Here is a 57671-nt window from a genome sequence, read left to right as displayed (position 1 = left end):
GACCAGGCGGAAAACCTCTACTCGCGGATCGTGTCGCGGTTGACTTCGGAGCAGGCGGTCGCGTTGATGTCGGACCCGGACTTGAACATTAGGATCGCGGGCAAGGGCCGGACGCTGTCTCTGTCGAACGGGTCGTTGGTGCGTCGGCAGACCGCACATCCTCGGGCGATCATCGAAGGCCGGACCTATCACCTGATCCTGATGGATGAGGCTCAGGGCGTTGACGCTCGGATGCTGTTCAAGTCGATCTCGCCGATGGGTGCCTCGACCAACGCGACCTTGGTCCTGACGGGCACGCCCTCGTATGAGAAGGGCGCCTTTTACAAGCTGATTCAGGACAACAAGCGGGAGCAGCTCGGCCGAGGCAAGAAGCCGCTGCACTTCCAGGCTGATTGGAGGGAGGCGGCGAAGGCCAACCCCTCCTATAAGAAGTACGTCAGCAAGGAGATGATCCGGATCGGCGAGGACTCGGATGAGTTCAAGCTGTCGTACCGGTTGATCTGGTTGCTTGAGCAGGGCATGTTCACGACCGAGGAGCGCCTGGAGTCCCTCGGCGACAAGAGCATGAAGGTCGAGCACACCTGGCATCGCACGCCGGTCGTGATCGGGATCGATCCGGCTCGCAAGCAGGACTCGACGATCGTCACGGTGGTCCACGTCGACTGGGATCGTCCGGATGAGAACGGCATCTATCCGCACCGGATCCTTAACTGGCTCGACTTGACCGGCCAGGACTGGGAGCGGCAGTACGAGCGGATCACGGATTTCTGCGCGAACTACAAGATCATGAAGGTCGGGATCGACGCGGGCGGCCTGGGTGATGTGGTGGCCTCACGGTTGCGGGTGCTGATGCCGCATACGGAGATCGAGGAGCTCGGTTCTGACCGTGCCAGCCAGTCCAAGAGGTGGAAGCATCTGGCCAACCTCATGGACCGGGGTCTGATCACGTGGCCTGCGCACGCCAAGACGCGGGAGACCAAGTTGTGGCGCCGGTTTCACCAGCAGATGACGTCGCTGGAGAAGGTGTTTGCGGGTCCGTACCTGATGGCTGAGGCTCCGAAGGAGCCCAACGCGCATGACGACTTCGCCGACAGTTTGGCGATGGCGTGCGTTTTGACTTTGGATTATGCGGTTCCGACTGTTCAGTTCTCGGATAACCCGTTCTATCGCCGCCGGTATTGATACGACATTTATATATTTCGGCCCTTGAACTCTAGCCTGGAAAGAGCTAGCTGATTTGAAAGGGCTGCGAATGTATAACGACCCTGAGCGCAATTCGCCGCTTGCGCCGACTCCGCGTTACCCGGAGCGTCTGACCTCGGTGTATGAGCGTAAGGCCGCGTCGAACACTGCCCGGCGTGGTGAGCTGCGGTTCCAGGAGGGTGTGGGCACTGACCAGGACGTTCCTCGCGACTTTGGCGTGGGCGTCATGAGCGGTTACGAAACTCCGCCCGGTCATCCGACGCACAACAAGGCCGTGTGGATTAAGCCCGCTTCGGAGACTCTGAAGGAGCGCGCCCACCTCGGTAGTGCTGCCTGGGTTGAAGCGCCGACATTCCTTGGCGAGTTTTCCGAGGGCGCGTTCTCTCGCGACGCCGAGGTGCATTACCAGATGGTGCAACGTAGCGGTGACCACTACATGCGTCACAACGCGTCTGTCGTCAACGACTAAAGGCTGAGGTAGCGCTCCGTTGAGCGGCATTAATTTCTACACTCCTGGCCACCAGGCCCTGGGTTCGACCCTCACGGTGTCGATTAGCCCCCTAGGCCTGGTGGAGCTTTCTGATGAGGAGTTTGAGGTAAATGGTCCTCGCTTGTCCCGCTATGCCCGAAATTGGGCGTGGTGGATGGGCATGCATTGGACTCACCGCCGCGCACCGGGTGAGCCTCAGCTCACGTTCAACTACACGCAGGCTCTCAGCGACTACAAGAACAACTTCTCGTTCAGTCGCGGCGTGACCTTCTCGGCCGCCAAGCAGTACCAGCACATCATCCCGGCCTTGGTCAACCGGATCTGGGAGCGTGACAACGACAAGGCCACCGTGCTGGCCGAGGTCGCGCAGAACGGGGGTGTGACCGGCGACGCGTTCGCCAAGATCGCCTACGACCCGGCCTGGGTCGACTCGGCCCGGAATGTCCATCCCGGGCGTGTCCGAATTTTGCCACTTAATCCAAGTACATGCTTTCCTGAGTGGCATCCTCACGATCGTGAGCGTTTGGTCCGATTCAAGCTAAAGTATCGCTTTTGGGGTACTAACTTGGAGGGGACTCGACAGGTATTCACCTACACGGAAGTCTTGACAGACGACACCGTGGAAGAGTACGTCAACGACGAGTTGATCGACCGTAGGCCCAACCGGTTGGGCCAGATCCCCGTCGTTCACATCCCCAACATCTCCGTCTCCGGATCGCCCTGGGGCATCAGCGACATTGAGAACCTCATCGCGCTGAACAGGGAATATAACGAAAAGGCCACGGAGATCAGCGATATCGTCAACTACCATTCGCAGCCGATCACGGTCATGCAGGGGGCCAAGAATCCCTCGACCGAGGTCGGTGCCCACAAGGTGTGGCACGTCCCCCAAGAGGCCAAGGTCTACACGCTCGAAAACGGCGTCGACCTCGTAGGCCCGCTCCAGTACATGGAGCTGATCAAGCGCGCCATGCACGAAATGTCGGGCGTCCCCGAAACGGCCTTGGGCCAGCAGCAGGCGATCTCCAACACCTCGGGTGTTGCGCTGGCCATTCAGTACCTCCCACTGATGTCCCAGCATGAGGCCAAGGTCCGCAACTACAGCGTCGGCCTGCGGAAGATCAACGAACTGGCGCTCCGCACCTTGTTTTTGTTCGAGCCGGAGACGCTGCTCTACGACCCTGACACAGACGGGATCATCGAGCCCGGCCAGCCCAGTGTCATCGATCCCACTGACCCGCTGGTCTACCGCACCGAGTGTCACTGGCCGCCGCCGCTGCCGGTCGACACCCTCATCAAGCTGAACGAGATCCAGCTCAAGATGGGCCTGGGCCTCGAAAGCAAGCGCGGCGCGCTCAAGGATCTGGGGACTGAGTTCCCGGATGAAAAGGCCGCCGAGATTTTCGAAGAGCTTCGCAATGACGCCATTGAGCAGGGCGCACTTGAATTTATAAGGGCGCAAATCAATTCTGCTATCTTGGCAATGACGGGAATGACACCGCAAGGTGAAAATGCCCCCGCACCGCCCACAGGCGCTAATTCGGATTCGGCGAGTGCTCCCCCGACCAACCCTGTTGCCAATCAGGCAACGGTAATGGCCGGTACTGAACACAAAATCATGACCGAACTCGTGACACTGGCGCATGGAAGCAGAACTCCTCAGCGCCGAGACCCGGACACCGATAGCGCCTAGGACTCGCGACAAGTGCAAGACAACATCACCACCCCTGGCTCCCTTATTGGTCATCGGAAGAACGGCGACCCGATCTACCTGATCGGCGGCGGTTCCAGCGATGACGCCCCTCAGTGGACTGACTCCAGCTCGACCACTCCCCCTGCTGCCCCACCGGCCAACGGACCGTTCTACACGGCCGAGGACCTGGAGAAGGCACGGCGCGAGGAGAAGGACAAGCTGTACAACCGCATGAACCAGCTGGCTACCAAGGTCAACTCGCAGGACGAGATCCTGAAGACCTGGCAGGCCGAGCGGGAAGCGGCTGCTCAGGCCGAAGAGGAAGCCCGTAAGGCTGCCGAGGAACAGGTCAATCAGCAACGGCGCGAAGAGATGTCCGCCAAGGAGTTGCTAGAGGAGACCACCCGGCAGTGGCAGGCCCGGCTCGACGCCATTGAGGCCGAGCGCGCTCAAGAGCGTGCCGCCCGTGAGAACGAGCGCCTGCTTGAAGCCAAGGAGAGGGAATTCCTTGAACTTCAGAACTTCACCCGTCAGCGGGTCACTGAGGAGTCGGAGAACATTCTCCCTGAGCTTCTCGACCTGATCACGGGAAACACACGGGACGAAATCGAAGCCTCCATCGTCGCCATGAAGGCGCGGAGCGCGAAGATTCTCGACCAGGTAAGCGCGGCTTCGGCCGAGCTTGGCGCAATGTCGCGTGGCGCCTCCCTCACGGGATATGGCGCGACTGGACCGCTGGAACAGCAATCGGGCACTAAGACGTACACGGCCGACGAAATCAGGTCCATGCCGATGAACGAGTACGCGGCGAACCGTCACCGCCTGCACGGAGCATCGGCGTCCGGTAACGGATATGGAATGTTCGGCTGATAAGAAAGCGATTCAGAAGTGCCTAGCGCAATCACGGGTACCCCCAATCTTTCCGCTTCTCCGACCGCTTATGCGGCTCCCGGAGTTGGTGGTTCCACACAATTGGGTGCGGTTATCCAACAACTGTGGTCGAAGGAAATTCTCTTTCAGGCCATGCCAATTCTCCGATTCGAACAATTTGCTGTCAAGAAGACTGAACTCGGAGTTCAACCTGGCTTGACAGTGCATTTCGTTCGATACAACAACCTCGGCCGCGCCTCGCAGCTGGTTGAAGGTATCCGGATGCAGACAGCGGCCCTTACCGCTAATACCTTCAGCATTACCGTCGCTGAGCATGGCTATGCCATCGCCGTTTCGGAATTGCTTCTGAACGCTTCGTTCGACGACGTCATGGCCACGGCCTCGCGTTTGCTCGGCCGAAACATGGCGACTTATCTCGACGAAGGCGCGCGGAATACTCTGCTTACTGCCACGTCGCGACTGTTCGGCTACAACAAGTACGCGCTGGAGCCACCGGCCACCCCGATGTCGCCGTACGACCAGGGCACTGCTGCGGCCAACCGCGCTGGCCTGGACGGCACTTTCAACTTCACGACGGCCCTTGTCAAGGACGCTGTCGAGACCCTCGCGACCAAGAATGTCCCCCGTTTGGGAGACAGTTATGTGGCGTTTGTTCACCCGCACCAATCGCGGCGTCTGCGTGACGACCCGCAGTGGATCGAAATGAGCAAGTACGCGCAGCCGGGAATGTTCTCCCTGGGCGAGATTGGCAAGATCGACGACGTTGTCTTTATCGAGACGACTCAGGTCCGGAAGCTTACTACCGGTACCCCGACTGCCGATAACCCGGACCTCGCGACGGACGTTCCCGCAGGTAAGAGCGTGTATCAGTCGATCTTCGTTGGGGACAACGCGTTTGGTCACGCCATTTCTTTGCCCGTCGAATTGCGCGATGGCGGTATCCTCGATTTTGGCCGTGAACACGCATTGGCCTGGTATAGCATTTTTGGCTGGGGACTAATTACAGACCAGTCTGTTATCGTGGCTGAAACGAATTAGCCCTTAGCCTCACAAGGCGTACCGCGCCATTCTTGAAGCCCCTGAGACGTGCCTCCTCAGGGGCTTCTCGCATTTCCATTCGAGTTGATCGACGAGATTAATAAGTCAAGGCGTCTTTACGGAACACTGAAATGGAGTACTCAGTTTCAAGACACGGAGATTCTTTTGAGTTCCAAGCGCATTTCCAGCCGGGACACGACCGCCAAGAAGGCCGCCGAGCTGTATGAGCAGCACGCCGAGGAGTTGGAGGGCCGATCGGGCTCTCTGACCACTATCAGCGGTGGTCCGGGCGTTACTGTCGACCCGGTCGGCGCGGTTGAGGTAAGCGGCATCACGGTCGAGGGCGCCAAGAAGCGCCTGCGCGTCAATGACGACATCATCGACATGACGTTCGGCAAGGACAAGCACTACACCTTTAAGCGCGGCGTCATTTATTCCGTGCCCACGGATCTGTACAACCACCTCGAAGAGTGCGGGCTGGTGTACCACTAATGGGCGGCAAGCTTGTTCCACCCGCTGAGGGTGATGTCTATGAGCTCCAGGCCGATTTCGGCATTGGCGCCGGGTCTTTGACGGCCGGTCAGCAGGTCACTGTCACGGGTGTTCATCCCCCGGGCACTCCCGGCCTTGGCGTCAGTAATGACGACCAGGTCACCGCTGACTTCCCTGAGGCCGCAGGAAACATCCGCACGATCGCGCTGGACGTCCCCTCGTTCTACGCGCAGTTCTCGAAGGTTGGCTGAACATGGCCGGTAATCCAAGCGTCTACGGCTGCCAAATCGCCCTGGACTATCTCACCGGCCGGGCCCTGGACTACGCCTCGGCGCGGACCACCTACCTGGCCTTGCTGACCGGCAACATCGCCGACGACGCTCTGATGTCGGCCATGCCGGAGGTGACGACCGCTGGGTACGCCCGGCAGGCGGTCACCTGGGGCGCCCCCAGCAACGCGCGGCCGAGCTCGGCCGCGAACTCCGCCGTGATCACCTTCGGGCCTGTGACGGCCGACATGCCGGTGCCGGTGACGTACGCGGCGCTGGTGACCGTGTCGACAGGCACGGCCGGAAAGATCATCCACAAGTGGCTGCTGGACGCTCCACAGCAGCCGGTCAACGGTCAGGCTTTGCAGATCGCGATCGGCAAGCTCGTCCTGACGGCGAACTAGAACAGGAAACCCCCGGCCTGGCTCTGTGGCATCAGGCCGGGGGAGACGGATCGGCCATCTGGACCGATTCCTGACAGACCTCAAGTACACAGGGGCGCTTGAGGTTGCACAACTTATCACGATGTTCAATCGGCCAGGAACGAAGAACCCCCGCCCGCAGATCGTCGGGCAGGGGCTCTTCACCGGCGCGGGGGTTCGACAGTCCAGCGCCAGTTCCACATGTGCTTCGTCCGTGTCACCCGACTAAGCAACCAACCAAGACTCTACCAAGTTGCTACGGCGTTTTGGCCGGAAAAGGCGAAAACCCCCAACCCGGTGTAACGAGTTGAGGGTCTCAGAGCCGGTCATGGCTGTGACAAGCCCTCCCGTGCCTATTGAGATCAGCACAGGGCGTGGTGACGCCGAATGAGCGTCCGGCGCCACCGATTTCTTCGAACAGATCCACCTCTTGCGGAGGTGGGATCACCCTAGCAGGAGACCATTTTCGTGGCGACTTCCGCCGACATCATCGCCCGGGTACGCACTGAGCTCGGTGACCTTGCCGAGGATTTCGTGGTCCCGATTTTCGGCTCCCGTCCGGTTCTTGAGCTGGGTGTTCGTAATGTCTCCACGGTTGGGCTGACGGTCGTCAAGCAGATCCCCGGCCAGCCGAGTGTGGTCATCGACCCGTCGCGGTACACGCTGCTGGCACGCACGGGGATCATCACGCTGCTCGACCCGCTGCCCGACAACGCGACCGTCATCACGACCGGCTCGCATTACCCGCTGTTCAGCGACGGCGAGCTCGCACAGTTCGTCGCCGACGCCGAGCGGCAGCACTGCCATGAGCGTGAGCTGAAGGTCCGTGGCCGCAATGAGAACGGCTTCATCACCTACACGCGGACGCCGATGACGCTGGCGAACCTGCCGGACATCGAGATCGTCCCGCTCACGATCTTGGCGACGATCAACGCGCTGTATTCGGCCGCCACCGACGCGGCGACCGATATGGACATCATCACGGCCGAGGGCACCCACCTTCGCCGTGGCCAGCGCTACGAGCAGATGATGATGCACGTCGTCCAGCTCCAGGCCCGGTACAAGGAAATCTGCACCCAATACAACATCGGCGCCTACCGCATGGAGACGTCCCAGTTGCGGCGCATCTCCAAGACGACCGGCCGTTATGTGCCTCTCTTTATCGGGCGCGAATACGACGAGGGCGGGCCGAACTCTTTGCCGACGCGGCTGCTGCCGCCGGTCGACTCCCCGCACGAGGACACCTCGGGTGTGCCGTCGCCGTGGATCTACCCCTATGGCGGCATCTGATGGCGCGTCTGGACCACAAGGCGACCGGCCGGTTCTCACCTCGCTACGAGACGACCGAGGCCGACCGGGCGATGCTCGGCTACGAGCAGGTCTGGGGCGATTGGCTGGAGTACTACCGGTACGACGCCGCCGCCTCTTCGCAGGATGCGGTGTACGAGGAGTCGCAGGGTCCTGGCCGGGTTTTCCGTGGCCCGCACCGTCTGCCGATCATGACGCTGGTCCGCGAAGAGGGGATGTACCGGCAGCAGCCGGGCGGTCTGTGGTGGGTCGACTCGGGTTATTTCGTCATCCCCTTCGCCGGTCTGGTCCGTGCCGGGTTTCACCGGATCGACCTTGACCACGGCGACTATCAGCGCGACCGCATCGTCTACGACAACCGGGTTTTTCGGGTCACGCGCATTCAGATTCACGGGCAGGTTGGCCGCCGCGACCTTATGGCCTCCATCTCCGTGCAGCAGCTCAAGCCCTCTGACTTGGTCGGTGATCCACAGTTCGCGGCCTGGTGGAACGTCGAGGACGCAGACAATGAGGAAGACGCAGTGATTTCCACTCCGGGACCGGCCGGACACACACCGGTCATGTACAGCGGTCTGGGGTTGCCGACGATTCCGCGCGAGAACGGCGACCTGTACCTGCGCGGCAACGGCGAGCTCTACCAGCAGCAGGACGGCACCTGGGAGTTGATGGGCGTCCTGATGGGCCCGCAGGGTCCTTCTGGTCCGGCCGGTCACACGCCGCAGCTTCATTCGGGCGCGGGTGCGCCCACGGTTTTGCATGTCAGCGGTGACCTGTATCTGAACACGGTCAACGGTGACCTGTACCAGCAGCAGTCCAGCGCGTGGATCTTCGCCGGGACGCTCGGCGGTGAGGGCGGCGGCCAGGGTCCGCAGGGCGAGCCGGGACCTCAAGGTGAGCCAGGACCTCAGGGCGAGCAAGGCGAGCCGGGTGAACAAGGCCCGCCGGGTGCCGATGGGCAGGACGGCGCCGATGGCGCTGACGGCCACACGCCGCGCTTGTACTCCGGGACGGCCGCGCCGGTCGCTCTCCAGGCCAACGGCGACCTGTACCTGCGGACCAGTACAGGTGATCTGTACTCGCAGATCGCGGGTGTGTGGACGCTGGCGGGCAACATCCGAGGCCCCCAGGGAGTCCAGGGTGATCAAGGTATCCAGGGCATTCAGGGTATCCAGGGTGTTCAAGGTGAGCCCGGCGAGCAGGGTCCTGCCGGACAGGACGGCGCCGATGGCGCTCCCGGCGCTGATGGTCCCGCCGGTCCTCCGGGTGTCGTGGCGGCCACGGCTCCGGCCACCTATGACGACGAGACACAGACCATCGGTGTCCTTGTCGGCACCACGGCGGGGACCGTCGCGGCCGGGAACGATTCGCGGCTGAGCAACGCCCGGACGCCGACCGCGCACGCGGCCTCGCACGGCACCGGCCAGTCGGACGCGATCTCTCCGGCGTCGATCGGCGCGGCGACCTCGGGCCACAACCACACGGGGACCTACGACCCTGCCGGGACGGCGGCGGCTCAGGCGGCAACGCGGCTGGCGCTGACGGGTGGCACGGTGTCCGGCGCGGTCACGGTGCAGGACAAGCTGACGGTCGACGAGCTGGAGATGGTCTCTCCGAACGACCAGACGCGCCTGGTGCGCTTGGTCGCTCCCCCGGCCAGTTCCACCGACCCGGTCACCTCCGAGGACATGCTGCATGTGGAGCAGGACGGGGCGCCGACGTGGTGGTTGAACGAGAACGGTAATCCCCGCGCGCAGTCGGCGAAGACGACGGAAGCGGCTGAGCGGCTTTATGGTCGTTCGGGTCAGGCTGCCGATATTTGGCAGGTGCTGGATAACCGGACGTCTGCCACGGTGCTGGCGTGCGTGAAGCCGAATGGCAACATCGTGGCGACGGGTGCGATTTCGGCGTCGAACTACTCCGATGGCGCGTGGACAGCTTTGACGGCGACGAACGGTGCTTATACGGCAGTCGGTGCGGGTGACTCTGATTATGAGCCCGCGTACCGGCTTGAGGGTGCGGCGAACGAGATCGTGCGGTTGCGCGGACGTTTTACCGTGACCAACGTGACATCGGCTGACGTGATCACGACGCTGCCTGTTGGTGCGCGTCCGGCTAAGGCGATCCGGGCTCAGGTTCCTAACGGCCAGTCGACGTACATCGGTGTGACCATCGGGACGAACGGTCAGGTCGTGTCGGGTCGTACGGTTTCGTCGGCGAACTGGGTGTCGCTCGACGGAATTATCTTCTCGAAGAACTGATTCCGGGCCGAGAATTTAATATCTAAGCATTTGTGACCTCTACAGTTGGAATAGAGAAATGTCTCTTTCCGATTAGCAGGGGAATTCGAAGCGGATGCCGTGGATCCTTAACGAGGATGAAGCCTTTCAGGCGCATCTTTCTGGTCTCACGGTTTCGCATGCGAACGGCGTGATCCCGGTTCCGGTGCGATTCATGTATCCGGAGGTGGAGGCGCCGTCGATGGACTATCCGATGATCGTGATCGAGCACGTCGGCGCGGAGCTGGCGACCGATCGCATGCATCGTGGGACGGTCCGGGTGGACGCGGGGCCGGAAGGTGGCGTGCTCCCCGAGGAGGGGGCTCGCTGGGGCTGGTACGCGCCTTTCCCCGATCCTTATGACCTGGATTATTCGGTGCGGGTCCTCACCCGTTTGCGTAGTCATCAGATCGAGCTCGCAGGTGCGCTGGCGAAATTCGACCGGCTGCCGCAGACGAGCGGGTTTCTGGAGATCACCAGCCGGGACATGGTGGCGTCGCTGGACGTGATCGGCGGGCCGCAGTTCGGCCGGTCGGTGGACGATGACGGTAAGCGGCTTTTTGAGATTCTCTACACGGTCCGGATCGCTTCGGAGTTCTACCCGTGGGACATCGAGCAGTTGTCCTTTCCGGATCACGTTGGCGGCACGATCTACAACCGGGAAAAGACCCGCCTTCTCTCAGATTTCGAGATCGATTACACGTGAGGCGTGCCGCCTTGCTAGGAGAGTAGTCTGTGGCGACGTATTTGACGCCCGGCGTTTACATCGAGGAAGACCTCACACCACGGACCGGTAACGGTTACGGGGACGCTCGGGCCATCGCCTGCTTTGTTGGTATCGCGGCCAAGGGTCCGGCCGTTCCTACTTTGATCACCAGTTGGACGCAGTTCAACAATATCTATGGCGGTTTCACCGCGTCGCAGAGTTTGCTGCCTTACGCGGTCGATCAGTTTTTCAAGAATGGCGGCGGCCGGTGCACGATTATCCGTGCGGTGCGGTCGGACGCGGTTGCGGCGTTCGTCAACCTGGTTGATTCGACACCTGCCGGGGCCCCGAACAACGGGCCTTTGCCCGCGTTGAAGGTCACGGCGCTGGCTCCCGGGTTGGGTGGTAACTCGCTGAAGGCGCAGGTCGTCCCCACGGGCGTCCCGGGCCGGTTCAATCTGCGGGTCCTTGAGGGAACGCAGCAGCTGGAGATCTTCGAGGACCTCAGTGTCAACCCGACCGACGCGCGGTATGTGACGGCGATCGTCAACAGCCCGTTCGCTGGTTCCCGGTTGATCAAGTTGTCCAACCTCAAGGTGACCGAGTCCTACGTCTATAACGCCACCAACGACGTCCTGCCCGCCCAGACGGCCAACCTCGGTTCTGGTGTGGACGGCGTGCAGCCGTATGACTACATCAACTCGACCAAGCAGCTGGCCGACTCTGATGACAACTACGACATCAACCTGCCGGGCATCACCGCTGCCTCGACGCTGAACCCGCTGATCGAGTGGGCCGACGAGCGTGGCAAGGCCATGTTGGTGATCGACGGCCCGCGTGCGCTGGAAGGTTCGACCTCCGCGCAGGTGCTGGCCGGTTACACCGGCATGATCACCGGCGGCTCGGCGATCGTCGCCTCCAGCCATGGTGCGATCTACGCGCCGTGGATCATGGTGCCGGACACCTCCTCGTCGCTGTACGGCGCGGTCCGGCTGATCCCTCCGGGTGGCGCGGTACTCGGTAAGTACTCGCGTAACGACGTCGTGCGCCACGTCGGCAAGGCCCCGGCCGGTGTGGAAACCCGGCTCGACACGGCGCTGGCCACCGAGACCAAGTTCACCGCCACGCAGCTCGACGAGGCCAACGACTCCCACATCAACATCATCCGCAACGTGCCTGGCCACGGCATCTGCATCATGGGCTCCCGCACCCTCAAGCGGACGCACCCGGACCACTACGTGCCGATCCGGCGCACGCTGATGATGCTCACCAAGCAGCTCACCGACATTTCCCGGTTCGCGATTTTCGAGCCGAACGGCCCGGACTTGTGGACCCAGTTGGAATTGGTCATCGGGAAGTTCTTGGGCACGATCGCCCGCGCCGGTGTGCTCGCTGGAGCCACTGAGTCCGAGGCATTCCAGGTTCGGTGTGACGCCGACCTGAACCCTCCCGCCTCTATTCGTGCGGGTTACGTCAACATCGAAGTCGCGGTCGCCTTGAGGTATCCAGCCGAATTCATCGTGATCAAGCTCGGCCAGTACGACGGCGGAACTGACATTTCTTTTAGCTAGGAAAGGCGCCGTTTAAATGGCTGAGCTCAAGAGGCTCGAATCCGACCCGTTGCGGAACTTCAAGTTCCGCGTCTCGGTCGGTCGTGGTTCCGGCTGGGCGAACATGGGCTTCATGTCGATCACCGGCCTGTCCATCTCGACAGACGTTATTCCCTACCGTGAAGGTGGGTATAACACAACCCCGCATAAGTTGCCTGGTCAGAGCGACTTCCCGCCAGTCACCTTCAGTCGTGGACTGGCGGTCGGCGGGGGTACGCAGATCATGGACTGGATGACGGAGATCTTCGACTTCACCCAAGGCACGACGGATACTCCGTCTGCGGGTAATTCGATGAACGACTTCCGGACCACGATTCAGATCGACATCTACTCCCACCCGGCCAAGGGTGGTCTGGGCGTGCCGATGGCGATTTTCAAGTTGCACCACGCGTGGCCTACGAGCATCGCGTTCTCCGACTTGGACGCTGGCGCGAACGCGGTTGTCGTGCAGCAGATGACCGTGGTCCACGAAGGGTTCCAGTTCGCTCTCGCGGACAACCTGAACAACAGCGGCGTGAAGCTGGCCGCCTAATTCGGCTTCATAAATCCGGGTCGATAGTCGGTACCTTTCTTATAGGTATCGATTATCGACCCGGAGACTTTTAGAGACAATGCACGGCACTTTTTACGAGGCTGAGGATTTCGGCGCTCAGCGGACCATGGCGGCCATCAGCTCGGTTCTCGACGAGCAGATCGAGCAGCCCGTCATGCAGGCACCTCCCGCTGACGTCGTCACCCTGCCTTGCGGGCTGATGGTTCCCGGCGAGGCGGTCATCACCACGGCGCAGGTACGTGAGCTCACCGGCTTGGCCGAGGAAGCCATCGCGCGGGCGGCCACCAGTTCCGGCCGGGGTGAGCGAGCGCTGGCGGCGCTGCTGGAGCACGGCGTGGTCAAGCTCGGCCGTTTGGAGGCCACCGACAAGCTGCTCAACCAGCTGACGATCGGCGACCGCGACTGCTTGGTCCTGGAGATCCGCCGGATGACCTACGGCGACACGATCGAGTACGAGCGCTGGGTGTGTCCGGAGTGCCAGGGCGAGTTCGAACTGTCGGTGTCCCTGGACGACATCCCCGTGGTCACCTCCGACGAGCCTGGCAAGAACACCCTCACTGTGCCGCTGCGCAAGGGCCGGACGGCGACCGTGCGGATGGCGACCGGCGCCGACCAGGACGCCATCTCCCAGACCAAGGCCAAGACCGGCGCCGAGATCGACACCGAGCTGCTGATGCGGACGGTGATGTCGGTCACCGACGTGAACGGCAACGAGCACAGCACGGTCGGGAACCGCCAGGCCGTCCGCGAGCAGATGAGCATGGCCGACCGTGCCTCCATCCTCAAGGCGATCCGCAAGCAGCGTCCTGGCCCCCGCCTGGACGAGGTGAAGGTGACCTGCCCCGACTGCGGTGAGTCCAAGGAGATCACCGTCACGTTGGACGCCCTGTTTCAGTCCTGATTACCCCTCCTTGCACGCCACCTACGAGACGTTGATCCATTTCTACGACGGGTGGCGGCTGGCTGACGTGAGGGAGATGACCCCGCGTGAACGCCAGTTCTACTTGGACGCCGCCGCCTGGCGGCTGCGTTTGGAAAGGCCGGTGACCTCTTGAGCGTCGCCCTCAGCGGCAGCCTCGGCGGCGGCTCTATGTCCGGCTCGGCCGGTGGCGCGGTCGGCTGGAAGGTGCTGCACTCCGGTGTCTCCAGCCTCGGCCGGGTGATCTCCGGATCGCTCACCAAGGACCTGCAAGGGCTGACCAAGGCGCTGACCACGCTCACCAGTCAGCTCGGCAAGAGCACCGCTCAGGGCGGCAAGGCCACCTTCGCGGCTGGTCGCTCGGGTGGTGTTGGGTCCATAACCCATTCCGCCTGGCAGTACGGGGGGCGTGGTAACGGCGGCCATCGGGACTTTCCGGGCCTTTGGCCTGAGGAGGACGACCCGTGGACGGACCACGCGTTCCCAGGCACGACAGCTGGCGGTTCGGGCAAAAGCAAGAGCGGTAGCTGGTGGAGCCGCGTAAATCCCCGCTCACAGTACGGAGGTCGCAGCAACGGTGGCCACAACACGTCCGGCGGTAGCACCCCCAGCGGCGGGTCCACACCACCACCACCGTCCGGAGGATCCGGCACCACTCCCCCGCCATCTCCAAGTGCTCAATACGGGGGCCGTGGTAACGGCGGCATGCCTCCGGCCTCGTCGGGGTCAGCGCCGTCGTCTCCGGGATTTTCCAGCAGCGCCATGTCGACACGGGCCCTGACCGGCACGAGCTGGATGCTGGCCGGTGGCAAGGTCTTGGCGCAATACGGCAACGAGCAGCGCGTCAATCAGCATCTGATGGAGATCGCCGCCAATAGCGCCGGACTGGGGACCAGTGATCCGGCGGTGGGCAACAAGGCCTTCCTCGACCAGACGTTCGGCAACCCCGGCGCCCCTCGCTCGGCGAGCGCCTTTTCAACGCAAGATGCCCTGGCTGCCGAGATGGCACGTATTCAGGTCTCCGGCGGCATCGTCCTGGACAACCCTCGCGACAAGAGCTTCGACCGGTCCTGGCGTGCGCTGGCCACGGCCAACCCATGGATGACCGCAGAAGACTCGGCCGAGACGATCAGCTACCTCACCGCGCCGGTCAACCAGCAGACGGCCATCGGCCTGGGCATGGGCGACCTGTTCAATGAGGACGGGTCGTTCATCGGCACGGGTGAATTCACCAAGAGGTTCCTGAAGCACACCTATGGCGACAAGGCGAGCAGCATCACGCCGGAGGATTTCCAGGCGTCGATGGCGCGCGGCCAATCCGGCTTCGTCAACCTGAGCCAGTTCAATCTGTCTGCCAAGGGACAGGCAGCGCTCACCGAGACGATGCGCGCCTACGTCCAGATGCAGCAGCAGGGCTTCGAGGGCCTGACGGCCGAATACTGGCTGCAAGCCGCCGGTGACCCGTCCAAGCCGATGCACGAAGAGGCGAAAAAGCGCCTCGACGGAATGGGCATCAAGTACAGCAACCTTTCTTTCGAGAAGGAACTCTCGGCCCAGGAACGTGGCTGGGACAAGGAATTGCAGGCCGAATACGTTCGCCTGCTCAAGGAGCAGAACGAACTCCTGACGGACGGCAACAAGCACTGGAAGGAGTTGATCGACCGGTGGCCCGTCCGCGATCTGGGAGAGGTGTCCGGCGCCTGGGACAAGTTCTGGTCCAATCCCGGTAAATCGATTCTCGGCTGGTGGCTCGGTGATCCCGTGGACATCGCCAAGCGTCCGAAGACGTTCGGCACCGAGGCGTTGAATTCGTTCAACAGGTTCCAGGCGGGACCGGGCAGCGACCCTGTCGGTGGGATGTCGCAGCAGCATTCTACAACTCAGGGAGGTACCCCGGCCTCCCCGTCGTCGGTTTCCCCTCTGAACGTGCCCAAGGTGACCGGGCCGATCGTCCCGCCGAAGAAGGACGGCCAGAAGCCCGGCGGTAAGAAAGACACCAAGGGTAAGGACGCCAAGGGTAAGCAGAACACCGAGACAGCACGCGGAAGCGCTAGTGCTGTCATCGCGGCTGCGCTTTCCCAGAAGGGTCTCCCTTATTCGTGGGGTGGCGGAGGCAAGAAGGGCCCCAGCTACGGAATCGAGCAGGGCAAGGACATTTTCGGCTTTGACTGCTCGTCACTTATGCAATATGCGTACTGGCAGGGTGCTGGAATTGACATCAGCCGCACCACGTGGACGCAGATGCGGAATAAGAACGGGCGCGACGTTCCGCTGAAGAATGTTCAGCCGGGCGACCTCATCTTCAGCTCCGGTGGATCTCACGTGGTGATGTGGCTGGGCGACGGATACGTTCACGCCCCGCGCACCGGCTCGCGTATCCAGACCGTCAAGGGCATGCCGTCCAAGGCGTTCCGCGCCCGCCGGTTCCTCGGTGGCGGCGGCGGTGAGACGTCTCTCGGTGATGACGTGTGGGACAACTCCTCTGCCGGGCCCCGGGGCGTGTCGACCGGCTCGACCGGTTCGGCCGATTCCTCTGCGGCTGGTACGGCCGATGGCAGCGGAAGCTCCGGCGGTCCCGGCACAGCGGGAGGTCTGCAAGGTCTGGCCGGAAGCATGGGCGGCTGGTCCAGTGAGCTGGACGTCCTCATCGGGCTGCTCGGCGATGACATCGCCTCATCCGGCTCGGGTGAAGGATCCTCCCGGGACGACGGGCCTGCCGTGCGCGGTGTCGCGATCGAGGGCGACAAGTCCGTCAGCGCACCGGACACCGGCGGCGCCGGATGGGTCGCATCGGCCAACAAGAACAACAAGAGCAAGAAGACCAAGGGCAGGAACCCCCAGCCGAAGAACACCAGCAGGTCGGCGAACCGGGCCCTGGGCAAGCGGATGGCCGCCGCCCGGGGCTGGGACGACGGCGAATGGACCGCTCTGGACAAGCTGTGGGAGCGCGAGTCCAACTGGAACCACCTGGCCAAGAACAAGTCGTCGGGCGCTTACGGCATCCCGCAGTCGCTGCCCGCCGACAAGATGGCCAGCGCCGGATCCGACTGGCGGACCAACCCGGCCACCCAGATCAAATGGGGCCTGGGTTACATCGGCGACCGCTACGGCAACCCGGTCAAGGCCTGGGGCCACAGCCAGCAGGTTGGCTGGTACGACAAGGGCGCCTGGGACGTCCCCGCTGATCAACCGGCGGTCGTCCATAAGGGCGAGATGGTCGTGCCCGCCAAGCAGGCCGAAACCATCCGCGACGCGCTGCTGCGGGAGAACGTCCCGACCTCGGCCGCCACCGGCGGTGGCGGCATCGTTTTCGGCCCCGGCAGCGTGCAGATCCAGCTAGGCCCCGGCGTTGACGAACAGGCCGGGAAGGCGCTGGCCGCGCGTTTCTTCGAAGAGCTCGACAGGATTACCGTGCACCGCAAGATTCAGGCTGGCGTGTAATGGCGCCACCGTCAACCAATCCCCCCATTCACCCCAAGTTGGCCGCCACGATCGGTCCCGATGGGCGCAGCATCACCGTTCGGCGCGGATATATCCGCAACGAGGACGGCAAGTACAAGCTCAACTTTCTGTTCAACCCGGGTGGTCTGTCGACTTCCTATGGGCTGGAAACCAATCTGTCGTTCAACATCATGAACGCGTGGGACCAGCGGGACCAGGGACGGATGCGTGTTCTCCCGAATCAGCATCTGAACCTGAGTCTGCTGTTCGACCGCACCTATGAGGTGTACGAGGGATCCATTCCCAAGGGTGTCGAGATTGACATGGAAGTGGCCAAAGCCGTCGTCGGATTGTACGAGACGGTTTCCGGCGGAACCCTGTCCGGGTCGACGACGGGCATCATGCTTTTCGCGCCGGTGGACATCGTGCTGGCCACGACGAGCCCTTTGAAGTTCTTCGGCGTCATCGAGTCCCTGTCGATGAACTACACCATTTTCAATTACGCCCAGGTTCCGATTCGCGCCCAGCTGGACGTCGGCATCAAGCTCATGCCGAAAACGGTTTTCAATGGCGCAGGTGTGGACACCGGTGGCGGCGGTGTTCTCCAGCCGGGAGTTCAGAGTAATCCGGGCGGAATTCTCGACGACCTCTTCATTCTCCGGACCCGGAGGGACTGACCATGGCATCGCGTTACGAGAACATGCAGCCGGTCAAGACGTCCTTCCGGCCGGGAATCCTGTACGGCCGGGATCTGCGCACCCCGCCGGAAGGCGTCATCCGGTTCACGTTCCACCAGATGTCGGAGAAGGACCGGTGGGACACGCTGGCGTCGGAGTACCTGAAGGACGTCACCCTTTGGTGGATGATCCTCGACGCCAATCCCGAAATCCTCGACCCGTTCGACATCCGTCCGGGCCAAGTCATCCGGCTGCCATATGTATTGGCGTAGGGTATTTTTCGAGCTGCGGGACGCGCAGGGCAGGATCATCAATCCCGGGCCGATGGATCTGCGGGTACAGCAGCGCCTCGGTGAGAACACCATCATGTCGGCGCGCGTCCACCATGCCTACCATCAGGTGAAGAACCCCAAGATCCTCAAAGAGGATTCCTTAATTCAGGTGAACTGGGGAACCAAGCCGACCGGCAATGAGACCTGGTTCGGCTATATCCACCACCCGCAATTCGATTCCAGCGCGCCGGACCGTAACGGCAACGTGGAAATCAACTACCTGATGGTGGGGACCGGGCACCTGCTGACCGACCAGCGGCGCAAGACGTGGCTCAAGATGTCCGACTCAGCCATCGCCCGCGAGATCGCCAAGCAGTACGGCCTGTCCAGCGTGGTGCACAAGACGTCCAAGGTCCACGAGTGGCTGCTCCAGGACGGCGAGAGCGACATGGCGTTCCTCACCCGCCGCGCCAAGGAGTCCGGCCGGAAGTTCTGGGTCGAAAACGCCGTCCTCTATTTCGTCGACGTCGCCGCGTGGAGCGCCGGTAAGGGCATCGTGATGCCGGAATACGACGTGCACAAGGACCCGAACCTGCCCACTGACGTGCTGCGGTTCCAGGCCGACGTCGGCGCCGACATGCCCCAGCAGGGACGGCAGTACCGGCGGGCGATCCACGGCGTCGACCACCAGACCGGAAAGATGATCAAGAGCAAGAACGCCGACGACAGTAAGGCCCGGCACGACGTGCTGGGCTACACCCGCGCCGACAACATGGAAGACCTCAACTACCAGCTCGACGCGCACACCATCTCGACCTCGGAATGGGTCGGGGCCAGCGCCACGCTCGCCGGTGACATCATCCTGACCCCCGGCCAGCCCATCAAGATCAAGGGCCGCGCCGTCCCCAAGGACGCGCACGGAGTCTGGATGATCGTCGCGGCCGACCACCGGCTGCGTTCCTACGGCTCGGCCGCCGTGGGCAACTCCATGTTCCTCACCGACGTCAAGCTCGCCCGCAACGCCCGCGAGGACTACGCCACCTCCGACACCACCATGCCCCGCCTCAACCAGAAATGCGTCCCCGGTTCGGACGGCTGGAAGGCCGCATCGATGCAGGACATCACACTATGACGAAACTACGCGAAGGCTCCCACTGGGGCATCGTCATGTCGACCAACGACCCCGAGCAGCGTGACCGGCTCAAGATCCGCATCCCGAGGATGATGGGCGAAGAGGTCACCGACTGGGTCGAGCCCGACTCCCTGGCCGTGTCGGTCTTCAAGGTCGGGGACCGCGTCTGGGTCCGCTGCCTGGACGGCGACACCCGGCACATGGTCTACCACGTCCCGTGGGACAAAAAGCGCGCCCACCTGCGCAACGCCACGGATTTCGTCGACCTCACCCATCCGGTCGGGCCGGTGACCGTCCGGGCCGAGAACGACACAGCGTACATGAGCGGAAACACCAGCAGCGTGGTCATGTCCGGCGGCAAGGTCCATTGCATGGGCAAGGATGCCTCCGGCTATGTTCCGTGCGTGGCGACCGTTCATGAAATCGCCTCTTCGGTGAGTCTGAAGCACGATATCCGCGATCACGACTTCGATCCGTTCCAAGTCATCAAGAACGCGCCGGTGAAGGTCTGGAAATACGTTCCCGAGTATTCCGCTGATCAGCGGGACCATATGGGACCACTGCTCGAACAGCTTCCCGAGGAATTCCGATCGGGCGACAATCTGGATCCTCAAGCCCTTGTCAGCGTTCTGTGGGAGGCCGTTCACGACCTCTCGATCCGCGTTGAGCTGCTGGAGAATAGACTTTACGGGCCGAAGAGCACGAACACAGAATAACTAGGCGCCCGACAATACACTTGAATTAATTATTGTCGGCAATTTGGCTTGGTGTTTCGTGACACTTGAGGAAATCCAGCATTTGCGGAGGCTGGTGGAAGCCAATCGTGACTTCCGAACGGCTGCGCAAGATCAGCTGGTTATCTCGGAAGCGCGACTTCGTGCTGCCCATGAACGTATCCGCGAGCTGGAGAATGAGCTGATTCTAGCCAGTCCTCCCGAGAATGCGGCGACGATTCATTTTGGGAACGTCGACCCCGCCGCCTTTGGGCAAGCCATTGCCGATGAGCTGGCCCGGGGCAAGAAGGCGCGGGAACTGTGACGGCCACTCCCATCGCGATCGATCTGCCTTTCCGATTCGGCGCGGACGGGGGCGTCGCCGCGACACGTCAGGTGCATCGTCAGATCATTCAGCGTCTGACCAGCATTGTCGGCACGGAGCCGACCGAGCGTGTGATGCTGCCGCAATTCGGCGTCCCCGCCGCGTCGTATGTTTTCGAACCGGATGCGACCTTAGTCGCCGTTGAGCTTCGTGGCCTGACCGAGGAGCAGACGGCGATGTGGGAACCCGGATTGAATGTGATCGCGGTTGTTCCCGAACATGACGACACCGGTAAGACGGCGATCGTCGACGTCAAGTATGAGCGTACGGACGACCCGTCCGCCCCGACGTCACGTGCGCGTTATGTGCATGTCGCCTCGTTCGGCCCGCGTGGTATCGAGCGCGAGGTAATTCGTGGCTGATCTTATTCCGGTCGACTATACGGCGGCCGACTACGCCGATATCCGGGCGGACGTCCTCCGGCGTGCTGAACGGCTGATTCCGGAATGGACCTCCCGGTCAGAGGCCGATTTCGGCGTCGTCATGGCCGAGCTGTTCGCCCACACGGCCGACCTCAACAACTATGGAATCGACCGGTTGCTGCGGGAATCGTTCCTGCCGACCGCCTCGACATTGACCAATGTGTTGTTGCTCGCCGAGATGTTGGGCTACATCCCGCACGGCCCGGTGCCAGCGCAAGGACAGATCACGCTGGTGTCCGATCCTGGCGGTCCCGAGGTCGAGATTCCGGCCGGGACCGTGTTCGTGTCCGACTACATCGACGCCATTGACCAGCCGATCTACTACGAGACGGTCGAGACGGTGACCGTCCCCGCTGACGGCGCGGAGCTGGACGTCGACATCGTCGAGGGCCGGACCGTGGTCAAGGCCGAAATCGGCATGAGCACCGGCCAGCAGGCGCAGCGCATCGTCATCCCCCAGCAGCGCATCCTCCATGGGTCGGTCCGCATCTACGTGCAGGACGAACACGCCGACCTGGAGTGGCTGTGGATTCCCCGGCTGACCTACGCCTCCGGAAGCGACCTGGTCTTCACCTCCCGTCCGGACGCCTCCGGCGCGACGATCATCAGTTTTGGTGACGGCGTCACCGGCGCCGTCCCGCCGCTGGGTGCCAAGATCTATGCGACCTATCGCGTCGGCCTGGGCGGCGCGGGTAATCTTCCGGCCGGTTCGCTGCCGGTCATCTCCTCGCCCGTCAGTGGCGTGACCATTCAGGTCGACTCGGCGGGCAAGCCGATGGTGACCGCGTTGGACGGCGGCGCCGACAGGGAGAGTATCGAGGAGATCCGGCGTAACGCGGCGCTGGCCTACAGCGCGTACGGGCGTGCGGTCACCACGGCGGACTTCGCCAAGATCGCGTTGACCGTTCCCGGTGTCGTCGCGGCGAACGCCATCTCGTCGGTGGCCAGCTCGGTGATCGTCTACATCGCCGGTCCCGGCCGAACCGTCCCGGCTGATGAGCTGGTGGTGTCGGTCATCGACCAGCTGGCCTCGGCCTCGGCCGCCGGGACCCGGGTGACGGTGTCCGGGCCGACGATCATCAGCGTCAACTTCGGGTCGGTGTCCACGCCGATGCGGCTGACCGTCGCGCCGACCTACCGGCGCAGCGTCGTGGAGACGTTGGTTCGCACCCAGCTCAACACGATCGTCGCCAGTGCGGACAACGCCTTCGGGTCCCGGATCTCGGTGGGCGAGGTGTACGGCGCGCTGGCCGCGATCCCCGGCGTGGTCAACGTGACGATCCCGGTGATGGCCCGCGCCGACTCCCCGCAGACCGGTGTGGCCGACATCGTTCTCCAGCCCTGGGAGATCCCGGTGATGGGGACGGCGACGATCGAGACGGTCGGCGGAGTGACCTGATGGCCTCCTACCCCAATTCCCTGCGTCCCTGGGCGACCAAGAGGGACTGGATCGACCCGATCTTCGCTCTGCACTTCAACCAGAGCCAGGACGAAATCTCGGCCACCCAGCGGACGATTGGGATCCGTCCTCAGATCGCCACCAACGATCCCGCCGAGCGCACGCCGAACTACACCACGGTCGCCAACCGCATCAGCCAGATGGCCCGCGCGCAGCCGATGATCGCCTACCGGGGCATCCACGAGGTCGCACAGATCGAGGCCAATGAGTACTTCCGGCCGACGCTGACCGCCAGCGAAGACACCCACAACGGTGCGATCACCACGGGCTACCGGATCCCTCAGACCGGCTTCTGGGTCTTCACCGCCAAGGCCGACTGGCTGCCGGTCGAGTCGGTGACCGACAAGCCGATCATCCGGATGATCTCCCTGGAGATCGACGGTGAGGACTGCGGTATCCGCGACGTCATCACCCAGAGCGTCGACATCATCGACGACATGACCACGATGGTCACCTGGCAAGAGACGCTGGAGAAGGGGACGACCATCTCGGTCGCGCTGACCGTCGTCAACCCCAACACCCCGGCGCCGGACGCGGTCGCCCACGTCTACTTGCGGGCCCACCTGGTGCGCTGCCTGGACCGTGGCGGGCCTGGTATTCCCACACCGGAATTCGAGCCCGAGCCGCCGCCGCCGGAAGAGCCTCCTCCCGGCCCACGGCCGGAACCACGACCACCGGACCGTCCACCCAGCAGGCCCGTCTCCTCAGGTGACGGCGTCGGCCTGGGCATCGTCACCTATGACGAAGGCGGTCACGTCACCAGCACCAACCACAACCCGTACAACTGGCCGTCTGACGTTGATCCGAGTGCTTGGCCCTGGAATCGATAGGTATATAGTTAATGGTCGCGTCTTATCCCGCCGCGATTCCTACATGGTCCACCAAGCGCAATTATCTCGACATTGTCTGGGCCGATCACATGAATCGCGTCCAGGAGGAAATCGAAGGCACTCAGCGGACGCTTGGAGTCATTCCTCAGCGGGCGACGAACAACCCGGGGAATCGCACTCCTGATCACGGTACCGTGGCCGCCCGTATTCAGAGCGTGGCGCGCGGTGAACATGTCCCGTATTTTCGCGGCTCAATCCGCGAGTACAAGATCACCCCGAACGGCTGGTTCCGGCCGAGCCTGCGCGCCGACGACGATCCGTTCGGTATGTATACCGGCTCGGGACTCACCTTGAACGAAAGCGGCTACTGGTCTTTCAGCATCAAGGCTGACTGGGCTGCCTACACCGAGACCACCAGCCGGGAAGCGACACGCATGCTCCGGCTGGAGATCAACGGAAACGACATCGGCGTCCGCGACTCGGTCGTGGAATCGACCGCCAACCGGGCGACGTTGCACAACCACATCACCTGGTCGGACACCTATCCGTCCGGAACCACGATCTCCATCGGTGTCCGCACCAACATGACCGGGGCCAGCCGTCAGCTGGCGCTGCACGCCTATCTGCGAGCCCACTGGGTCCGCAGTGCGCCATACACGGGGGAAGGTGGTTCGGTCCCTTTTGAGCAAATCCCGGATGACGATCCGGGAGGGCCCGGGACCAGCTGCCCAGATCCGGAGCCACGGCCGAACCCGCGCCGCCGGTACAAGCCCTACTGCCTGCCCCGGGGAGGCATCGTCGGCTATCTGACGCGGACCGGCAGGCAGGCGTTTTCCCCTCTCGACATTTGCATCATCGACAACACCAGCCGGTTCTTCACCGACAACCCTTATCCGGAATTTGAGACCTTTGATGAGGCCGCCGAATTCCGGCAGGAGCTGTGGATGCAGTTGCGTCCCGACCATGAAGAGCGCGACTGGCAAGACGATGCTCGCAGCGTAATTACAGGATTCGAATGGCCATCTATGTAGTCCACCGATATGGTGAACGGTTCTACGGCCCTGAGCCGGATCTGCCGACATTTGATGTCACGTCGTTCAAGGCGTACTCGGTCGACTACCAGACGATGCACGTCACGTGGAACTCCCCGACCGGGGAGTTCGACAGGTTCCGTCTGGTCAAGGGCATCTTCGGATTCCCGGCCAACGAGAACGACGGTCAGATCCTGATCGACTCCGACGTGGCCGACACCGGATACGACGACACCGATCTGGGCGCGGCCAGGTTCGTCTACTACAGCATCTTCCTGCGGATCAACGGCGTCTGGCTGCTGGCCTCGACATGCAGCGCACTGCACATCCGCAACAAGCACAGCGACCGCTGGCTGTGGGACCGTCTGCCGATCCACTACCAGATGCTGCGCAGCAACCAGCTGACGCTTGAGGCTGACTACAACTATGACCTGGCCAGGTATATGGCCGTCATCGGCTGGGGTGTGGACCGGATCCGTACCGCGACCGAGGCCGCCACCTACCGGGCCGACGTCTACTACAGCCACATCGGCATCGTGGAGCTGATCGCCGACCAGCTCGGCCTCCCCCGCTACGGCGGCCTGCCCGGCATCCGCCAGCGCAGCTTGACCGCCAACGCGACGCCGCTGCTGGCCGAGCGAGGGGCGACGGAGACCGCGCAGGCGGCCGGTCGAATCATCTCCGGCTGGGACGTCGTGCTCCGTCCGACACGCAACCGGATGCTGAGCACCGACCGCGCGGCGATGATCAATCCCAAGCCGCTGGAGTGGGACCCGGCGGTCTACTACCCGGTCGGCAGCCGCGTCACGTTCTTCGACGCGGCCTACGTCTGCGTCACCGCCGCACTGGGTTATGAGCAGTGTCCCGAAGGTGAGCGCGTCTCCAACACCTGGTGGCAGGCGCTGCTCGCGGTCGACGACCGCACCGTGGCGTGGGACTCGGCCGCCCAGGCGCAGCACACCTGGCATCCGCTGTCCCTGACCGGCGGCGTCGGTAACGACAAGGTCCTCACCAAGATGATCTTGGGTGCGCCGCGCCCGCTGGACTCGCTGCACAGCACCAACGGCGTCATCCTGCACAACAACCACTCCAGCGCGATCACCGTCGCGGCGCGCTGCGTGCCGACCAACCCGGCGGTCGCGACCACCGACCCCCTGGCGGCGATTCAGAATGGTGTCCCGCTGCCGGTCCTGTACGACTGGAGTCCTACCCGGCGCTACGACGCCGGTGACCTGGTGTCCTTCCAGGGCAGGTGCTACCACGCGATCCGGCCATCCAAACTCGGCGTCAACCCCCGGGACAACAGCGACCGCTGGCAGGTCGTCGGCACCGACAACCGGATCAAGGTCACCCTGTCGGCCTACACCCACCAGCCGCACACCAACAGCGGTAAGCCGGTCGACGCCGCCACGGTGTTCATCGACTGGTACGACGATCGCGGTGTTTTGATCGGACGCGAATTCGGCAACCCCACAGACACCCGCGTCCTGGACACCTTCACCACCTACTCCGGCTCGGCGACCTCCGCGATCACCAGCCGCACCACCGAATACGGCGCCAAGACCTGGAGCTCACCGGTCGGCTCCCTGGTCCGCGACTCCTACCAGTACGGCGTGGTCAAGCCCAACGCAGGCGACACCCGCTCCATGAGCGTGATCAACTACGGCTCCGCCAACGCCACCGTCGCCAGCACGTTCGTGGCCGTCCCGGACGGCGGCAAGCAGCAGGCGATCATCCTGCGGCAGTCGTCCTCGACCAGCTACGTCCGGGCGACCCGTACCAAGCTCCAGACCGTCTCCGGCGCGACCGTCACCGACCTGGTCACCTATGGCACACCTATCGGCGACGGCGACCGGCTGACCGTGACCGTGACCGGTAACAACTACACGATCCTGCGCAACGGCACGCAGGTCGGAACCGCAACCAGCTCTTTCAACAGCTCGGCGACTAATTTCGGCCTCGCCGTGGAGGCATAACACATGGCTACCTACAACCTCTGTCCGTTCCCACGGCCCGGCCTGGGTGACGCTGTCTGGAGCACCGAGCGCAACAGCGCGCCGTTCCCTTCCCTGACCTACGGCAGCTCGGCATTGTCGTGTACGGCGACGTTCACGTCCACAGGCAGCTACCAGTCGGCCGGTTTCAACGGTGGCCCCGAACCCGGTCCGGGCCTGATCCCCGTCCCGACCGGCGTCCCGCTGTACATCAGCTTCGACCACACCATCGGCAGCACCAGCGGCGGCGTCGAATACTGGTGGGGCATCAACTTCTTTGACGCCGACGCCGAACTCATCAGCAGCCACGGCGCGATCTCCGTGAGCAGCAGCGGACGCCGGACCAGGACCGGGGCACCTCCCGCCGGGACCGCGTTCATCAAGTTCTTCGTCTTCGCGTCGATGAACGCCGCGTCCAGCCGGTCGGTGACCTTCTCCATCGACCGGATCCGCGTCAGCACGCAGAACTCCACTACGGCGCTGGACGGCACCTCCTACGGCTATGGCTGGTCGGGCACCGAACTGCGGTCCACCACGATAGACGAGTCCGACTCCGTCATCGCCAACTGGTGGCGTCAGCCGCGCACCACCGGCTCCCTGACAACGGCATGGGTGCCCTACTGGGAGGCCTCCGGCCAGACCTCCGGCGGCATGACGGTTACCTCGGGACCAGGCGCTCGCAGTGTGTCGGGCAACATCTCCCGGACCAACAGCAGCACCTACCGCGACGTCGGCCTGTCCCAGACGTTGCTTGTCGGCCAGATGTCCGGCAGCACGGCCTACCTGTCGGCGACCGTCAGCAGCGTGTCCGGGCTGGGTACCGGCGACGCTATCCGGCTGCTGATCGCCTGGTTCGACGGCAACATGGTGAATCTGGGCAGCTCGTCTTCCATCACCATGCCCACGGCCGGAGGGCGTTCCGGCGGCGCGGTCACCGTCCCGGCCAATGTCGTCTACGCCCGTGTCGCTCTTCAGATCCTCACGCAGACCGGATTCACCAGCGCCAGCCACGCGGTGTCGGCCACGATCGACTACATCCGCCTCACCAGCGCCACTGAAACTGACTATCTCGACGGCTCCACTCCCGGCTACACCTGGCGCGGCGCGGCCAACAGCGCCTTCACCATCTCGACCTCGCCGTTGCAGTCGACCGGCCAGACCGGATTCACCGGCACCCTGGAAACCCGCCTGGAGACCTACCTGGTCGCCTCCGGCGGGATCGGGTTCAACGGCAGCCTGATCAGCTTCCTGAGCTCGACCAGTTCCACCGGCCACACCTCCTTCAGCGGAGCGCTGGACGTCTGGCCCTACGGTCCTGTCTCGGCCGAGGCCGGAGCGTCCTTCTCTGGCACGATCGAGCTGGCCGCCCTGCTTCCGGTCGAGATGAGCGGCGGCATCGGCTTCTCCGGCACGGTCGAGACCGACATCGCGATCATGAGCGAGACCATCATCGGCGGTGTCGGCTTCACTGGCACCCTGGAGATGAGCCTCCCGCCAGACATGGAAATGTCGGGCGACATCGGTTTCGGCGGAACGCTGGAATCCTCGATCGCCGGTCAGACCTCATCCCGTGGGGAAATGAGCTTCACCGGCACGCTGGACGTGGTGCAGCTCATCCCCGCCGGGTCCTTCGCCGACTTCGCGATCTTCGCGACGACCGAGACCGACCCGCTGAGGTCTATCACCTCCGGCAGCAACGGAGGCATCAACTCTGGCGCGACCGGCGCTGAATGGACGCGCGTGTACGGAGAGTTCGCCGCGCCGCAGGGAAACAAACAATGGGGAAGGGCGGCGTTCGCCATTCCGGGCATTCAGTTCTCCGGCGTCGCCGCCGGGGACTGGCAGGAGTTCACTTATGTGCAGCTGGAGATCTCCGGCCCTTCCGGGCCGAGTGCGTTCAGCAACGGCGCGTCTTTGCGCCCTCTGGTCTACCCCGACCGGCTCAACGTCCACCCACACGCCGTCACGGTCGCGGCCGACCCGGCGGCCGACTACGCCGGAACACCGATCACCAGCCCGCTGGACGGTGACACGACCGGCGGCCTCAATGTCGAGGTGCTGGCCGGGAACACGCTGACGATCAGCACAGCGCTGGACTGGCTGATCCCCGGCACCATGTACACGGCCAGCATGTATCTCAAGCCGTCCGGCACGATCACCGACATCCTCCTGGCCGCCTACACCAGCGTCTCCGGAGTCCCGATCTCGCAGGAATCCGCGTGGTCGGACGCCGTCCAGGTCGAGGACCTCGACGAAGGCTGGCGCCGGATCCACGTGAAATTCGCGGCGCCGGAAACAGGAACTGCGGTCCTTGTTCTCACGCCGGTCGCACCCGATCAGGTCGCCGATGAATCGTTCGACGTCGCGGGAATGCTGGTCGAATCTGGTATCAACCTCAACCCGTATTTCTGGCCGGACGGACCTGGCCCCGACATCGGCTACCGGAATGGTTTCTCCGACGCCACCGGCGGCATCTTCTATTACAACGACCGGCTACGCCGCGCCTATATTTTGAAAGAGGCCCTGGAAGACCAGCGGCCGACAGGTATCGGCATCGAAGAAGCCGAGTTCTTCACAATTCCTCATATCGATGTATAGCCCCGTATAGGAGTCTCGTTGTGGTTACCCTTCACGCCTCAATGGCTTTGGCGATTGCCATTGGAACCGTTCTTCCCATCCTTACTGGCCTCGTCACCAAACAGTCCTGGGGCGCGGGATTCCGAGCCTTTGTTCTGGCCGTGCTGTCCGGAGCGACCGGCTTTCTCACCGAACTCAAGGGGTCGTTCGACCTCAACACGTCCTTCGATCTCACCGCCGCGCTGCTGACCTGGCTGCTGGTCGCGCTGACCGGTGTCGGCGTCCATCTCGGCTTCCTCAAGCCCACCGGCATCTCCACGGCGGTCAAGAACACGCTGGTCAAGGACTAACCTGACGTGCCGAATCTCCTGGGACTCCTGCACCCGTACGGCGTCCTGGCCGACGTGGTCCTGCTCGTCTTCGGTTCCTACGTGATGTACGAGATGTGGGCCATGTCGCCGCTCGGCCGCCGGACCCCCGACTGGCTCCGGCCAGCCCTGTGCTCTGCGAGCGCGGCGCTGCTGGCGTGGGCCTCGCTCGACTGGGTGGTGCTGGCCCTGGGGATCGGCGGAGCCGCGACACTGATCCGCGCGCTCATCATCTCGCTCACCTCACGGCCGTGACGAGTTCCTCAACTAGTTAAGCAAGTATCGATACCTCTCCTAGGAGCGAGGCTTTCGGGTCGGTTAAATACCAGTTACCGACCTCATCCTCCCCTGGAGCAACTGTGTCTTCTTCAGCTATGCCCGCCTCCGGTCCGATCTCTGTCGTCGTCGCCGGAGGCGCTGCTGTCAGCACCGACCTGGTGAACGACCTTCTCGAAGACTGGCTGCGCGTCAACACCGACAACCCGGCCGACGCCTGGGTCTACCTGCCCGCCGCCGACGACTGGGTCACCAAGGCCGTCCTGTACACCGCCGATCTGCTCGTCGACCTCGGCAGCGAGGGCCCCGGCTACTCCGTCGTCACCGATCACACCACCCAGAGCCGCAAGGTCAAGCAGCTCATCGCGGGCGCCAAGGAGGGCATCACCTCCGACAAGGCCGGAATGACCGACAACCTCATCGCCCTGCTCCAGGAGGACCAGGAGACCTACGGAAGAACTCCGTACGTGATCCTGGCGTTCGGCGCCGACGACGAGGCCCCGGACGACAACACCGAGGACCTCCTGCTGGCCGCCCAGGAGGCTGGGATCACGATCCTGGAACTGGCCGCCCTCGGCCTCGACGAGCTGGTCTTCGACTTGGAGGACGCTCCCGAAGAGGAGATCAACGTCGCCGAAGAGATCACCAAAGAGGCTCGTGACGCCGCCCTGGCCGAGGCCATGGACAGACACCCGGCGGGAAAAGCCGTTCAGCAGACACTCCCTGACATGCCCGCCGAGCCGGTCGCCGACGAGGCCCAGGCCCTGCCCGCCGCCGTCATCACCACGCGGGAACCCGACGAGATCCCCAAGCTGGCAGAAGTGCTCCGACTGGCCCACGACCACTTCCTGCACACCGACATCGCCAACGCTTCCGCGCATGGCCAGCCGACTCGTCTGCGCCCGCTGACCCACTGGCTCGGTCACTACCGCGACGTGGTGGACCTCCGCGACATCGCGCAGGAGTGGCGGGAGAAGGTGACGCCGGAGCCGGAGCCGGAGCAGCTCACCATCGAATCCGCCAGCGCCGAGACCGAGCCCCCCAAGCCGGTCGGCCGCACCCGCGCGAAGGCTGGAGAGGTTTCCGTACTAGTCAATGAACTCGGTGAGATCGTGAAGCTCGCGGGGAAGGGCAAGCCCGGCCGTGGGCTGACGCGGAAGATCGTCCCCAAGGAGCAGGCCGAGCACCTTCTGGCGTCCTGACCTGGGGAAAAAGATGTGCCCCGGAGTGAACGCGACGACGGTTAACGATCTCCGGGGCACATCTCCAGCATGCATCCGACCCTCGGGGACGCGGCCAAGATGACTTGTCGCGTTTGGGTGATGCGCGATGAACGCTAGCAGTTCCTTAACTAGTTCAACAACCCATCACGGAGCTCAATGGCCAGAGAGATCGAAGCCGAGGTGCGCCGCTACGCGCCTGCGGCCCTGACCGCCGTCACCCTCCTACTCCTGCGCGACCTGGCCGACAGCGCCAACCATGACGACCGCATCGTCTGCCTGTCGAATCATCGGATGTCCAGAGACACTCGATCGTCTGAGAAGAGCGTCCAGCGGGCCATCAAGGCGCTCGAAGGACTCAACATCATCGAGACGGTCCCGGAGGACGAGGTGCCAGAGCGCACCCGCAAGTACCCCTCCGTCTCCCGGCGAATCCTCCCCCGGGAGGAGTGGAAGCTGATCTTCGATCAGGAGACGGGCGAGGATGTCGTCCAGACAAATTGTCGCCCCCCCAGGACAAATTGTCCGGAAGAGGGGGGACAATTTGTCCGGGATGAGGGGGACAAAATGTCGCCCGAACCAAATACATATAACCAACTACCTTCTAACCAATTTTTCAGCGCGCCTCCGGCGGCTGAAAAGAACTCGGCAAGAACCACCCCCAGAACTCAGGCCCGCCGATCGTCAACACAGCGGAAGAACGACGATGACGGCCTTGATGCCGCCGACGCCTTCCGTGAAGATCCTGAGCCGACTCCGGCCCCGCAGAACGACGCCGGGCATCTGGTCTTCTACTTCAAAGAGCAGCTCCTGCTCACCCCGGCTGGCCGCGAAGCCCTGAAGGTCCCCGACGCAATCGTGTTCACCGCCATGGTGAAGAAGTTGCGCTCGTGGATGTCTGGAGAGCACCCCCTCACCGCCGCGCAGATCAAAGCCATGATCAACGCCTACGTGAAGGAAGGCCCCAGGCCCGGCTTCGTTCCCTGGGTGGACTTCATCTACCGGCGTGCCCCGCTGATGCAGCTGGCCTCCAAGGCGCTGGTCTCCCGCGAAGACCCCTTCAGCCAGGCAGCCCTCGATCGATGGGGTGTCACAGCCGAGGATCTCACCCTCTACGACAAAGCATCAAATCAGGACAAAAACACATGAATCGAATCACCCTGCCGGTCGAGACAGAGATCGACTACCGCCTCCGCTGGGAGACCGCCAACATCCCCCAGGCCCTGTACGGAGTGGAGCTCGGCGAATGGGTCCCCTACAACACGCGGACCGACGTCGCCTGGAACGCCGTCCACGATCTGGTCGGAGAGCTCCCAGAACGGCGTAAGACGCCCGAAAACCCAACGCGGCGGCAGAGATCCCTCGTGGGCGTCGGCGTGAGCCTGTGCGGCCCTCCTGGGACCGGCAAGACCCAGCTGGCGGTCAGCGCACTCACCACCGCGCACCGTATCCACGGCGCGAGCATTCACTTCCTTCGGGCAGCCGACTACGTCTCCCACGCCCACAAGCTGCTCGACCTGGAGTCCGACCGCGACAAGCGGGAGGCCAACCCGGAGCTGTACCAGTCCCTGCTCAATGAGCGGATCCGGGTCGGCCGCGTCAGCCTCCTGGTGGTCGATGACCTCGGCCAGGAGTACACCGGCCCGCGAGGCTACTCCCAGAACCTGCTCACGCAGTTGTTCCGCCGCCGGTTCCACAGGGCCCGGCCGACCATCATCACATCCAACCACCCCCAGACCGACTGGCACCGCTACGAACTGTCACTCCCGAGCTTCGCCAAGCAGGCCTTCCCTGAGTACATCGTGGCGGGGATCGACTTCCGGGCAGAGGCCCGTGCGGCGTAGTCAGCGCGCGAGAGAGCGTTTGCTGCGCGCCCTCAGGGCGGTGTGATGGACCTTCCCCGCCACCTGATCACCCAGATCGTCACCGGCGGCGACCTCTCCCAGGCCCTCGACGCCGGAGTCACCAGCGAGTGGCTCGCCGACCCCAAGGCACTCCAGGTGTGGCAGTTCCTCACCGAGTTCCAGATCCGCCACGGCAAAGCCCCCACCACCGAAGCCCTCAAGGCCGAATTCCCGACCTACAAGCTCGCCAAGCAGCCTGAACCCCTCGACTACGTCCTGGACAAGCTGCGTGAACAGCGCAAGATGTCGATCTTGGAGGCGGCCCTCGGCCGCGCCACTCAGAGGTTCACCACCGGCGACCCGGAGGCCACGGCCAGGGAGCTGGCCGCCGCGCTGGCCGAGCTTGAGGCCGAAGTCCCCTCGACGGTCGACGTCGACATCACCACCACGGCGCTCAAGCGCGCCGCCGCCTACCGGGAGCGCGCCGGTCAGGAACTGCGGATGCACGGCATCCCGACCGGATTCGACGCCGTCGACCAGCTGACCGGCGGCTGGCGTCCCGGATGGCTGGTGGCCTTGGTCGGCCCGCCCAAGGCGGGCAAATCCACCTACCTCCTGCTCTCCTCGCTCGCAGCCTGGTCAGCCCCGAAACGTCCGATGTTTGTGACATTCGAGATGACCGCCCGCGAGATGGAAGAACGGCTCGACGCCCTCGAATCCAAGGTCTCCCCCAACGGCCTGCGCGACGGCACCCTCACCAAGGCCGACCTCGACCGCGTCGAGAAACGGCTCCGATCCATGGAGCTCCGGCCGTCCTACTGGCTCACCGAGGACGCGTCCTCGGCCTCGACGGTCAGTCAGATCGTCGCCAAGGCGCAGCGGCTCAAGCCCGACATCCTGTTCATCGACGGCGTTTACCTGATGAGCGACGACCATGGGGAGAAGCCCGGCGATTGGAAGGCCATCGCCAACATCACGCGAGGCCTGAAGAGGGCTGCCAAGTCGCTGGGCATCCCGATCATCATCAGCACGCAGGTCCGGCTCTCCAAGATCCACGGTGGCGAGATCACCGCCGCGTCCATCGGCTACGGGCCGTCCTTCGCAGAGGACGCCGACTTGATCATCGCTGCCCAGCCGACCAGCGACCACGACATCACCAAGATGAAGTCTCTGGTCGGCCGGACCGTCGCACCGTTCGAATTCTGGATTCGGCGCGACTGGGACCACGGCACCATGACCGAGCTCGCCTACGACCCGTTCGGCGACACCGACGACCTCGGTGACGACGACGATGACGTGGACATGTTCTGATGTCGATCATCATGTGCGGCCGGGGAAGCGAGGCCCGCCGCCTGCGCGATGAGCCTCTCGTGGTCCCCGGCGACGTGCTCTCGGCGGTCGAGAAACTCGGCCTGGAGATCATCCGCGAGGACGGCGACGAGATCACCTGCCGCTGCCCCGCGCATGAGGCCCGGCTCAACAAGCCCGACCGCAACCCGAGCTTCTCCATCAACTCCGACACCGGCCTGTTCCTGTGCTGGAGTTGCGGCTACGCCGGAGCGTTCGTTCACCTGGCGCGGGACATGCTGGCCGTCGACCTCGACATGGCCACCGCGTGGGTCCGCGCCCAGGGCACCATCGGCGCCACCATCCGCATGCTGGAGCGGGCCGGTCTCCCCAAGGAGCCGGTCCTTCGGCCGATCTCCCGGGCGTCGCTGGCGCTGTGTACAGCTGCGCCGGAGCGGGAGCTGAGACGCCGGGGCATCAACCCCGACATCGCCGCCGACTACCGCGTCATGTGGGACCCGGCCACCGACTCCTGGGTGCTGCCTATGTGGGACCCCGATTCCACGGCCTTGATCGGCTGGCAGGAGAAGCGAGGCTCCCGGGTCCGCAACTACCCCAAGGGATTGGCCAAGAGGAACGAGACCCTTTTCGGCGTCCACCTGCCGCCGCCACCGGGACCGCTGGTGGTCGTCGAATCGCCGCTCGACGCCGCGATCGTCGGTGAGGTCGCCCCCGGCGCGGTGGCCACCTGGGGCAGCAAGATCTCCGACACCCACATCGACCTGATCGCCGACCGTGCCACCGGCGAGGTGATCACCATGCTCGACAACGACGAAGCCGGATGGCAGGCGACCAGCTCCCTCATCCGAGGCCTGCGCGGACGCGTCCCGCTGATCCGCACCGTGACCTGGAGCGGCCTGCCCAGAGGTACCGACCCCGGAGGCTACACCCACCGAGGCACCGGCTACCTGTTCCCCCTCGACGAGCTCGCAGAGCTCATCACCGAGGCCATCCCCTCCTACCTGATCCGATGACCCTTGCTCACTGTTGATCTACGCGACTACCAAACCCCCGCACTCGCACAGTTCACCGCCCACGGCCGACTGCTGCTCACCATGGAGATGGGAGTCGGCAAGACCGTCACCGCACTGGCGTGCGCCGAATACCTGCTGGCCGAGGGCCTGGTCACCACCGTCATCATCGCCGTCCCCAAGGCCCTGCTCACCCAGTGGGGTCAGGCCATCGCCGAGACCACCGACGTCTCATGCAGCGTCCGCGTCAGCCGCGATGGCAAGAGGACCCTGTGGCCTGACAAGGAGTGGGGCGTCATCATCGACGGCTCGCCCACGGTCAAGGCCCGGCTGCTGGACGAGGCCATCACCAACCAGACCGACTACATCCTGGCCACCCACGACTTCGTGGCCAGCAACGCCCGGAAGATCAAGAAAGGCATCCCCGACGCCTTGCTGATCATCGACGAGGTGAGCGTGCTCAAGGGCTGGAAGTCCAAGCGCGCCAAGGCCTTACGCAGGCTTCAGACGCCCTACCGGATCGGCCTGACAGGAACCCCCGTGGAAAACCGGCTCGAAGAAGCGCTGGCCATCAGCGAGTGGGTCGCCCCCGGTCATTTCGGCACTTACCGGGACTTCGAAGACAGCTTCGTCCGCCGCAACCGCTGGGGCAGGGTCCTGCGGTACGTGAACCTGGCGACGTTCCGGCGCAAGTGGCTGGAGATCTCCTACCGCAAACGCCAGTCAGACCCGGACGTGGCCCCGTACATGCCCTCCGTTGTCCACGAACGCTGGCTGGCCCCCATAACCCCCGCCCTGCGCACGGTCTACGAGGACGTCCTCCATGACCTTGCCGCCGAGCTGAACAACCTCGCCGACCCAGGCGATTTCGACCCGGAGGCCTACTACGGCGGCGAGTCGGACGCGGTCGGGGCCGGAAAGGTGCAGGCGATCCATACCACGATCAGCATGCTGCTCTGCCACCCTCTGCTGGTGGTCCGGGCGGCCGAGCGCGGCACCAACGCCTACGCCCTCAAGATCGTCGCCAGCGGCCGGTTGGCGCCGGTAACCGACCTTCACATGCAGCCCAAGCTCGACGAGCTCCGGCGCCGGGTCATCCCGCTACTGGACATGCCTGAGCACAAAATCATCATCGTGTCCAGGTATGTCCACATGCTGGACCTGATTGCCGGGGCCTTCCCCTCGCACCGGTCGGTCATCTACTCCGGCGAGATCACGTCGCTGGCCAAGCGCCAGCAGCTCATCGACGAGTTCAAGTTCGACCCGGACTGCCGCCTGCTGCTGATGAGCCACGCGGGCGCCTACGGCCTCGACCTGCCCGAGGCGACACACCTGATCCACTACGACGCCCCAAGATCGCACGGGCAGTATGTCCAGATCTCAGCCCGTCACGTACGGGCGTCGTCCAAGCACGATCAGGTGGCTGTGATCGACCTCGTCACCCCCGGGACGATCGAGGAGAGGGCCTTCGACGCCCTGAGTTTTAAAACTCGTGTAGCCGATGCATCGATCGACGGCGAAGGTATCGATACCTCCGGAGGCCTCGACAACGACGTAATCAGCCTATCCGCGCACGTCAGAGGCGCTCTCACAGAGAGTAGTTGATACGGCGTGCGCCCGATTGTTACCGATGTTGCCCTAGGTGCGCCCGATACCACCGCCCTAAACTGGGGTAGGGTCGGCGTTACCGATCCGGTACCTACTTCCGGAAGATCCACCCCCACATGCCCCGCGTTCTGACACGCACGCCTTTGGCGCGCGTTGATACCTCTCACCAGCGTATTCTCGCCCTCCTAACGGAGAAGAAACTCCTCGACGACCGGCTCGCCCGCGACACAAAACGCCGCGCGAAGGTGGTCGAGGAGCTGCACGAGATCGCCCTCCGGGAGGGTACGCGAGACAGCAAGGGTGGGCAGCGAGTTGTACTTCCGGAGGAGTTGTCAAACCTGCCCGGCGCACCTTCTGGCTACCGTCGATCACGCAGCGTAAGTACGCGGCTGAACGAAGCGGACGTCCTGAGGCTGGCCCGGCGGAAGGGTCTGACCAACCGAATAGTGAAGACCAGAGAGGTCGAGGTCATCGACCCCGACGAGCTCTGGGTCGCTCTCCAAGAAGGGGCCATCACGCGGCAAGACATCGACGCGTGCATGGACCGCGACTACACCTATAGCATCAGGGGGCTGTGACTTGACCAAGATCAGTCACGACGTGGCAGGCGTTCCGGTCGTTGAACGTCGCGAACGGCTGAACAAGCTGAACTCTGACGACGTCCGGCTGTTCGAACCTCGGTTCGATCAAGTCCGCATGGACGAGATCAAGAGCCGCATGGTCCTTGAAGACCACACCTACATGGTCAACGGCCGCCCCCTGGTGCTGTACCGGATCGGCGTCCTGGCCAGCATGCTCGGCCGCGAGAGCGTCACCATGCGCAAGCTGGAACGCCTCGGATACATCCCCAAGACCCCGTACACCCTCAAGCACGAAAAGCGGCTCGGCGCCATCCGGCTGTATTCCGAGGAGATGATCCTCGGCCTGGTCAACCTGGCCCGCGAGGAGAAGATCCTCATTCAGTACGGCATCCCCATTTACAAGACTCGCTTCCGCGAGCGGGCCAAGGAGCTGTTCGACCAGCTGCTGATCAACCAGAGCGGCGACGTCGACCTGACGGGCCAGGCTGCCTGATGGAGGTCAACTACGCCCGCAAGGTCATCGTCGACTTCGGCGGGGTGGAGAAGGTCGAGATCGCGGCCTCCGCCACCTTCACCGATGAGGACTTCGGCGACACCGGCGACTACGCACCCGAACTCCTCCTTCAGCAGGCCCGTGAAGTGGTCCGCCGCGTCCTCAGCCTCGACATCGCCGAGCTGCGAAGAATCGCACCCTCGTATTCCGTCGTCCACAGAATCACTGTTACAGGAGCACCACCTGCATGACCCGTACCATCGCCCGGCGTGAGCGCCCGGTGAACCCCGAGACCCGCGAGGATGAGGAGTTCGAAGACGACTTTGCCGCCCCCACCACGCGCCGCCTCAGCGTCGTCCCCGATGAGGAAGACGCCGTCGAGGACGAGATCCCCCAGCGCCGTCCCTCCGGCCGTGCCACCCGCACCAACAGCTCCAACACCTTGCTGTCCCGGCACCGCACCGATGGCGGTGGCCTCAAAGCCGTCTCCGAAGGTGTCGGCAACTCCGGCGGCCGGGACTTCGACGCCGAGCGCATCACCCTCGGCCCCGAAGAGCAGGTGATCGCGTTCTTGGAGAGCGACTGCTTCGTGGCCTTCCGGCAGCACTTCCTTCAGGAGAAGGAAGGCCGGAAGTCCTACGTCTGCCTCACGGCCGAGGACGAGTGCCCGTTGTGCGCCTACGAGGAAAGCAAGCCGCTCCCCGAAGGCCGCAAGTACCACCCGCGTCCGGCGTTCAAGGCGTTCTTCAACGTCGCCTTGCTGACACCGGGCGGCGAGCCTGAGGTCAAGCGGCTGGAGATCGGACAGAAGCTGTTCGACATCATTCTGTCGTGGAGCGAGCAGTCCCGCACCAGCCCGATCAACAAGAACCGTGACGGCGTCCCCGTCCTGTACTGGGCGGTCTCCCGCCACGTCAAGAAGGTCGGCGGCCGAGATGACTACACCTTCAACCTGAGCCCTGTCTCGCGAGACGCCCTGGCGGACTTCGATGACGAGCAGGTGTACGAGGAGATCACGGCCGAGCAGTACGCCGAGCTGCTGGAGAACCTCTACGACGAGTCCTGCGTCACGGTCGACGACCACGACACGCTCCAGGAGATCGTCGACGAGCTGACCTCCCCCCGCGCTCGCCGCCGCGCCGCCTAGACCACCTCCGGAAAAACGAGCCCCGGTCACGGGTCCTGCCCCCCGCCCCGTGACCGGGGCTCACGTCACAAGAGATCACGTGTTCCCCTCCTCCACGATTCTGACGGAGGGCCAGCTCGACGACGTCGTCTCCTATCTGAAGCGGCAAGACGCCTTCGCCTTCGATGTCGAAACCACAGGCGACCACCGAGGCGTGCCCACCCAGAACGAGGTGACCTGGCTATCACTGGCCAGCCACGGCATGGCCGTCGCGATCCCCATGGGCCACCCCATCGGCGACAAGATCATCGGCGAAGAGAAGATCCCCAAGGTCGGCAAAGACGGTAAGACCCGTCACTACCGCCACCCCATCTGGGAACCTCCGCCACCGCAGCTCCGCCGACACGTGGTTTTCGAGAAGCTCTGGCCCCTGTTCAACAGCCCCGACCACACCAAGGTCGCGCACAACCTCCCCTTCGACGTCATCTCAACCGCGAAGTACCTGCCCGCCCCGGCAGCACCGCCGTACGCCGACACCAGGCAGATCGCCTGGCTGCTCGACGAGAACGAGCGCACCGGCCTCAAACCCACCACCAAGCGCGTCTACCGCGTCGACTACGACAAGGAAGGCGTCGGTAAGTGCGTGGAGAAGTTCCCCTTCTCCAAGGTCGCCGAGTACGCCCGCCTGGACTCCAAGTTCACCTGGCTGCTGTACCGGCGCTGGCGAGACGCCATCGCCCACGAACGCCTCGACGACGCCCAGCGCATGGAGAACGACCTGCTTGAGCAGGTCATCATCGACATGCTCAGCCATGGAGCACCCGTCCTGGTGCCCTGGCTCCAGCAGCTGCGCGTCGACCTGGCCATTGAGGTGGAAGAGCGTGAGGCCGCCGTCTACGCCGCCGCCGGGCAACTGTTCAACGTCGGCAGCAGCCAGCAGAAGGCCAACATCCTTTTCGGTCCCAAGGCCGAGGGCTGCCAGGGCCTGAGACCTAAGAAGTTGACGGACGGCGGCGAGAAGAAGGCCAAACGCGGCGAACCGCTGCTGATCACCGACTACAGCACCGACGCCGACACGCTCAAGGAATACCCGAGCAACAAGGTCGCCCAGGCCATCCTCCGCTACCAGGAGTCGGTCAAACTCCTGTCCACCTACGTGGACGGCTACCTCGGGATCGAGGACGACCCGAAGAAGCCTTGCATCATCTTTGAGTCGGAGACCGGCCCCCGCGTCTACACCACGCTCGACCCCCACGGCACCGTCACCGGCCGGTGGAGCAGCTACGGCCCCAACCTTCAGAACATCCCCACCCGCAGCGAATCCGGCAAGAAGATCCGAGGAATCTACACCGCGCCGGACGGCTGGAAGCTCGTGGTGGGCGACCTCGGCCAAATTGAGTTGGTCGTGCTGGCGCACTTCGCCGGAGGCGGCAAACTCTTCGAAGGCTTCCACGAAGGCCACGATCCGCACACGATCACCGCCGCCGCCATCTTCGGCGTTCCGCTCGACCAGGTCACCAAAGAACAGAGAACCATCGGCAAAACGATCAACTTCGCGATCGTTTTCGGAGCGGGCCCCAAGACCGTCGCCACCCAGGCGGGCATCTCTCTGACCTTCGCCAAGCAAATGCTCGCCGAGCATGGTCAGCAGTTCCCCGAGGTCCACAAGCTCAAGGCCAAGATCCTCAAGGTCGCTCGCAGCCGGGGCCCCGTCCCCTTCATCCGGACCCTGATCGGCCGCAAGCGCCGTCTACGCGATCTCAACTCCTACGACAGCGAATACCGCTCCCGCGCCGAGCGCCAGGCCGTCAACAGCCTCATCCAAGGCAGCGCGGCCGACCTCATCAAGCTCGCCATGATCCGCATCCGTCGCGCCCTGCGCGAGCGCGGCCTGGACGACTCCGCCCGCCTCATCCTCACCATCCACGACGAGCTGGTAATCGAGGCCCGCGACGAGGTCGCCGACATGGTCGCCGAGCTGCTGCGCGACGCCATGATCGGCCCCGGCATCCAAGAGCGGATCAGTGTCCCTCTCACCGTCGACATTCACATCGTCCAATCCTGGAATGAAGCCAAGTAAGTGCATAACGAGATCGAAGAGCAGGACCCGCAGATCATCTACACCGCGTACGCGAGCCGGATGATTTACGACATGGCGCACACCTTCGGCGTCCCCGAGCGCATCCCAGCGATTTACTCGGCCCTGGGAATGACGCCACCCAGCGAAGAAGGCCGCGACCTCGCCGAAGAACAGTCCCGTTTCCGGCGGCTCTACATCAAGAAGACCGAAGAGCACCTCATGGCTCTCTCGCAAATTGCAGCCCAAATCTGCGCCGCAGTTATCCTGAATTCACCGGCCAACGAAGCGGCATCCATTCCTCCGGAAGTCGCCGCTCAAATGACCGAGCAAACGGCTGCCGCAATCTTCGCCGGTGCAGCCGCTATTCACGCGCAGAACACCTACGACTACCTCGATTCAGAAGGGTTGACGCCCTGGTGAGTTTTTACGCAAGGCAGCTCGCACAGCGCCAAGGCATTCGTCCAGGCCTCGTAGCACCGCCCCAGCCACCACCGCAGTACGGAAACCAGTGGTGGCAGGATCCCCCGCCACCTGCGCAGCCAGAACCCCCGCAGCAGCATCAAGCCCCCTACGGGGCGACCGCTCAGCCACGGTCGGCCGAGAGCCTGCGCCAGACGACAGGTCACTGCCCATCCTGCGGCGGCTCCGACTATTTCTCGGCCAGGAAAGACGTCGTCCCCCGCTGCTACCAGTGCGGATACACCGAGGCACGTGCCGCCACTCTCCAGCCACTGGGATCCGTCGTGACCTCAGAAAAGCCCCTGGCCGCCCGCCAGACGGCACATGGTCAGCGCGAATTCTCCTGGGCCATCCAAGAAAAGCTCTAGCACCTCCATATAAAGAAAGCCCCAGCTTGTGTCGATCTTGACCCCCGAAGGATCCATCAAGGATCCGTATCGCAATTTCATCGCGCTCTCCCGCTACGCCCGCTGGTTGGACGCGGAAAATCGGCGCGAGACGTGGGGGGAAACCGTCAGCCGGTACATGGACTTCATGTACAACCACCTGTTGGAGAACTTCGACTACCACATCGATCCCGAACTCGGCGCTCAAATCGAACACGCGATCCGTGAACACGAAGTCCTCCCCTCCATGCGCGCTCTGATGACCGCCGGACCCGCCCTCGAACGCAGTAATATCGCGGCCTACAATTGCGCCTACGCACCTATTGAGGATGTAGACACGTTGTGGGAGGCGCTCTACATCCTCATGAATGGGACCGGATTCGGCTACAGCGTCGAAAAGCGCTACGTCGAAAAGCTCCCCATGGTGCCTCCCCGGCTTATCCAGCCCCACGCCCGGATGATTGGAGTCGTCGACTCCAAGGAGGGTTGGGCCCTGGCCTACAAGACGCTGCTGCACGACATCTTCGATCACGGGGTGATCCCCGACTGGGATCTGTCGGCCATCCGCCCGGCCGGGAGCCGGTTGAAGACCTTCGGCGGACGCGCCTCCGGCCCCGGCCCGCTCAACGAGCTGTTCAGCTACACCGTCGACCTCGCCAAGACAGCCCAGGGCCGCAGGCTCACGACCGTCGAGGTGCATGACCTCGTCTGCAAGGTCGCCTCGGTCGTCGTCGTCGGTGGTGTCCGACGCAGCGCGATGATTTCGCTGTCCGACCTCGACGACTATGAGATGTCCCTCGCAAAGTCAGGCGACTGGTGGCGGACTCACCCGCACCGCGCCCTGGCCAACATCAGCGCGGTCTACCACGACGGAACCACCCGCGAAGCGTTCGACGTCGAGTGGGGCAATCTTTACCTGTCAGGCAGCGGTGAGCGCGGCATCTTCAACCGCGACGCCGCCCGGCGCCAGGCTATGAATAGCGGCAGGCGAGAATTGGACATGGAATACGGAAGTAATCCATGTAACGAAATCATTCTGCGCAAATACGAATTCTGTAACCTGACATCGGTTATCGCCCGACCTGGAGATTCACTTTTGGATCTCGGCCGGAAGGTTCGTCTCGCCACCATTCTTGGTACCTGGCAGAGCACACTCACTGACTTCCCTCTGCTCCGGGACCGCTGGCGCCAGAACGGCGAACAGGAACGACTCCTCGGCGTCAGCCTCAACGGAATCTACGACAACGCCATCCTGACGGGACATGACCCGGCGGGCATGCTCCGCGAGGACGCTCAGGAGTGGTTGCGGGAGGTCGCCGTCGCCACCAACGAGCGCATGGCCGAGAAACTCGGCATCAACGCCAGCGCCGCCGTGACCACGGTCAAGCCGGAGGGAACTTCCAGTCAGCTCGTCGACTCGGCCTCCGGCATGCACCCCCGGCACTCGCCCTACTACATCCGCGCGATCCGCCAGGACAGCAAGGACCCGCTGACCCGCCTCATGATCGACTCCGGCGTCCCCAACGAGCCGGACGTCACCAGCGACACCAACCAGGTCTTCTACTTCCCGATCGCCGCTCCCAAGGGCGCCATCACCCGGGAGGACCTGACCGCGATCGAACACCTGGACCTGTGGCTCGACCTTCAGAACCACTGGTGCGAGCACAAGCCGTCCGTGACCGTCAGCATCCGCGACAAGGAGTGGGACGACGTCAAGGAATGGGTCTGGGAGCACCTCGACTCGCTGAGCGGCGTGGCCTTCCTGCCCTACAGCGACCACGTCTATAAGCAGGCCCCGTACACCGAGTGCACACAGGACATGTACGAAGAGGCGCTAGCCGCCATGCCAGAGGTGCGCTGGGAGGACCTGACCTTCTACGAGCTCACCGACCAGACAGAGGGAGCGCAGACATTGGCGTGCACCGCCGCCGGATGCGAAATCTGACCGGAAATAGATGAAGCCCCCGTGCAATTGCACGGGGGCTTCCCGTCCGGACGGCAGGATTTGAACCTGCAAATCTCCTGCTCCCAAAGCAGGCGCGCTCAACCAAATTACGCTACACCCGGATGGTCCTCCCGAGCCGCCTAGTCTCAGCTCGGGAGGTTTAGCACCGTAGAACGAGAGGAGGTGATGCTGTGTTCGACATTACAGCATCACCCCCACAATTCACAACCCCGGAAGCCTGCCCAGAAATTTGTCCCAACAGGTATTTGATACGACAGTGGAAGTACCCCTTGCGCACCGCCTAGCGTTGTCACCACAAGGACAACAACACCGGCGAGGAAGTAAGTGAACACCGATGCACTCGCGCTAGTCGCGAAAGTCAACAAGGGGCTCGGGCGCGACGCGCTTATCACGGCGTCAGCCCTCTCCAACAGTGACCGCATCACCAGTGGAAGCCTCGCCATTGATGTAGCGCTCGGCGGCGGCTGGCCGGTCAACCAGTGGATCGAAATTATCGGCCGCGAATCGAACGGAAAGACCACCGTTGTCTACAAGACTGTAGCGGCCAATCAACAGCGCGATCCTGAATTCACCACTCTGTGGGTCGCCGCCGAGCATTACGACTGGGAGTACGCCACCGCCCTGGGAGTCGACAACACACGCGTCATCGTGTTGAACACCCAGGAAATGGAGATGGCGTACGACACCATCCTGGAGTTTGCCGGGTCCCGGTCCGTCGACTGCATCGTCCTCGATTCCTATCCGGCGCTCACACCAAGCGAAGAGGCCGATAAGAGCATCGGGGAAAGCGTCGTCGCGATCGGGGCCCGGCTCACAGGAAAGTTTTTCAGAAAGGTCGGCGCGCACATGACGCGCGCCATGGATGGGTCCGAACGACCCGTTACCTGCTTCTTTATCAACCAGTGGCGCGACCAGATCGGCGGCTTCTCCCCCCGAGGGATCCCACAGATCACCCCGGGGGGAAAGGCCAAGAATTACGCTTTTTACGTCCGTGTGGAAGTCACCCGCGATGAATTTATCGACGAACCGCGTCCGGGAAAGGGAAAAACCCGCGTCGGGCAAGTCATCAAGGTGAAAACCGTTAAGAACAAATCCGCTCCGCCGCAGCGGGTGGCTACCACCGACTATTACTTCGCCGACGCCCCGTACCTGGGTTTCCAGCAGGGCGACTACGACCTGGCGAAGGAGTACATGATTTACGCGATCCACTTCGACATCATCCGCCGTGGCGGCTCCATCTACAGCTACGGCGACCGCAAGTGGAAGGGCAAGGAAGAACTCCTGGCCAGCCTTCGCGAAGAAGTCGACCTCCAAGAAGAACTCCGGGAAAGGATCCTCGCCGAGGCGAGCCGCCCGGACAGCGAACGACTGCGAGACGCCGCATGAGTAAGAACAACAACGACTTTTACAACATCTCCTGGCCGAAACTGCTCGGCGCGGTCTTCATCGTCATAGGCCTCTGGCTCTTCGCCTTCGCTCTCGGGCAGACCATCGGCTTGTTCCTGGGCTTCTGATGAACCGCATCAAGCTCATGGAAATCACCATCGTCATCGCGGTTCTCATCGTCTTCGGCCTGATCGCCTACAACGCCATACACAACATGGGGACCTGGCGTAACCGGCCGGTGCAGATCGAGATCAAAATCCCGGACCCCGGTAAGAACGTCACCCGATACATCCCCCCTCGACCCCGAACCGCCTACCCGAACCCCAAGCCGATCCCCTACAGCCCCCCGAAGAGCACCAAGCGATGACCATGCAGATTACCGAGCTCGCACACGTCACTGAGCTGCTGGAGACCTACCAGAACAAGGTCGTCAAGCTCGACGAGCTCGTCGAGGCCATCAGCCAAGGCTATGTGAGAGTCAGCTACCACCCCGAATTTCCTCTGGCCATTTTCAACTACACCGAGAAGGCGGTGCAGGACGCTGCGTGGAGCCCGGCGGTTCGCGCGTCTAGGGGACTCATCATCGACAACACCGGTCGAGTTATCGCCCGGCCCTTCCCCAAGTTCTTCAACCACAACGAGGCGCACGCCCCGAGCATTCATCCTGCGAACACTGTGCGTGTCACGGATAAGCTCGACGGCTCGTTAGGCGTTATCTATGTCTGGGAAGGCGAAACATACATCGCCACCCGAGGCAGCTTCGTCTCCGCCCAGGCTATCCACGCGACGAAGGTTCTGCGGGAGAAGTACCCGACTTTCCGGCCTCCGGACGGGGTTACCGTCCTGGTGGAAATCGTTTACCCGCAGAACCGCATCGTCGTCGACTACGGGGCGCTGGACGACCTGATCCTTCTCGGCGCGGTCGCCAACTTCAGCGGCCTGATCTTCAGCCAAGAAGCCATCCCCGAGTGGACCGGACCTGTAGCCGCCACACTTCCGGCCGACACCTTCGCTGACGCCCTCGCGCTCGTCGACCGGCAAAACGCTGAAGGAGTGGTCGTGCTCGACCTCTTCTCCAATCAGCAGGTGAAGATCAAGCAGCAGGACTACGTCGCAAAACATCGGATTGTCACCCGGACCAATCCGCGAGTCATCTGGGAGTATCTGGCCGTCAATTCCTGCCAGCACATCATCCACGACCCCAAGCACTGGGGATCGAAACTCGGAATCGACCCCAAGCGCGCAGCAGGGATTCTCGCGACCGGCCCCAACTGGCTGGAGATCTTCGTGCAGAGTATGCCGAAGGACTTCTCCGACTGGCTGTGCGACACCGCCAGGAGCCTGCAAGCGCAGATGTTCGCCGTCTGGGACGAAATCGACGATGTCGAGGCCGGATACTTCGGCTCCGGAAAGACCCGAGCCGAGATCGCCGAGGAGATCAAGGACCACCCGCACAAGGCCGGGATTTTCGCCTCCCTCGACGACAAGAACCTCCTCCCGTACTGCTGGAAGGCCGTTTACCCGCCTGCCAGCCGCGCGTGGGCTAGCACCGAATGAACATTCTGCTTAAGGGTGTCGTCGGCTCCACGGCCTACGGCCTGGCAGGGCCGGACAGCGATCTGGACTACCTCGGCGTCTACGCCGCACACCCCAGCACGTTTTTCGGCCTCAGCTCGCCTCCGGCGACGATCAACGCCACAGATCTCGACTGCACCATCCATGAGGTCCGTAAATACGTCGGCCTGGCCCTCAACGGCAACCCCACACTCCAAGAACTCATGTGGCTGCCCGATGACCTCTACACCGAGAAGACCGAACTCGGCCAAGAGCTGATTGACATTCGCACAGCATTCCTCTCTGCGGAACGCGTCCGTGACGCCTATCTCGGCTACGCCGTCCAGCAGTTCAACAAGCTGAAGCGTCGCGGTGACGGCTCATTCAGCGCCGATACCCGCAAGAGAACCGCCAAACACGCCAGGCACCTCATGCGCCTGGTCCATCAAGGAACCACGCTCTACACCACCGGTTTTCTTCCCGTCCGGCTGAAGAACCCGGAGAACTACCTGCAATTCGGCGAAGACATCGCCAGTGGGCAGATCGTCAAGGCGGAATACCTCATCGCCCGCGCTCGCGACATTTTCGACACCGCAACCCCGGCCATTCCACAACAGCCGGACGCCGCGCTCGTAGAGCAATGGCTAATCCGCACCCGAACCAGAATGCTCAAGCCCGAATGATCACTCTCGTTATCCTCCGAGGCATCCAAGGCTCCGGCAAGTCCACCTGGGCCCACGGCTGGGTCTCGGAAGACGTTCAGCACCGAGCCCGCGTCAATCGCGACGACATCCGCGCCATGGCCCACTCCGGCTACCACGGCGACGTGGAGCGCCGCGTCATCTTCCTCCGCGACGCCATCATCTCCGACCTGCTTGGACGCGGCGTCAGCGTCGTCGTCGACGACACCAACCTCCCCTCCCGCACCGTCCGCGAGCTCAAGGCCCTGGCCAAGCGGCACAAGGCCGAAGTCAGGATCGTCGACCTCACTCACATCCCCCTTGAGGTCTGCATCGCCCGTGACGCCGCCCGGCCGAATCCGGTCGGCGGACCCACCATCCGCGACTACCACGACCGCTACGTGCGCGGTAAGGGCTCCCCGCTCCCCGTGCCGGAGCTGCCGTGGGAACCGGCCCCTGACCTACTCCACTACTACCTCGCCGACGAGTCCAAGCCGCAGGCCTACATCGTCGACATCGACGGCACCGTGGCCCTACGCGGCGACCGGAGCCCCTTCGACATGACCCGCGTCGTCGAGGACCGCCCCAACTGGCCGGTGATCAGGGTCCTCAACGACCTCTACCGCACCGGCAACGACCTGATCTTCGTCTCCGGCCGAGACGACTCCTGCCAGCGCGAAACCTGGACCTGGCTCGTCGAGCACCTCGACTTCGAACCCATCGCCCTTCACATGCGAAAGCACGGAGATTTCCGGACCGATTGGATCGTCAAGTCCGAAATCTTCGACAACGAAATCCGCAACCACTACAACATCCTCGGCGTATTCGACGACCGCGATCAAGTTGTTCAGATGTGGCGCACGCTCGGATTGACCTGCTTCCAGGTCGCCGAAGGAAACTTCTAATGGACAACATCACCTTCTTGCCCTGGCCGAAAACCCCCCGGCTGTACGACCCCAAGGGCTATTGCATCACCGAGAAGCTCGACGGAACAAATGCCGCCGTCATTATCACCGACGACGGGCAGGTAGGCGCACAGTCCCGTAAGAGGCTCATCACCCCCGACGCCGACAACCACGGCTTCGCCCGCTGGGTCGAACAGAACTACGAAACCCTGATCGAAGTCCTCGGCCCCGGCCACCATTTCGGAGAATGGTGGGGAAACGGAATCCAGCGAGGCTACGGTCTCAAGAACGGCGACAAGCGCTTCTCGCTTTTCAATGTCGATAGATTCGGCTTTCTGGAGTTCGACAGCCCTCTCCCGGAGCTGGGCGTCGTCCCCAAACTCTACGACGGCATCTGGAGCGACCGTGCTGTGGCTTCTGCACTTGAAAATCTGCGTCGTGATGGATCAGTTGCGGCACCGGGTTTCGACAAGCCGGAAGGCATCTGCATCTTCGGACGAGCAGACCGACGCATCTACAAAGTCATCCTCGACAAAACCCCCGACGCCCACGTCATCGACGACACCACAGCATTGGCGGCATGAAATGCGCGTAATCAAGGTTGACCTGCCCGGTGGCAGCCACGATCTCTTCATCGGAGAAAGGTTCGAGGTGGTCAACATAGGCACCCTGCACATTCTTGGCGAGAAGGACGAGCTCCTCGGCGTCTTCACCTCCGGCCGCTGGCACTCCGCGAAGTACACCATGGCACTCGTCCCTTAATGAGTGGCTACAAGGATTCCCGCCGACAGGAGAAACGCGGTGCCAAGCTCTTCGGCGGCACCGTGAACGCCGGAAGCGGGAACCAGTGGCGGAGAAAAAATGACGTCCGCAGCAAAAAGTTCAGCATCGAATACAAAACCACCGGCGCCAAGAGCTACCGCATCACCAAAGACGAACTACTCCAAGCCGAAAAGCACGCACTCCTCGACGGACGGACGATGCTCTTCGGAATCGAAATCGGCGGACGCAACTGGATCCTCCTCGCCGAAGAGGATTTCATCGCCGAACTCGATTTGGAGGAAGACCCTCAGTAATGGTCATGCACCTACGCCTGCACGCCCCCGATTGGATAGCCCGGGGAGCCAAGTGCATCAAGTTCGAACCTCGACGCGACTGTGACCCCTGGTTCACGCCAGCCGACGAGCAGGACTGCGTTGACATCTGCAACGGCACTTGGGACGGCGTGGTCTGCCCGACCCGCGATAAATGCCTCGAATACGCCGCCGTCAACAACGAAAGCGACGGCGTATGGGGTGGAAAGACCCCCGAAGAACGACACGCAATGCGCCAGGAAGTCAAACACCGATACCGGCTCCGGCCGGACCTGGCGCCCCGATCGGAATGGCAATGGCCAACGTTAAACTGACCGGCTCACTCGCGGAGATCGCCGCCGCGACCAAGCAGCCCACGGTTCTCCTGGGCACGATCGTCGGTCACGTTCAGCACAAGGCCAGCCTCCCCGACGACCGGCGCCAGGACATCATTCACCCCTCCGAAATGGCCCACGACGACTGGTGCCCCCGGCAGACCTACTACCGCATCGACGCAGTTCGACGCGGCGAAACAATCCCGCCGGAGGTCCACTCGTGGGTCACGGAGAACATCTTCGCCGAAGGTCATTCGATCCACAGCAAGTGGCAGGGTTGGCTCGCCGAGCTTGGTCTATTGTCCGGCCATTGGCGCTGCTTGGTATGTAAGTGCATCGTCACCACAGAAGTCGGCCCCGAACCCCATTGGTGCCCGTTCTGTGAAACCCGCACCTTTGAGTATGCGGAGCTTCCGCTATCGGCCGAAGACTCACATTTGATCGCAGGCCACACAGACGGATTCGTCCCCAGCAAACACTGTCTGATCGAGATCAAGAGCATCGGGCTTGGGACCATCCGGATCGACGCACCATCGTTGGTGCGGAAATACACGGCCGAAAGGCCGGACGGTAAGAAGATCCCAGACCTCGACGAGATTTGGCGGCAGCTAGAGGCGCCACTTCCCTCACACGTAAAGCAGGGGGCCATCTACCTGTGGATGGCACAGCAGCTCGGCTACGAGGTCAGCAGGATCGTCTTCCTGTACGAGTTCAAGGCCAATCAGCAAACAAAGGAATTCAGCCTTCGCCTCGATAAAGCGACCCGGTTAATTCTCGACGATCTGCTGAACAAGGCCACCCAGATCTTCAACGCGATCCACCACGACGCCCCGCCACCGGACCGCGCCCACGTCTTCACCTCCAAGGCATGTACCTCATGCCATTTCCTCTCCACCTGCTGGCCCGAACCTGATGCGAACCCTGCACCGCAGGTCACTGACCTCCAAGCCCACCCTCAAGACGGAACTCGAAGACTTCGTCGACGCGACCGTCAGCCAGCTGCGCCGGAGCGGGATCGCCCCACCTGACCGGCCAGCCGAATCACTCCCCGGCCTCCCCGACGACGTCACCGAGCTCGACGGCCCGGAGCTGATGTCGCTTTATCAGCAAATGATCGCCTGGAGCGAGTACGCCAGCGGACAGCTCGCCCTCGCGGAAATCCGCGAGCAGTGGGTTCAGGAAGAGCTCGGCCGCCGCCGCGCCGCCGCGATCGTCAAGGGCACCGGCAAGACCGCCACGGCGCTCAAAGCCGGAGCGGCCGACGACCCTCTCGTAGCCGAGGCCACCGCACTCCAGACCGAGTGCTACGCCCTGCGGAAGTTGATCGAGCCCATCGCGAAATCGGCTTCCGGCCGGGCCGCCTACCTCTCCCGCGAGCTCACCCGCCGCACTGACACACCCGACCTCAACCGGAGACATCGATGGACAACATGATCGCCACCAGTGACCTCTTCCAGGAGTTCGAAGACGAACTGCGGAAGCTCGCCGCACGCCAGACTGAACACCACTCCCTCGGGGACGACAAGGTCCTCCGCACCCACAGCGCTCTCGTGTGCGGAAACACCATTCGCGGCGCCGGAGAGATCTGCGTCCTGCACAACCCGTCCAACCATCACATGATCGAGTGGCCGCTGGTCTTCCGGAGCGACCGGCATTACCTCGGCTACCGGATCTGCCAGCACAACCAGGCCCACACCGACCCTGACAGCCTCGCCTACTTCATCGACCAGTACAGCGACGCCGACCAGTGGCAGGAGCACGACTGTGATGGCTGCTGCATCCCACGGCCCAAGCTGACGATCGTCTCCGAGGACACCGTCTTCCCTCCGCCTCCGCAGGCCAGCACCGTCACCGTCGACGAGACCCCCTCGCGGGTGCAGCTGATCGCCTGGACCTTCGTCTCGGCCGAGGTGTACGACAAGCTCGACCACCAGGACGACCCGACCAACGTCGGCTACATGGACGCTGACATCCTGGCCGAGTACGCCGGTCGCACGTGCTACCAGAGCTGGTCGAAGCCCAACCCGGAGACGGCAACCAACGCCGGATACCTGCGCAATGTGATCGACCACCAACACTTCAGTGTTCTAGAACACGCCAGCGCGACGTTCCTGATCACCGGCGTCTCCCGGAGCCTCCTGGCCGAACTCTCCCGCCACCGGCACCTGTCACTCAGTGTCGAGAGCCAGCGCTACGTCCCTCAAGACGAAGGTGAACCGGTCATCCCTCCGCTGCTGCGTAAGTACCCCGCCATCACGGACGTCCTGATCTGCGCACACAAGGCCTCCATCGGCGACTACGAGGAGATCATCACCGCGCTCATGGCGCGGCAGGCGGACGGCGACAAGCTCACCAAGAAGGAAATCCGCGAGGCCGCCCGCAGCGTCCTGCTCAATTCTCAGCCGGTCTCCATGGTCGTCACCGGAAATCTCCGGGCCTGGCGCGAAGTGCTGACCAAGCGCTACCACATCGCCGCCGACGCGGAAATCCGGGAACTCGCCGGAGAACTCCTCACAATCCTCCGCCGGGTCGCCCCCAACAGCTTCAGCGACTTTCCCAACCAGCCATTCGGAAACGACACGATCCGTCGTTCCGCCTGAATCCCCTACACGGAGAACAACAAATGACCACCATTCAGACGGTCACCCCGGCTATCGAGATTCGTCTCACCGACATCTTCGGCAAGGTCGTGACCGAGGGGGACACCGTCGTCTTCCCCTTCCGCGTCGGCAACACCACCGAGCAGCTCGTCGGCAAGGTCGTCCGCATCGTCCAGACCCACTGGCGACACAGCTACCTCGTCGATCTCCGGGTGATCGCCCCTGAGTTCCCCCAGCTGCTCGGAAAGACCGTCACCATCCGGCGCTGGAACAACATCGTCAAGGTCACGGCTTGAGCAAGGTCCTCGCGCTCTACGGCTACGGAGGCGTCGGAAAGGACACCCTCGCCTCCCTGCTGAAGCTCCAGCACGGATACCACCGCATCGCTTTCGCCAATCAGGTTCGCGAGCTCGCCAAGGCCGTGAACCCACGGGTCATCGAGGACGCGGACGGCAAGTCGATCCACCTCAATGAAGTGGTCTATGAGCTGGGCTGGGACCTGGCCAAGCGCATGTTCCCCGAGGTCCGCAAACTGCTCCAAGATCTCGGCGAAGGCGCACGCACGGTCATCGACCAGGACGTGTGGCTCACACAGCCCCTCAAGATCGCCAACAACCGGGAGAAGGTCGTCATCACCGACCTGCGCTATCCCAACGAGCTCAAGGCCCTGGTCGACGCACACTCCCATGTCGTGTCCGTTCATGTCATCCGCGAAGGTGTCGGGCCGGTCAACCAGCACATCTCTGAGAAGGCAGCCGACTGGGTGCCCGACATCGTGATCGACCTCAGTGAGTGTTCCCTTGAGGGCATGCCTAAGGTCGCGGCTGAACTGGTCGATCGGGCAGAGAGGCACTGGCGCGACCGTGCCAACCAGATCGAGAAGGAGAGCGCGCTCAAGGTCGCGGCCAAGGTCATGGGAACCAACTACTCTCCCGGAGCGGTCGCGGCGATGGCATCTGCGCAGCGAGGGGCCTGGAAGCACCTCTCAGGAGAGCAGTGATCGGCCGGTACATCGGCATCGACCAGAGCTTCTCCGGGTTCGCGGTAGTCGCCTACGCACCTGGAGAAGCTCCGGCGGTCCACCGCAAGGCCTTCCCGCCAGCCAAGTTCGGTAAGGGTGTGGGACGCCTGATCGCCGTGCAGGAATGGCTCGACGAGCTCTTCGGCCGCTGGGGTGGAATTCACCCCCCGGCATCGGTCATGCACATCGCAATGGAAGGGTATGCGCGAGGACGGGCTTTCCGCCGCGAGGAAGTCGGGGAGATATCGGCCGCCGTACGGCTGCGCCTGCTGAGCTATTACACCAGTCAGGCCGGATATCCGACGATCGTCAGCCCAAGCGAACTGAAACAGTACGCGACCGGTAAGGGAAACGCCGACAAGAAGAAGGTGATGAAGTTCTGCAAGGAAAAGTGGGGATTCGTCACAAAGAATGACAACGAGGCAGACGCCTACGTGTTGGCACGAATGGCCTGTGACTTACATAGGGGAAGAAGCGATCTTCCCGAGGAATTCAAGGTTATTCAGGGCCTGACCAAGCACACGGACCTCCCCGCGCACTGGAAATCATCCATACCGGTCCCGGCATTATAAACTCAGGACGCAATTCCCTTAACGTGAAATAGAACCCGGAAAACTACCGGAACTAGACACGTAATTAGGGGAACCATTGGATACCGAGACCGCCTCAAACACCATGCTTTTGAAGGTCTCAGGCAAAAGCGACGCACCAAAGCTGGCATCGGCCATCAGCCACGCCATCTACGAGGGCAAGGAAGTCTTCATCCGCGCCATCGGCGCCGGAGCGGTCAACCAGACCTGCAAGGCCATGGCCATCGCACAAGGCTACGTCGGCCCACGAGGACTTTCGCTCACCTTCCGACCGGCATTCACCATCATCCAAATGGACGACGGCGAAGTAACCGGCCTCGTCTTCCAAGTCTTTTACTAAACACGCGCCACTGGACTTAATTCGGCCCCGGCCACAATAAAGGAAACCCAGTGGACAAGACCACAACCACGTTCCCGAAGGTCGGCACCGCTCACGCGACGGCCACCAACACCTCCGGCAAGCCCTCGACTGCCTCTCGCCCCAAGGGCGGGCCTAAGGGCTCGGCCATGGTCGACCTCACCGGCGGCCACAAGCGGAACGTCAACGAGCGCCTGGGCGCCTGCTACGCCCCGAGCTCGCGATGGGCCCCCATGGAGGACCCAGCCGCCTCGGCCAATCTCCGCAACACCCGGCGCGTCCCCAGCGCCAAGGGAACCGGCGAGTTCCTCGACGCCCGGCGTCGGCTCGGCGGAGGCAACTAATGCTCCCCCTCCTGCTGGGCGTCGCCGCCCGCGCCGCCGGTAGCGCCGTCGCTCGCGGCGCTGCCACCGAGCTGGGCGCCAGCGCCGCGAGCGCAGGGACAGCAGGCCGTTACGGAGCCTTTGTCGGCGGAGCCCTGGCCAACCGAGCAACCCAAGACCGCCAACCGGTCGCCGTCGACAACGAACCGCGACGGAACCCCACCACCGTCTCCCTGTAGGACGTCATGCCCGGATACAGCGACTGGTCCTACAACGCCCCCCAAGGCCAGCCCGGCACGATCGGCAGCTCCCCCAATGTCCCGGTCGTGCCGTGGCGAAACCAACTGGACGCCCGCCGCACAGGAAACGCGGCGCCATACGCCGAATACCCAGACGGATATCTCGGCACCGTCCGATCGCGGCGCGAAGACCGGCTGCTCAACGCGGTCAAGCAAAGCCTCAACAAGCGCAGCTACCAGCGTGGAGTCCACGTCGGCGAACGAGTCCCATCCGAGGACTATTCATGGCCTGAAGATTTCAACCCGCAGACCTCACTTCGGCTCCAAGCCCAAGGGAAGCGCTTCGCGCCCAAGGGAATTCCGGCCGAACGTCTGGTGAATGACGGCAAGAACATCGACATGTCCCCTGAAGAGCTCACCGACCTCGCCGTCAAATACGGCGTCCGATCGAGCGAACCCCTCAATATCGCAGCCGGGCAGGCACGCAAGCTACTGCCTTCCTGGCGCTAACAGGAGACCCCCCATGGCTCTACCAGCCCCACGGTCAATGAACGCGGACCTCCGCAAGGGAATGACCGAAAAGGGCGTCCGCACAGACACCCCAGATCGCGGCGGAAACGTCTCGGCCCCCACCGCGCCCGAATTCCGCGCCGCCCGCCGCGCCGAATCCCTCCGCTAACCCATCAGGACTTCGCACGTGAGCTACCCCACCCCACCCGTAGGCGGAGCCATCCGCCCCGAAGACGGTCCGCAGCCCGCCAGCCTCGCCGAGGTCGAGCTCGTAGAGCTCCCGGAGTTCGAGGAGATCCGGTGAGCGACCTGATCATCACCGCCGAGGAATACATCGCCGTCCTTCTCTCACAAGAAGGCAAGGGCGAAAAGAACGGCGCCAGCACCTACGGCATCTGGTACGGCGACCGCGTCAAGGACAGCGGATTCGACAAGGCCGCCTGGTGCGACGTGTTCACCGGCTGGGCCGCCTGGGAAGCCGGACGCAAGAAGGGCGGCCTGGACGCCGCCGAAGCCGCGCTCGCACAGGTCGGCTGCTTCGCCTGGACGCCATCCCACGCCCGATGGTTCGCCAGCAACGGCCGCCTCGGCAACACCGCCACCCGGGGCAGCATCGCCTTCGTCGACTACCAGCGCACCGACACCGTCGCGGGAGTCGACCACGTCGGCGTCGTCCTCGGCCGCGACAAGCAAGGCCGCGTCGTCACCATTGACGGCAACATCTCCAACAAGGTCACCGTCTGCGCCAGGTACGACAACGTCTTCGTCGGCTTCGGCTACCCACGCTGGGCCACCAAGGCGACCCCGGCACCGACCACGCCATCCAAGCCGACCAAGCCCGGCAGCACCCGGCCGAAGTTCCCGCTGGCGCCCGACCACTGGTTCGGCATCAAGTCCGACGACCCGCGCAACCACTCCGGCACCAACCCCGACGACCAGCTCAAGATCAAGCAGCTCCAGCAGCTGCTGAACACCGCCGGAGCCAAGCTCACCGTCGACGGCATCTACGGAGCCAAGACCAAGCAGGCCGTCATCGACTTCCAGACGAAGGCCGGAATCGTCGCGGACGGCGAAGCCGGAATCATCACCTGGGCGGCTCTCACCCTATGAGCGAGAAAATCCGGCTTCTTTTCTGTGGCACCTGCGGGACCGTCGATGAACTCCCCTTTTACGACGGTCCCGCCGAATACGACACCACACTCGAATACCTGATCTCCTCCCGGCACACCACCGAGAGCGGACAGACACACATCGCCGCCCTGCCGCTCGGGATCATCGCCAAGAGCGAGTGGGAAAACCCCACCTACCGCAAGGCCATTCTCGACGAGGCCAACAAGGTAATGGCAGCGGGCGGTAGCGACGGACTCGGCACGAAGTTCTACGACACCCGCAACACATTCTCGGCCGACGCCCACTCCTGCTGGAAATACCACGGCCGGACAAAGAACTGCGGCGATTACCGATCCGACCGCAAGAAGCTCATCCCCGACACCAAGGAATTGCGCAAGGAAGCCGGGCTATCGACCCGGCCAGTCTCCAACACCTTCCTGTGCGATTTCTGCCCCTACCACTCGATCGTCATGCAGCGCCAACGCGCCGCAGCTGGCACATACGACTACACCAACTAGGAACACGAACTTGAACGCCTCCGGCGCAACTGACCTCGGTCAGAGCGACCTCGGCACCGGCGACCACGGTCCCGTCGTCGCCAGAACCGCCTACGTCACCTACATCGACCACGACGGTCACGCCGTCACCACTTCCGACCGGCGCCTGCTCGACTCCAACGCCATCATCACCGAGCGCGACGTCACCCCAGAAGAGGTCCTGTCCTCCATGCACATCGGCATCGGCCGGATCCAAGCCCAGGAGATCGCCATGACAACCCATGCGATCATGATCCGCGCCGCCCAGGCCGCCGCCGAGCAGCAGCGCAACGCCCAGATCCTCGCCGCGACCGGCCTGAGGGGCTCCTGATGGAAGACGACGAGTGGATCCAAGAAGCCTGCTCCTGCGGCTGCGACGATCGAATCCAGCTGACCTTCAGCGAAGCTCTTCAGTACCTCAAGGACGGCGAGAAGCTGGCCCGCGAGGGCTGGAACGGCGTGAACATGTTCATCGTCCACCAGAACGGCTACCCGGACGGCATCGCCATCAACAAGAACACGGCCGAGGCCACAGGCCTCGCCGAGGGCACCGTCTGTGTCTTCAGGTCCTACCTCATGATGCGGACGGCGGACGGTTCGTTCGTCCCCTGGGTCGTCTCCCAGACCGACCTCCTGGAAGAGGACTGGTACGTCGTCGACTAGGTATCGATACCTCGCCGTAAATCAGATGCGTCGGATGATCGACGCCTGCTAAGTTTTACGTAGTCGCTAGTTCAGAGGCCAAGAACGCCGCTCTGCAAAAGCGGAAACGCGGGTTCGAATCCCGCCGACTATCCATGGTGAATGTGGTGTAATGGTTAGCACAAGGGAATGTGACTCCCTTTGAGGCGGTTCGATTCCGCTCGTTCACACTGCGGGTTAGAGGAGTTCGGAGTCCTCACGGGCCTCATAAGTCCGGGATC

General features: G+C 63.3%; 63 protein-coding genes, 4 tRNA genes and 2 pseudogenes (2 of these 69 cut by a window edge). 68 read left to right on the top strand and 1 reads right to left on the bottom strand.

Annotated features, from left to right (window positions below):
• The 42 genes and pseudogenes from FDA94_RS29265 to FDA94_RS29060 all read left to right on the top strand — a co-directional run.
• Positions 1 to 1182, top strand: the 3' portion of a protein-coding gene (locus tag FDA94_RS29265) for a phage terminase large subunit family protein (protein ID WP_137250292.1). It extends 378 nt beyond the left edge of the window; the window shows 1182 of its 1560 coding nt (coding positions 379-1560); its start codon lies off the left edge, out of view; it ends in the stop codon at positions 1180 to 1182.
• A 70-nt stretch (positions 1183 to 1252) separates the two neighbouring features.
• Positions 1253 to 1672 carry a hypothetical protein gene (locus tag FDA94_RS29260; protein WP_137250291.1) on the top strand — a complete coding sequence of 140 codons (420 nt, stop codon included), beginning with the start codon at positions 1253 to 1255 and terminating at the stop codon, positions 1670 to 1672.
• A 19-nt stretch (positions 1673 to 1691) separates the two neighbouring features.
• Positions 1692 to 3386, top strand: a complete 1695-nt coding sequence (locus FDA94_RS29255) for a phage portal protein (protein WP_246060210.1) — start codon at positions 1692 to 1694, stop codon at positions 3384 to 3386.
• Positions 3387 to 3398: 12 nt separating this feature from the next.
• A complete protein-coding gene (locus FDA94_RS29250; RefSeq protein ID WP_137250290.1) occupies positions 3399 to 4256 on the top strand; it encodes a hypothetical protein in 858 nt (285 codons plus the stop codon).
• Positions 4257 to 4274: 18 nt separating this feature from the next.
• Positions 4275 to 5315, top strand: coding sequence for a N4-gp56 family major capsid protein (locus FDA94_RS29245; RefSeq protein ID WP_137250289.1), 1041 nt, complete (start codon positions 4275 to 4277; stop codon positions 5313 to 5315).
• A 165-nt stretch (positions 5316 to 5480) separates the two neighbouring features.
• A complete protein-coding gene (locus FDA94_RS29240; RefSeq protein WP_137250288.1) occupies positions 5481 to 5807 on the top strand; it encodes a hypothetical protein in 327 nt (108 codons plus the stop codon).
• On the top strand, positions 5807 to 6058 hold the full coding sequence (locus tag FDA94_RS29235; RefSeq protein WP_137250287.1) for a hypothetical protein: 252 nt from the start codon (positions 5807 to 5809) through the stop codon (positions 6056 to 6058). Before FDA94_RS29240 ends, FDA94_RS29235 begins: the two co-directional genes overlap by 1 nt.
• A 2-nt stretch (positions 6059 to 6060) precedes the next feature.
• Positions 6061 to 6480, top strand: a complete 420-nt coding sequence (locus FDA94_RS29230) for a phage tail fiber protein (protein ID WP_137250286.1) — start codon at positions 6061 to 6063, stop codon at positions 6478 to 6480.
• Positions 6481 to 6966: 486 nt separating this feature from the next.
• The gene (locus tag FDA94_RS29225) at positions 6967 to 7788 is read left to right on the top strand and encodes a hypothetical protein (RefSeq protein ID WP_137250285.1); all 822 of its coding nucleotides are present in this window, start codon (positions 6967 to 6969) and stop codon (positions 7786 to 7788) included.
• The gene (locus FDA94_RS29220) at positions 7788 to 10064 is read left to right on the top strand and encodes a collagen-like triple helix repeat-containing protein (protein WP_137250284.1); all 2277 of its coding nucleotides are present in this window, start codon (positions 7788 to 7790) and stop codon (positions 10062 to 10064) included. Before FDA94_RS29225 ends, FDA94_RS29220 begins: the two co-directional genes overlap by 1 nt.
• A gap of 94 nt (positions 10065 to 10158) precedes the next feature.
• Positions 10159 to 10788, top strand: coding sequence for a hypothetical protein (locus FDA94_RS29215; RefSeq protein WP_137250283.1), 630 nt, complete (start codon positions 10159 to 10161; stop codon positions 10786 to 10788).
• A gap of 29 nt (positions 10789 to 10817) precedes the next feature.
• A complete protein-coding gene (locus FDA94_RS29210) occupies positions 10818 to 12359 on the top strand; it encodes a phage tail sheath family protein (protein ID WP_137250282.1) in 1542 nt (513 codons plus the stop codon).
• Positions 12360 to 12375: 16 nt separating this feature from the next.
• The gene (locus FDA94_RS29205; RefSeq protein ID WP_137250281.1) at positions 12376 to 12930 is read left to right on the top strand and encodes a phage tail protein; all 555 of its coding nucleotides are present in this window, start codon (positions 12376 to 12378) and stop codon (positions 12928 to 12930) included.
• 127 nt (positions 12931 to 13057) lie between these two features.
• A complete protein-coding gene (locus FDA94_RS29200) occupies positions 13058 to 13852 on the top strand; it encodes a T4 family baseplate hub assembly chaperone (protein ID WP_137250280.1) in 795 nt (264 codons plus the stop codon).
• Between the two features lie 189 nt (positions 13853 to 14041).
• Positions 14042 to 16243, top strand: a pseudogene (locus FDA94_RS41385) (C40 family peptidase); the annotation flags it as partial.
• Positions 16244 to 16798: 555 nt separating this feature from the next.
• Positions 16799 to 17026, top strand: a pseudogene (locus tag FDA94_RS40700) (aggregation-promoting factor C-terminal-like domain-containing protein); the annotation flags it as partial.
• Positions 17027 to 17349: 323 nt separating this feature from the next.
• On the top strand, positions 17350 to 17988 hold the full coding sequence (locus tag FDA94_RS29190) for a hypothetical protein (protein ID WP_137250278.1): 639 nt from the start codon (positions 17350 to 17352) through the stop codon (positions 17986 to 17988).
• A gap of 2 nt (positions 17989 to 17990) precedes the next feature.
• Positions 17991 to 18260, top strand: a complete 270-nt coding sequence (locus tag FDA94_RS29185; protein WP_137250277.1) for a LysM peptidoglycan-binding domain-containing protein — start codon at positions 17991 to 17993, stop codon at positions 18258 to 18260.
• A gap of 52 nt (positions 18261 to 18312) precedes the next feature.
• A complete protein-coding gene (locus FDA94_RS29180; RefSeq protein WP_170991175.1) occupies positions 18313 to 19392 on the top strand; it encodes a phage late control D family protein in 1080 nt (359 codons plus the stop codon).
• Complete coding sequence (locus tag FDA94_RS29175; RefSeq protein WP_137250275.1) at positions 19389 to 20108, top strand: hypothetical protein; 720 nt, start codon at positions 19389 to 19391, stop codon at positions 20106 to 20108. The genes FDA94_RS29180 and FDA94_RS29175 overlap by 4 nt, the downstream gene beginning before the upstream one ends.
• Before the next feature lie 58 nt (positions 20109 to 20166).
• Positions 20167 to 20430 (top strand): hypothetical protein, encoded by a 264-nt coding sequence (locus FDA94_RS29170; RefSeq protein WP_137250274.1) that lies wholly within the window; start codon positions 20167 to 20169, stop codon positions 20428 to 20430.
• Entirely contained in the window at positions 20427 to 20852 is a 426-nt protein-coding gene (locus FDA94_RS29165) for a GPW/gp25 family protein (protein WP_137250273.1), read from the top strand. The genes FDA94_RS29170 and FDA94_RS29165 overlap by 4 nt, the downstream gene beginning before the upstream one ends.
• A complete protein-coding gene (locus tag FDA94_RS29160) occupies positions 20845 to 22311 on the top strand; it encodes a baseplate J/gp47 family protein (RefSeq protein ID WP_137250272.1) in 1467 nt (488 codons plus the stop codon). The genes FDA94_RS29165 and FDA94_RS29160 overlap by 8 nt, the downstream gene beginning before the upstream one ends.
• Complete coding sequence (locus FDA94_RS39510) at positions 22311 to 23201, top strand: hypothetical protein (protein ID WP_170991174.1); 891 nt, start codon at positions 22311 to 22313, stop codon at positions 23199 to 23201. The genes FDA94_RS29160 and FDA94_RS39510 overlap by 1 nt, the downstream gene beginning before the upstream one ends.
• Before the next feature lie 11 nt (positions 23202 to 23212).
• Positions 23213 to 24232, top strand: coding sequence for a hypothetical protein (locus FDA94_RS29145; RefSeq protein WP_137250269.1), 1020 nt, complete (start codon positions 23213 to 23215; stop codon positions 24230 to 24232).
• The gene (locus FDA94_RS29140; protein WP_137250268.1) at positions 24217 to 26208 is read left to right on the top strand and encodes a hypothetical protein; all 1992 of its coding nucleotides are present in this window, start codon (positions 24217 to 24219) and stop codon (positions 26206 to 26208) included. The genes FDA94_RS29145 and FDA94_RS29140 overlap by 16 nt, the downstream gene beginning before the upstream one ends.
• 3 nt (positions 26209 to 26211) lie before the next feature.
• Positions 26212 to 28824 carry a hypothetical protein gene (locus tag FDA94_RS29135; protein WP_137250267.1) on the top strand — a complete coding sequence of 871 codons (2613 nt, stop codon included), beginning with the start codon at positions 26212 to 26214 and terminating at the stop codon, positions 28822 to 28824.
• A gap of 41 nt (positions 28825 to 28865) precedes the next feature.
• Positions 28866 to 29153 (top strand): hypothetical protein, encoded by a 288-nt coding sequence (locus tag FDA94_RS29130; protein ID WP_170991173.1) that lies wholly within the window; start codon positions 28866 to 28868, stop codon positions 29151 to 29153.
• Between the two features lie 6 nt (positions 29154 to 29159).
• Complete coding sequence (locus FDA94_RS29125; protein ID WP_137250265.1) at positions 29160 to 29426, top strand: hypothetical protein; 267 nt, start codon at positions 29160 to 29162, stop codon at positions 29424 to 29426.
• Positions 29427 to 29608: 182 nt separating this feature from the next.
• The gene (locus FDA94_RS29120) at positions 29609 to 30649 is read left to right on the top strand and encodes a hypothetical protein (RefSeq protein WP_137250264.1); all 1041 of its coding nucleotides are present in this window, start codon (positions 29609 to 29611) and stop codon (positions 30647 to 30649) included.
• A gap of 177 nt (positions 30650 to 30826) precedes the next feature.
• Positions 30827 to 31816 carry a hypothetical protein gene (locus tag FDA94_RS29115; RefSeq protein ID WP_137250263.1) on the top strand — a complete coding sequence of 330 codons (990 nt, stop codon included), beginning with the start codon at positions 30827 to 30829 and terminating at the stop codon, positions 31814 to 31816.
• Entirely contained in the window at positions 31813 to 32511 is a 699-nt protein-coding gene (locus FDA94_RS29110; RefSeq protein ID WP_170991172.1) for an ATP-binding protein, read from the top strand. The genes FDA94_RS29115 and FDA94_RS29110 overlap by 4 nt, the downstream gene beginning before the upstream one ends.
• A 45-nt stretch (positions 32512 to 32556) precedes the next feature.
• Entirely contained in the window at positions 32557 to 33822 is a 1266-nt protein-coding gene (locus FDA94_RS29105; protein ID WP_137250261.1) for a DnaB-like helicase C-terminal domain-containing protein, read from the top strand.
• Complete coding sequence (locus FDA94_RS29100; protein WP_137250260.1) at positions 33822 to 34832, top strand: toprim domain-containing protein; 1011 nt, start codon at positions 33822 to 33824, stop codon at positions 34830 to 34832. Before FDA94_RS29105 ends, FDA94_RS29100 begins: the two co-directional genes overlap by 1 nt.
• A 3-nt stretch (positions 34833 to 34835) precedes the next feature.
• Entirely contained in the window at positions 34836 to 36434 is a 1599-nt protein-coding gene (locus tag FDA94_RS29095) for a DEAD/DEAH box helicase (protein WP_137250259.1), read from the top strand.
• Positions 36435 to 36553: 119 nt separating this feature from the next.
• On the top strand, positions 36554 to 37015 hold the full coding sequence (locus FDA94_RS29090; RefSeq protein ID WP_137250258.1) for a hypothetical protein: 462 nt from the start codon (positions 36554 to 36556) through the stop codon (positions 37013 to 37015).
• A 118-nt stretch (positions 37016 to 37133) separates the two neighbouring features.
• On the top strand, positions 37134 to 37511 hold the full coding sequence (locus FDA94_RS29085; protein WP_170991171.1) for a hypothetical protein: 378 nt from the start codon (positions 37134 to 37136) through the stop codon (positions 37509 to 37511).
• Positions 37511 to 37762 carry a hypothetical protein gene (locus FDA94_RS29080; RefSeq protein ID WP_137250256.1) on the top strand — a complete coding sequence of 84 codons (252 nt, stop codon included), beginning with the start codon at positions 37511 to 37513 and terminating at the stop codon, positions 37760 to 37762. The genes FDA94_RS29085 and FDA94_RS29080 overlap by 1 nt, the downstream gene beginning before the upstream one ends.
• Positions 37759 to 38658, top strand: a complete 900-nt coding sequence (locus tag FDA94_RS29075) for a hypothetical protein (RefSeq protein WP_137250255.1) — start codon at positions 37759 to 37761, stop codon at positions 38656 to 38658. The genes FDA94_RS29080 and FDA94_RS29075 overlap by 4 nt, the downstream gene beginning before the upstream one ends.
• 79 nt (positions 38659 to 38737) lie before the next feature.
• Entirely contained in the window at positions 38738 to 40717 is a 1980-nt protein-coding gene (locus FDA94_RS29070; protein WP_170991170.1) for a DNA polymerase, read from the top strand.
• Complete coding sequence (locus FDA94_RS29065; protein ID WP_137250253.1) at positions 40718 to 41137, top strand: hypothetical protein; 420 nt, start codon at positions 40718 to 40720, stop codon at positions 41135 to 41137.
• Between the two features lie 435 nt (positions 41138 to 41572).
• On the top strand, positions 41573 to 43507 hold the full coding sequence (locus FDA94_RS29060; protein WP_137250252.1) for a glycyl radical enzyme family protein: 1935 nt from the start codon (positions 41573 to 41575) through the stop codon (positions 43505 to 43507).
• Between the two features lie 45 nt (positions 43508 to 43552).
• On the opposite strand, the gene FDA94_RS29055 is transcribed toward FDA94_RS29060, so the two are convergent.
• Positions 43553 to 43629, bottom strand: a tRNA-Pro gene (locus FDA94_RS29055).
• A 223-nt stretch (positions 43630 to 43852) separates the two neighbouring features.
• Here FDA94_RS29055 and FDA94_RS29050 point away from each other — a divergent pair.
• The 26 genes from FDA94_RS29050 to FDA94_RS28935 form a co-directional block, all read left to right on the top strand.
• Entirely contained in the window at positions 43853 to 44914 is a 1062-nt protein-coding gene (locus tag FDA94_RS29050) for a hypothetical protein (RefSeq protein ID WP_137250251.1), read from the top strand.
• Positions 44911 to 45042 (top strand): hypothetical protein, encoded by a 132-nt coding sequence (locus FDA94_RS41215; RefSeq protein WP_281286644.1) that lies wholly within the window; start codon positions 44911 to 44913, stop codon positions 45040 to 45042. The genes FDA94_RS29050 and FDA94_RS41215 overlap by 4 nt, the downstream gene beginning before the upstream one ends.
• 17 nt (positions 45043 to 45059) lie before the next feature.
• Complete coding sequence (locus FDA94_RS29045) at positions 45060 to 45281, top strand: hypothetical protein (RefSeq protein ID WP_137250250.1); 222 nt, start codon at positions 45060 to 45062, stop codon at positions 45279 to 45281.
• Positions 45278 to 46471 (top strand): RNA ligase, encoded by a 1194-nt coding sequence (locus FDA94_RS29040; RefSeq protein ID WP_137250249.1) that lies wholly within the window; start codon positions 45278 to 45280, stop codon positions 46469 to 46471. Before FDA94_RS29045 ends, FDA94_RS29040 begins: the two co-directional genes overlap by 4 nt.
• Positions 46468 to 47151, top strand: a complete 684-nt coding sequence (locus tag FDA94_RS29035; RefSeq protein WP_137250248.1) for a nucleotidyltransferase domain-containing protein — start codon at positions 46468 to 46470, stop codon at positions 47149 to 47151. The genes FDA94_RS29040 and FDA94_RS29035 overlap by 4 nt, the downstream gene beginning before the upstream one ends.
• On the top strand, positions 47148 to 48053 hold the full coding sequence (locus FDA94_RS29030) for a phosphatase domain-containing protein (protein WP_137250247.1): 906 nt from the start codon (positions 47148 to 47150) through the stop codon (positions 48051 to 48053). Before FDA94_RS29035 ends, FDA94_RS29030 begins: the two co-directional genes overlap by 4 nt.
• Positions 48053 to 48637, top strand: a complete 585-nt coding sequence (locus FDA94_RS29025) for an RNA ligase family protein (RefSeq protein ID WP_137250246.1) — start codon at positions 48053 to 48055, stop codon at positions 48635 to 48637. The genes FDA94_RS29030 and FDA94_RS29025 overlap by 1 nt, the downstream gene beginning before the upstream one ends.
• A 1-nt stretch (position 48638) precedes the next feature.
• Positions 48639 to 48815: a hypothetical protein gene (locus tag FDA94_RS39505; RefSeq protein ID WP_170991169.1), complete on the top strand. Its 177-nt coding sequence runs from the start codon at positions 48639 to 48641 to the stop codon at positions 48813 to 48815.
• Positions 48815 to 49129: a hypothetical protein gene (locus FDA94_RS29020; RefSeq protein ID WP_137250245.1), complete on the top strand. Its 315-nt coding sequence runs from the start codon at positions 48815 to 48817 to the stop codon at positions 49127 to 49129. Before FDA94_RS39505 ends, FDA94_RS29020 begins: the two co-directional genes overlap by 1 nt.
• A complete protein-coding gene (locus tag FDA94_RS41600) occupies positions 49129 to 49461 on the top strand; it encodes a WhiB family transcriptional regulator (RefSeq protein ID WP_137250244.1) in 333 nt (110 codons plus the stop codon). The genes FDA94_RS29020 and FDA94_RS41600 overlap by 1 nt, the downstream gene beginning before the upstream one ends.
• On the top strand, positions 49443 to 50489 hold the full coding sequence (locus FDA94_RS29010) for a PD-(D/E)XK nuclease family protein (protein ID WP_137250243.1): 1047 nt from the start codon (positions 49443 to 49445) through the stop codon (positions 50487 to 50489). Before FDA94_RS41600 ends, FDA94_RS29010 begins: the two co-directional genes overlap by 19 nt.
• A complete protein-coding gene (locus FDA94_RS29005) occupies positions 50374 to 50895 on the top strand; it encodes a hypothetical protein (protein WP_137250242.1) in 522 nt (173 codons plus the stop codon). The genes FDA94_RS29010 and FDA94_RS29005 overlap by 116 nt, the downstream gene beginning before the upstream one ends.
• Complete coding sequence (thyX, locus tag FDA94_RS29000; RefSeq protein ID WP_212735558.1) at positions 50883 to 52061, top strand: FAD-dependent thymidylate synthase; 1179 nt, start codon at positions 50883 to 50885, stop codon at positions 52059 to 52061. Before FDA94_RS29005 ends, thyX begins: the two co-directional genes overlap by 13 nt.
• Positions 52062 to 52084: 23 nt before the next feature.
• The gene (locus tag FDA94_RS28995) at positions 52085 to 52357 is read left to right on the top strand and encodes a hypothetical protein (protein ID WP_137250241.1); all 273 of its coding nucleotides are present in this window, start codon (positions 52085 to 52087) and stop codon (positions 52355 to 52357) included.
• Positions 52354 to 53061, top strand: coding sequence for a nucleoside/nucleotide kinase family protein (locus FDA94_RS28990; protein ID WP_137250240.1), 708 nt, complete (start codon positions 52354 to 52356; stop codon positions 53059 to 53061). Before FDA94_RS28995 ends, FDA94_RS28990 begins: the two co-directional genes overlap by 4 nt.
• Entirely contained in the window at positions 53058 to 53654 is a 597-nt protein-coding gene (locus FDA94_RS28985; protein WP_137250239.1) for a RuvC family protein, read from the top strand. The genes FDA94_RS28990 and FDA94_RS28985 overlap by 4 nt, the downstream gene beginning before the upstream one ends.
• A 76-nt stretch (positions 53655 to 53730) precedes the next feature.
• Positions 53731 to 54012 (top strand): stage V sporulation protein S, encoded by a 282-nt coding sequence (locus FDA94_RS28980; RefSeq protein WP_281286643.1) that lies wholly within the window; start codon positions 53731 to 53733, stop codon positions 54010 to 54012.
• Between the two features lie 50 nt (positions 54013 to 54062).
• The gene (locus FDA94_RS28975; protein WP_137250238.1) at positions 54063 to 54374 is read left to right on the top strand and encodes a hypothetical protein; all 312 of its coding nucleotides are present in this window, start codon (positions 54063 to 54065) and stop codon (positions 54372 to 54374) included.
• A gap of 224 nt (positions 54375 to 54598) precedes the next feature.
• Positions 54599 to 55102, top strand: coding sequence for a hypothetical protein (locus FDA94_RS28970; protein WP_137250237.1), 504 nt, complete (start codon positions 54599 to 54601; stop codon positions 55100 to 55102).
• Between the two features lie 300 nt (positions 55103 to 55402).
• Entirely contained in the window at positions 55403 to 56212 is an 810-nt protein-coding gene (locus tag FDA94_RS28965; protein WP_170991167.1) for a C40 family peptidase, read from the top strand.
• Complete coding sequence (locus FDA94_RS28960) at positions 56209 to 56730, top strand: hypothetical protein (protein WP_137250235.1); 522 nt, start codon at positions 56209 to 56211, stop codon at positions 56728 to 56730. The genes FDA94_RS28965 and FDA94_RS28960 overlap by 4 nt, the downstream gene beginning before the upstream one ends.
• Positions 56731 to 56740: 10 nt before the next feature.
• Entirely contained in the window at positions 56741 to 57079 is a 339-nt protein-coding gene (locus FDA94_RS28955) for a hypothetical protein (protein WP_137250234.1), read from the top strand.
• Positions 57079 to 57411: a DUF2829 domain-containing protein gene (locus FDA94_RS28950; RefSeq protein WP_212735557.1), complete on the top strand. Its 333-nt coding sequence runs from the start codon at positions 57079 to 57081 to the stop codon at positions 57409 to 57411. The genes FDA94_RS28955 and FDA94_RS28950 overlap by 1 nt, the downstream gene beginning before the upstream one ends.
• A 60-nt stretch (positions 57412 to 57471) precedes the next feature.
• A tRNA-Cys gene (locus FDA94_RS28945) sits at positions 57472 to 57546 on the top strand.
• Between the two features lie 2 nt (positions 57547 to 57548).
• A tRNA-His gene (locus FDA94_RS28940) sits at positions 57549 to 57620 on the top strand.
• 1 nt (position 57621) lies between these two features.
• Positions 57622 to 57671 (top strand) — tRNA-Met (locus FDA94_RS28935); it runs 28 nt beyond the window's last position.

This window comes from Herbidospora galbida (genome assembly GCF_005233835.1).
Taxonomy (GTDB): Bacteria; Actinomycetota; Actinomycetes; order Streptosporangiales; family Streptosporangiaceae; genus Herbidospora; species Herbidospora galbida.
The sequence above is the reverse complement of the archived record's forward strand: the minus strand, read 5'-3'. Positions and strand labels throughout refer to the sequence as shown.

Excerpts from the sequence above, each read along its gene's own strand:
- FDA94_RS29045 (WP_137250250.1), top strand. The coding sequence starts at position 45,060 with ATGGAAATCACCATCGTCATCGCGGTTCTCATCGTCTTCGGCCTGATC.
- FDA94_RS41600 (WP_137250244.1), top strand. The coding sequence starts at position 49,129 with ATGGTCATGCACCTACGCCTGCACGCCCCCGATTGGATAGCCCGGGGA.
- FDA94_RS29115 (WP_137250263.1), top strand. The coding sequence starts at position 30,827 with ATGGCCAGAGAGATCGAAGCCGAGGTGCGCCGCTACGCGCCTGCGGCC.
- FDA94_RS29110 (WP_170991172.1), top strand. The coding sequence starts at position 31,813 with ATGAATCGAATCACCCTGCCGGTCGAGACAGAGATCGACTACCGCCTC.
- FDA94_RS29235 (WP_137250287.1), top strand. The coding sequence starts at position 5,807 with ATGGGCGGCAAGCTTGTTCCACCCGCTGAGGGTGATGTCTATGAGCTC.
- FDA94_RS29085 (WP_170991171.1), top strand. The coding sequence starts at position 37,134 with ATGGACGAGATCAAGAGCCGCATGGTCCTTGAAGACCACACCTACATG.
- FDA94_RS29010 (WP_137250243.1), top strand. The coding sequence starts at position 49,443 with ATGGCCAACGTTAAACTGACCGGCTCACTCGCGGAGATCGCCGCCGCG.
- FDA94_RS28970 (WP_137250237.1), top strand. The coding sequence starts at position 54,599 with ATGCCCGGATACAGCGACTGGTCCTACAACGCCCCCCAAGGCCAGCCC.
- FDA94_RS29020 (WP_137250245.1), top strand. The coding sequence starts at position 48,815 with ATGAGTGGCTACAAGGATTCCCGCCGACAGGAGAAACGCGGTGCCAAG.
- FDA94_RS29005 (WP_137250242.1), top strand. The coding sequence starts at position 50,374 with ATGCGAACCCTGCACCGCAGGTCACTGACCTCCAAGCCCACCCTCAAG.
- FDA94_RS29025 (WP_137250246.1), top strand. The coding sequence starts at position 48,053 with ATGGACAACATCACCTTCTTGCCCTGGCCGAAAACCCCCCGGCTGTAC.
- FDA94_RS29260 (WP_137250291.1), top strand. The coding sequence starts at position 1,253 with ATGTATAACGACCCTGAGCGCAATTCGCCGCTTGCGCCGACTCCGCGT.
- FDA94_RS28960 (WP_137250235.1), top strand. The coding sequence starts at position 56,209 with ATGAGCGAGAAAATCCGGCTTCTTTTCTGTGGCACCTGCGGGACCGTC.
- FDA94_RS29105 (WP_137250261.1), top strand. The coding sequence starts at position 32,557 with ATGGACCTTCCCCGCCACCTGATCACCCAGATCGTCACCGGCGGCGAC.
- FDA94_RS29075 (WP_137250255.1), top strand. The coding sequence starts at position 37,759 with ATGACCCGTACCATCGCCCGGCGTGAGCGCCCGGTGAACCCCGAGACC.
- FDA94_RS29030 (WP_137250247.1), top strand. The coding sequence starts at position 47,148 with ATGATCACTCTCGTTATCCTCCGAGGCATCCAAGGCTCCGGCAAGTCC.
- FDA94_RS28995 (WP_137250241.1), top strand. The coding sequence starts at position 52,085 with ATGACCACCATTCAGACGGTCACCCCGGCTATCGAGATTCGTCTCACC.
- FDA94_RS29175 (WP_137250275.1), top strand. The coding sequence starts at position 19,389 with ATGACGAAACTACGCGAAGGCTCCCACTGGGGCATCGTCATGTCGACC.
- FDA94_RS39505 (WP_170991169.1), top strand. The coding sequence starts at position 48,639 with ATGCGCGTAATCAAGGTTGACCTGCCCGGTGGCAGCCACGATCTCTTC.
- FDA94_RS29130 (WP_170991173.1), top strand. The coding sequence starts at position 28,866 with ATGGCTTTGGCGATTGCCATTGGAACCGTTCTTCCCATCCTTACTGGC.
- FDA94_RS29035 (WP_137250248.1), top strand. The coding sequence starts at position 46,468 with ATGAACATTCTGCTTAAGGGTGTCGTCGGCTCCACGGCCTACGGCCTG.
- FDA94_RS29080 (WP_137250256.1), top strand. The coding sequence starts at position 37,511 with ATGGAGGTCAACTACGCCCGCAAGGTCATCGTCGACTTCGGCGGGGTG.
- FDA94_RS29220 (WP_137250284.1), top strand. The coding sequence starts at position 7,788 with ATGGCGCGTCTGGACCACAAGGCGACCGGCCGGTTCTCACCTCGCTAC.
- FDA94_RS28950 (WP_212735557.1), top strand. The coding sequence starts at position 57,079 with ATGGAAGACGACGAGTGGATCCAAGAAGCCTGCTCCTGCGGCTGCGAC.
- FDA94_RS41215 (WP_281286644.1), top strand. The coding sequence starts at position 44,911 with ATGAGTAAGAACAACAACGACTTTTACAACATCTCCTGGCCGAAACTG.
- FDA94_RS29205 (WP_137250281.1), top strand. The coding sequence starts at position 12,376 with ATGGCTGAGCTCAAGAGGCTCGAATCCGACCCGTTGCGGAACTTCAAG.
- FDA94_RS29215 (WP_137250283.1), top strand. The coding sequence starts at position 10,159 with ATGCCGTGGATCCTTAACGAGGATGAAGCCTTTCAGGCGCATCTTTCT.
- FDA94_RS29145 (WP_137250269.1), top strand. The coding sequence starts at position 23,213 with ATGGTCGCGTCTTATCCCGCCGCGATTCCTACATGGTCCACCAAGCGC.
- FDA94_RS29090 (WP_137250258.1), top strand. The coding sequence starts at position 36,554 with ATGCCCCGCGTTCTGACACGCACGCCTTTGGCGCGCGTTGATACCTCT.
- FDA94_RS29180 (WP_170991175.1), top strand. The coding sequence starts at position 18,313 with ATGGATCTGCGGGTACAGCAGCGCCTCGGTGAGAACACCATCATGTCG.
- FDA94_RS29140 (WP_137250268.1), top strand. The coding sequence starts at position 24,217 with ATGGCCATCTATGTAGTCCACCGATATGGTGAACGGTTCTACGGCCCT.
- FDA94_RS29230 (WP_137250286.1), top strand. The coding sequence starts at position 6,061 with ATGGCCGGTAATCCAAGCGTCTACGGCTGCCAAATCGCCCTGGACTAT.
- FDA94_RS29185 (WP_137250277.1), top strand. The coding sequence starts at position 17,991 with ATGGCATCGCGTTACGAGAACATGCAGCCGGTCAAGACGTCCTTCCGG.
- FDA94_RS29200 (WP_137250280.1), top strand. The coding sequence starts at position 13,058 with ATGGCGGCCATCAGCTCGGTTCTCGACGAGCAGATCGAGCAGCCCGTC.
- FDA94_RS29135 (WP_137250267.1), top strand. The coding sequence starts at position 26,212 with ATGGCTACCTACAACCTCTGTCCGTTCCCACGGCCCGGCCTGGGTGAC.
- FDA94_RS39510 (WP_170991174.1), top strand. The coding sequence starts at position 22,311 with ATGGCCTCCTACCCCAATTCCCTGCGTCCCTGGGCGACCAAGAGGGAC.
- FDA94_RS29100 (WP_137250260.1), top strand. The coding sequence starts at position 33,822 with ATGTCGATCATCATGTGCGGCCGGGGAAGCGAGGCCCGCCGCCTGCGC.
- thyX (WP_212735558.1), top strand. The coding sequence starts at position 50,883 with ATGGACAACATGATCGCCACCAGTGACCTCTTCCAGGAGTTCGAAGAC.
- FDA94_RS29040 (WP_137250249.1), top strand. The coding sequence starts at position 45,278 with ATGACCATGCAGATTACCGAGCTCGCACACGTCACTGAGCTGCTGGAG.